Annotated in this window: 60 protein-coding genes, 1 pseudogene, 1 riboswitch and 1 other annotated feature (2 of these 63 only partly in view); of the genes and pseudogenes, 22 read left to right on the forward strand and 39 right to left on the reverse strand. The window is 54.4% G+C overall.

Translation table 11 applies throughout. The features are described from left to right. The 5 genes from ACE6ED_RS18010 to ACE6ED_RS18030 all read left to right on the forward strand — a co-directional run. Positions 1-1163, forward strand: the 3' portion of a protein-coding gene (locus ACE6ED_RS18010) for an ABC transporter substrate-binding protein (RefSeq protein ID WP_410828666.1). It extends 169 nt beyond the left edge of the window; only the last 1163 of its 1332 coding nucleotides appear in the window; its start codon lies beyond the left edge, outside the window; it ends in the stop codon at positions 1161-1163. A gap of 124 nt (positions 1164-1287) precedes the next feature. Continuing rightward, positions 1288-2181 carry a carbohydrate ABC transporter permease gene (locus tag ACE6ED_RS18015; RefSeq protein WP_410828602.1) on the forward strand — a complete coding sequence of 298 codons (894 nt, stop codon included), beginning with the start codon at positions 1288-1290 and terminating at the stop codon, positions 2179-2181. 2 nt (positions 2182-2183) lie between these two features. Next, the gene (locus tag ACE6ED_RS18020; protein ID WP_410828603.1) at positions 2184-3023 is read left to right on the forward strand and encodes a carbohydrate ABC transporter permease; all 840 of its coding nucleotides are present in this window, start codon (positions 2184-2186) and stop codon (positions 3021-3023) included. Positions 3024-3053: 30 nt separating this feature from the next. After that, positions 3054-4889, forward strand: a complete 1836-nt coding sequence (locus tag ACE6ED_RS18025; protein ID WP_410828604.1) for a cache domain-containing sensor histidine kinase — start codon at positions 3054-3056, stop codon at positions 4887-4889. Then, positions 4867-6579 (forward strand): response regulator, encoded by a 1713-nt coding sequence (locus tag ACE6ED_RS18030; protein ID WP_410828605.1) that lies wholly within the window; start codon positions 4867-4869, stop codon positions 6577-6579. Before ACE6ED_RS18025 ends, ACE6ED_RS18030 begins: the two co-directional genes overlap by 23 nt. Positions 6580-7005: 426 nt before the next feature. On the opposite strand, the gene ACE6ED_RS18035 is transcribed toward ACE6ED_RS18030, so the two are convergent. From ACE6ED_RS18035 to ACE6ED_RS18110, 16 genes are all read right to left on the reverse strand, one after another. Then, positions 7006-7938 carry a DUF5050 domain-containing protein gene (locus ACE6ED_RS18035; RefSeq protein WP_410828606.1) on the reverse strand — a complete coding sequence of 311 codons (933 nt, stop codon included), beginning with the start codon at positions 7936-7938 and terminating at the stop codon, positions 7006-7008. Between the two features lie 112 nt (positions 7939-8050). Next, positions 8051-8542: a hypothetical protein gene (locus ACE6ED_RS18040; protein WP_410828607.1), complete on the reverse strand. Its 492-nt coding sequence runs from the start codon at positions 8540-8542 to the stop codon at positions 8051-8053. Positions 8543-8854: 312 nt separating this feature from the next. Next, the gene (locus tag ACE6ED_RS18045; protein ID WP_410828608.1) at positions 8855-9337 is read right to left on the reverse strand and encodes a cupin domain-containing protein; all 483 of its coding nucleotides are present in this window, start codon (positions 9335-9337) and stop codon (positions 8855-8857) included. Positions 9338-9415: 78 nt separating this feature from the next. Then, positions 9416-9775: a glyoxalase superfamily protein gene (locus ACE6ED_RS18050; protein WP_410828609.1), complete on the reverse strand. Its 360-nt coding sequence runs from the start codon at positions 9773-9775 to the stop codon at positions 9416-9418. Between the two features lie 53 nt (positions 9776-9828). Next, positions 9829-10242, reverse strand: coding sequence for a hypothetical protein (locus ACE6ED_RS18055; RefSeq protein ID WP_410828610.1), 414 nt, complete (start codon positions 10240-10242; stop codon positions 9829-9831). Further along, positions 10239-10754: a cysteine hydrolase family protein gene (locus ACE6ED_RS18060; RefSeq protein WP_410828611.1), complete on the reverse strand. Its 516-nt coding sequence runs from the start codon at positions 10752-10754 to the stop codon at positions 10239-10241. Before ACE6ED_RS18060 ends, ACE6ED_RS18055 begins: the two co-directional genes overlap by 4 nt. A gap of 147 nt (positions 10755-10901) precedes the next feature. Then, a complete protein-coding gene (locus ACE6ED_RS18065; protein ID WP_410828612.1) occupies positions 10902-11288 on the reverse strand; it encodes a YunG family protein in 387 nt (128 codons plus the stop codon). Beyond that, positions 11285-11746, reverse strand: a complete 462-nt coding sequence (locus tag ACE6ED_RS18070) for a VOC family protein (RefSeq protein WP_410828613.1) — start codon at positions 11744-11746, stop codon at positions 11285-11287. Before ACE6ED_RS18070 ends, ACE6ED_RS18065 begins: the two co-directional genes overlap by 4 nt. Next, complete coding sequence (locus ACE6ED_RS18075; RefSeq protein ID WP_410828614.1) at positions 11727-12326, reverse strand: GNAT family N-acetyltransferase; 600 nt, start codon at positions 12324-12326, stop codon at positions 11727-11729. Before ACE6ED_RS18075 ends, ACE6ED_RS18070 begins: the two co-directional genes overlap by 20 nt. Before the next feature lie 198 nt (positions 12327-12524). Beyond that, on the reverse strand, positions 12525-13457 hold the full coding sequence (locus ACE6ED_RS18080) for an aminoglycoside phosphotransferase family protein (protein ID WP_410828615.1): 933 nt from the start codon (positions 13455-13457) through the stop codon (positions 12525-12527). A 206-nt stretch (positions 13458-13663) separates the two neighbouring features. Next, positions 13664-14422, reverse strand: a complete 759-nt coding sequence (locus tag ACE6ED_RS18085; RefSeq protein ID WP_410828616.1) for a class I SAM-dependent methyltransferase — start codon at positions 14420-14422, stop codon at positions 13664-13666. Further along, positions 14419-15033: a class I SAM-dependent methyltransferase gene (locus ACE6ED_RS18090; protein ID WP_410828617.1), complete on the reverse strand. Its 615-nt coding sequence runs from the start codon at positions 15031-15033 to the stop codon at positions 14419-14421. The genes ACE6ED_RS18085 and ACE6ED_RS18090 overlap by 4 nt, the downstream gene beginning before the upstream one ends. A 67-nt stretch (positions 15034-15100) precedes the next feature. Continuing rightward, the gene (locus tag ACE6ED_RS18095) at positions 15101-15394 is read right to left on the reverse strand and encodes a hypothetical protein (protein WP_410828618.1); all 294 of its coding nucleotides are present in this window, start codon (positions 15392-15394) and stop codon (positions 15101-15103) included. A 764-nt stretch (positions 15395-16158) separates the two neighbouring features. After that, on the reverse strand, positions 16159-16659 hold the full coding sequence (locus tag ACE6ED_RS18100; protein ID WP_410828619.1) for a DUF6933 domain-containing protein: 501 nt from the start codon (positions 16657-16659) through the stop codon (positions 16159-16161). 95 nt (positions 16660-16754) lie between these two features. Beyond that, positions 16755-16889, reverse strand: coding sequence for a 5'-nucleotidase (locus ACE6ED_RS18105; protein ID WP_458782633.1), 135 nt, complete (start codon positions 16887-16889; stop codon positions 16755-16757). A 393-nt stretch (positions 16890-17282) separates the two neighbouring features. Beyond that, positions 17283-17642 carry a HesB/IscA family protein gene (locus ACE6ED_RS18110; RefSeq protein ID WP_410828667.1) on the reverse strand — a complete coding sequence of 120 codons (360 nt, stop codon included), beginning with the start codon at positions 17640-17642 and terminating at the stop codon, positions 17283-17285. A 615-nt stretch (positions 17643-18257) separates the two neighbouring features. Between ACE6ED_RS18110 and mqnE the strand changes: the two genes are divergently transcribed. Then, positions 18258-19364, forward strand: a complete 1107-nt coding sequence (gene mqnE, locus ACE6ED_RS18115; protein ID WP_410828620.1) for an aminofutalosine synthase MqnE — start codon at positions 18258-18260, stop codon at positions 19362-19364. 84 nt (positions 19365-19448) lie between these two features. Continuing rightward, complete coding sequence (locus tag ACE6ED_RS18120) at positions 19449-20510, forward strand: NAD(P)/FAD-dependent oxidoreductase (RefSeq protein ID WP_410828621.1); 1062 nt, start codon at positions 19449-19451, stop codon at positions 20508-20510. 107 nt (positions 20511-20617) lie between these two features. Here the strand turns inward: ACE6ED_RS18120 and ACE6ED_RS18125 are convergent, their stop codons facing one another. Continuing rightward, the gene (locus tag ACE6ED_RS18125; RefSeq protein WP_410828622.1) at positions 20618-20872 is read right to left on the reverse strand and encodes a YuzB family protein; all 255 of its coding nucleotides are present in this window, start codon (positions 20870-20872) and stop codon (positions 20618-20620) included. An 80-nt stretch (positions 20873-20952) separates the two neighbouring features. On the opposite strand from ACE6ED_RS18125, the gene ACE6ED_RS18130 reads away from it, so the two are divergent. Beyond that, on the forward strand, positions 20953-21198 hold the full coding sequence (locus ACE6ED_RS18130) for a NifU family protein (RefSeq protein WP_410828623.1): 246 nt from the start codon (positions 20953-20955) through the stop codon (positions 21196-21198). A 385-nt stretch (positions 21199-21583) separates the two neighbouring features. Here ACE6ED_RS18130 and ACE6ED_RS18135 read toward each other — a convergent pair whose 3' ends face one another. The 13 genes from ACE6ED_RS18135 to ACE6ED_RS18195 all read right to left on the reverse strand — a co-directional run bounded on the left by ACE6ED_RS18135 (position 21584) and on the right by ACE6ED_RS18195 (position 36238). Next, positions 21584-22477, reverse strand: coding sequence for a MetQ/NlpA family ABC transporter substrate-binding protein (locus ACE6ED_RS18135; RefSeq protein ID WP_410828624.1), 894 nt, complete (start codon positions 22475-22477; stop codon positions 21584-21586). A 123-nt stretch (positions 22478-22600) separates the two neighbouring features. Next, positions 22601-23266 (reverse strand): methionine ABC transporter permease, encoded by a 666-nt coding sequence (locus ACE6ED_RS18140; protein ID WP_410828625.1) that lies wholly within the window; start codon positions 23264-23266, stop codon positions 22601-22603. 1 nt (position 23267) lies between these two features. After that, positions 23268-24284, reverse strand: a complete 1017-nt coding sequence (locus tag ACE6ED_RS18145) for a methionine ABC transporter ATP-binding protein (RefSeq protein ID WP_410828626.1) — start codon at positions 24282-24284, stop codon at positions 23268-23270. An 86-nt stretch (positions 24285-24370) separates the two neighbouring features. Then, positions 24371-24511: riboswitch (SAM riboswitch) on the reverse strand. 85 nt (positions 24512-24596) lie between these two features. After that, complete coding sequence (locus tag ACE6ED_RS18150; protein WP_410828627.1) at positions 24597-25316, reverse strand: Cthe_2314 family HEPN domain-containing protein; 720 nt, start codon at positions 25314-25316, stop codon at positions 24597-24599. 210 nt (positions 25317-25526) lie between these two features. Continuing rightward, complete coding sequence (locus tag ACE6ED_RS18155; protein WP_410828628.1) at positions 25527-26492, reverse strand: COX15/CtaA family protein; 966 nt, start codon at positions 26490-26492, stop codon at positions 25527-25529. 103 nt (positions 26493-26595) lie between these two features. After that, positions 26596-26940 (reverse strand): thioredoxin family protein, encoded by a 345-nt coding sequence (locus ACE6ED_RS18160; protein ID WP_410828629.1) that lies wholly within the window; start codon positions 26938-26940, stop codon positions 26596-26598. A gap of 316 nt (positions 26941-27256) precedes the next feature. Continuing rightward, positions 27257-28888, reverse strand: a complete 1632-nt coding sequence (locus ACE6ED_RS18165) for a putative polysaccharide biosynthesis protein (RefSeq protein ID WP_410828630.1) — start codon at positions 28886-28888, stop codon at positions 27257-27259. Positions 28889-28918: 30 nt separating this feature from the next. After that, positions 28919-29401 (reverse strand): DUF456 domain-containing protein, encoded by a 483-nt coding sequence (locus ACE6ED_RS18170; RefSeq protein ID WP_410828631.1) that lies wholly within the window; start codon positions 29399-29401, stop codon positions 28919-28921. 31 nt (positions 29402-29432) lie between these two features. After that, positions 29433-30173 carry a Cof-type HAD-IIB family hydrolase gene (locus ACE6ED_RS18175; RefSeq protein ID WP_410828632.1) on the reverse strand — a complete coding sequence of 247 codons (741 nt, stop codon included), beginning with the start codon at positions 30171-30173 and terminating at the stop codon, positions 29433-29435. Positions 30174-30225: 52 nt separating this feature from the next. Continuing rightward, positions 30226-32328, reverse strand: coding sequence for a peptidoglycan D,D-transpeptidase FtsI family protein (locus tag ACE6ED_RS18180; protein WP_410828633.1), 2103 nt, complete (start codon positions 32326-32328; stop codon positions 30226-30228). A 135-nt stretch (positions 32329-32463) separates the two neighbouring features. Next, the gene (locus ACE6ED_RS18185; protein WP_410828634.1) at positions 32464-34524 is read right to left on the reverse strand and encodes a peptidoglycan D,D-transpeptidase FtsI family protein; all 2061 of its coding nucleotides are present in this window, start codon (positions 34522-34524) and stop codon (positions 32464-32466) included. 68 nt (positions 34525-34592) lie between these two features. Beyond that, a complete protein-coding gene (locus ACE6ED_RS18190) occupies positions 34593-35735 on the reverse strand; it encodes a transglutaminase domain-containing protein (protein ID WP_410828635.1) in 1143 nt (380 codons plus the stop codon). Between the two features lie 23 nt (positions 35736-35758). Next, the gene (locus ACE6ED_RS18195; protein WP_410828668.1) at positions 35759-36238 is read right to left on the reverse strand and encodes a hypothetical protein; all 480 of its coding nucleotides are present in this window, start codon (positions 36236-36238) and stop codon (positions 35759-35761) included. 234 nt (positions 36239-36472) lie between these two features. Between ACE6ED_RS18195 and ACE6ED_RS18200 the strand changes: the two genes are divergently transcribed. The 3 genes and pseudogenes from ACE6ED_RS18200 (at position 36473) to ACE6ED_RS18210 (ending at position 38702) form a co-directional block, all read left to right on the forward strand. Then, positions 36473-37642: an MFS transporter gene (locus ACE6ED_RS18200; protein WP_410828636.1), complete on the forward strand. Its 1170-nt coding sequence runs from the start codon at positions 36473-36475 to the stop codon at positions 37640-37642. A 255-nt stretch (positions 37643-37897) separates the two neighbouring features. Further along, a pseudogene (locus ACE6ED_RS18205) lies at positions 37898-37969 on the forward strand (sporulation protein YjcZ); the annotation flags it as partial. A 382-nt stretch (positions 37970-38351) separates the two neighbouring features. Beyond that, positions 38352-38702, forward strand: coding sequence for a toprim domain-containing protein (locus ACE6ED_RS18210; RefSeq protein ID WP_410828637.1), 351 nt, complete (start codon positions 38352-38354; stop codon positions 38700-38702). A gap of 236 nt (positions 38703-38938) precedes the next feature. Here the strand turns inward: ACE6ED_RS18210 and ACE6ED_RS18215 are convergent, their stop codons facing one another. Further along, entirely contained in the window at positions 38939-39556 is a 618-nt protein-coding gene (locus tag ACE6ED_RS18215; protein WP_410828638.1) for an SCO family protein, read from the reverse strand. Positions 39557-39606: 50 nt separating this feature from the next. Further along, positions 39607-40548 carry a heme o synthase gene (gene cyoE, locus ACE6ED_RS18220; RefSeq protein WP_410828639.1) on the reverse strand — a complete coding sequence of 314 codons (942 nt, stop codon included), beginning with the start codon at positions 40546-40548 and terminating at the stop codon, positions 39607-39609. A 291-nt stretch (positions 40549-40839) separates the two neighbouring features. Between cyoE and ACE6ED_RS18225 the strand changes: the two genes are divergently transcribed. After that, a complete protein-coding gene (locus tag ACE6ED_RS18225; protein ID WP_410828640.1) occupies positions 40840-41838 on the forward strand; it encodes a metal-dependent hydrolase in 999 nt (332 codons plus the stop codon). Between the two features lie 206 nt (positions 41839-42044). Next, positions 42045-42212 carry a hypothetical protein gene (locus ACE6ED_RS18230; RefSeq protein ID WP_410828641.1) on the forward strand — a complete coding sequence of 56 codons (168 nt, stop codon included), beginning with the start codon at positions 42045-42047 and terminating at the stop codon, positions 42210-42212. A gap of 65 nt (positions 42213-42277) precedes the next feature. On the opposite strand, the gene trpS is transcribed toward ACE6ED_RS18230, so the two are convergent. Then, positions 42278-43267 (reverse strand): tryptophan--tRNA ligase, encoded by a 990-nt coding sequence (gene trpS, locus ACE6ED_RS18235; RefSeq protein ID WP_410828642.1) that lies wholly within the window; start codon positions 43265-43267, stop codon positions 42278-42280. A gap of 147 nt (positions 43268-43414) precedes the next feature. Continuing rightward, positions 43415-43652: a binding site (T-box leader), on the reverse strand. A 155-nt stretch (positions 43653-43807) separates the two neighbouring features. Here trpS and ACE6ED_RS18240 point away from each other — a divergent pair. Further along, positions 43808-44794 (forward strand): aldose 1-epimerase, encoded by a 987-nt coding sequence (locus ACE6ED_RS18240; protein ID WP_410828643.1) that lies wholly within the window; start codon positions 43808-43810, stop codon positions 44792-44794. Between the two features lie 95 nt (positions 44795-44889). Beyond that, positions 44890-45129 (forward strand): small, acid-soluble spore protein, alpha/beta type, encoded by a 240-nt coding sequence (locus tag ACE6ED_RS18245; RefSeq protein WP_410828669.1) that lies wholly within the window; start codon positions 44890-44892, stop codon positions 45127-45129. A gap of 182 nt (positions 45130-45311) precedes the next feature. Here the strand turns inward: ACE6ED_RS18245 and ACE6ED_RS18250 are convergent, their stop codons facing one another. From ACE6ED_RS18250 to ACE6ED_RS18260, 3 genes are all read right to left on the reverse strand, one after another. Continuing rightward, on the reverse strand, positions 45312-45722 hold the full coding sequence (locus tag ACE6ED_RS18250) for an O-methyltransferase (protein ID WP_410828644.1): 411 nt from the start codon (positions 45720-45722) through the stop codon (positions 45312-45314). A 111-nt stretch (positions 45723-45833) separates the two neighbouring features. Continuing rightward, positions 45834-46004, reverse strand: coding sequence for a hypothetical protein (locus ACE6ED_RS18255; RefSeq protein WP_410828645.1), 171 nt, complete (start codon positions 46002-46004; stop codon positions 45834-45836). After that, positions 46004-47794 carry a M3 family oligoendopeptidase gene (locus ACE6ED_RS18260; protein WP_410828646.1) on the reverse strand — a complete coding sequence of 597 codons (1791 nt, stop codon included), beginning with the start codon at positions 47792-47794 and terminating at the stop codon, positions 46004-46006. The genes ACE6ED_RS18255 and ACE6ED_RS18260 overlap by 1 nt, the downstream gene beginning before the upstream one ends. A 136-nt stretch (positions 47795-47930) precedes the next feature. Between ACE6ED_RS18260 and ACE6ED_RS18265 the strand changes: the two genes are divergently transcribed. Both ACE6ED_RS18265 and ACE6ED_RS18270 read left to right on the forward strand, forming a co-directional pair. After that, positions 47931-48113 (forward strand): YycC family protein, encoded by a 183-nt coding sequence (locus ACE6ED_RS18265; RefSeq protein ID WP_410828647.1) that lies wholly within the window; start codon positions 47931-47933, stop codon positions 48111-48113. Next, a complete protein-coding gene (locus ACE6ED_RS18270; RefSeq protein WP_410828648.1) occupies positions 48110-48340 on the forward strand; it encodes a hypothetical protein in 231 nt (76 codons plus the stop codon). The genes ACE6ED_RS18265 and ACE6ED_RS18270 overlap by 4 nt, the downstream gene beginning before the upstream one ends. A gap of 162 nt (positions 48341-48502) precedes the next feature. Here ACE6ED_RS18270 and ACE6ED_RS18275 read toward each other — a convergent pair whose 3' ends face one another. Together ACE6ED_RS18275 and ACE6ED_RS18280 are read right to left on the reverse strand one after the other, a co-directional pair. Next, positions 48503-49210, reverse strand: a complete 708-nt coding sequence (locus ACE6ED_RS18275) for a DUF2225 domain-containing protein (protein WP_410828649.1) — start codon at positions 49208-49210, stop codon at positions 48503-48505. Between the two features lie 22 nt (positions 49211-49232). Next, the gene (locus tag ACE6ED_RS18280; protein WP_410828650.1) at positions 49233-49631 is read right to left on the reverse strand and encodes a globin domain-containing protein; all 399 of its coding nucleotides are present in this window, start codon (positions 49629-49631) and stop codon (positions 49233-49235) included. 494 nt (positions 49632-50125) lie between these two features. On the opposite strand from ACE6ED_RS18280, the gene ACE6ED_RS18285 reads away from it, so the two are divergent. From ACE6ED_RS18285 to ACE6ED_RS18300, 4 genes are all read left to right on the forward strand, one after another. Beyond that, complete coding sequence (locus tag ACE6ED_RS18285; protein WP_410828651.1) at positions 50126-51517, forward strand: nucleoside recognition domain-containing protein; 1392 nt, start codon at positions 50126-50128, stop codon at positions 51515-51517. A 118-nt stretch (positions 51518-51635) separates the two neighbouring features. Continuing rightward, on the forward strand, positions 51636-52439 hold the full coding sequence (locus ACE6ED_RS18290; protein WP_410828652.1) for an NAD kinase: 804 nt from the start codon (positions 51636-51638) through the stop codon (positions 52437-52439). A gap of 146 nt (positions 52440-52585) precedes the next feature. After that, positions 52586-53797: a stalk domain-containing protein gene (locus tag ACE6ED_RS18295; protein ID WP_410828653.1), complete on the forward strand. Its 1212-nt coding sequence runs from the start codon at positions 52586-52588 to the stop codon at positions 53795-53797. Continuing rightward, on the forward strand, positions 53794-55248 hold the full coding sequence (locus tag ACE6ED_RS18300) for a S41 family peptidase (protein WP_410828654.1): 1455 nt from the start codon (positions 53794-53796) through the stop codon (positions 55246-55248). Before ACE6ED_RS18295 ends, ACE6ED_RS18300 begins: the two co-directional genes overlap by 4 nt. A gap of 85 nt (positions 55249-55333) precedes the next feature. On the opposite strand, the gene ACE6ED_RS18305 is transcribed toward ACE6ED_RS18300, so the two are convergent. After that, positions 55334-56311 carry a YutD-like domain-containing protein gene (locus ACE6ED_RS18305; RefSeq protein ID WP_410828670.1) on the reverse strand — a complete coding sequence of 326 codons (978 nt, stop codon included), beginning with the start codon at positions 56309-56311 and terminating at the stop codon, positions 55334-55336. 238 nt (positions 56312-56549) lie between these two features. On the opposite strand from ACE6ED_RS18305, the gene ACE6ED_RS18310 reads away from it, so the two are divergent. Then, a protein-coding gene (locus ACE6ED_RS18310; RefSeq protein ID WP_410828671.1) for a M23 family metallopeptidase crosses the window boundary here: on the forward strand, positions 56550-56947 show its start. The gene runs 736 nt beyond the window's last position; the window shows 398 of its 1134 coding nt (coding positions 1-398); its start codon is at positions 56550-56552; its stop codon lies beyond the right edge, outside the window.

Consider the following 56947-nt stretch of genomic DNA (forward strand, 5'->3'; position numbering starts at 1 on the left):
AAGCGGAGGTCAGCGGCAAAATCATTTTCCTCACCAACCGTACCGATATGATCGGGAAAGAGTATGACGAATATGTAAAGCGCTTTAACGAAAAATATCCGAACGTCGAAGTGGAATTCGAAGCTTCGCAAACCGACTATAACCAGCAGGCCAAGGTCCGGATGGCAAGCGGCGAGCTGCCTGACGTAATGTTTATTCCGACCATTCCGAACTCGGATCTGCCGAAATATTTTGCTCCGCTGGACGACCTGGGCTTAAACGACCAGATCACCTTCAAGGACTTCAAAGCGCATGAAGGCAAAGTATACGGAATTACCTCCGGCAACTCTACCTCCGGCATCGTGTACAACAAAAAAGCGTTTGCCGACGCCGGCATCACCGAAATTCCGAAAACCTGGGACGAGTTCCTCGCCGCCTGCGAAAAGCTGAAAGCCAAAGGCATTGTTCCGCTGGCCTCCAACTTCAAAGACAAATGGCCGCTGAACAACTGGGTGTATGATCTGCCGCGTCTGATCGAAAACAACCCGGATTTCCCGAATGAAAAACAAAACACCGACACGCCGTTCACTATGGATAACGGATACGGCAAGGCGTTCAGCCTGATCCGTGAGCTGGATGAAAAAGGTTACCTGGAAAAAGACATCAACTCCACCAACTGGGAACAGTCCAAAAAAGATATCGCATCGGGCAAATTCGCGATGTATTTCCTTGGCAACTGGGTCATCAATCAAGTGATCGGCGCGGGCACGACTGCGGATAACGTAGGATTTTTCCCGCTGCCATATGACAATTCCGGTACGCCAAAAGCCGCGCTCAGCCCTGACTTTTTCTACGCCGTCGCCAAGGACAGCAAGCATCCGGAAGCCGCCAAGGCCTTCGTAAAGTGGATGATCGAGGAATCGGGATACGAGGATTTCGCCGGCTTTATTTCCCCGCTCAAAGGCAAAGAATCGAAGCTCGAGCAGTTGAAGGAATTCCAGTCGACCGGCGTGGAGCTGCAGGAAGGCACTGTAGATGATCCGGTTGTAACCGACATCATGAACAAAGCCCAAATCGATATGCCGGCCATCCTGCAGGAATACGTTCTGGCAAAAGACCCGGCGTCCGTGCTGGAGAAGTGGAACAAAGCCTGGGCCAAAGCGAAAAGCGACCTCGGCAAATAATCCTTTGCAAGCCGGAGCGGCACGGTCCGCACGAACAAGTTAACGTTATGCAAAATGGATTATCTCCTCAAACGGATAATCCATTTTGCTGTCAGATCACAGCTTCTCAGAAAGAAGGTAGATTATGTTTGGAACGCTCACCTATCAGAAGCAAAAGCTGATTATTATCATTTCATTCCTGACCATCCCTTTGCTGCTGCTGGCCATGTTCACTTATTATCCTGCGATCAAGCTCGTTTACTACAGCTTCACCAACTGGGACGGGTACAGTCCCGAAAAGCCTTGGGTGGGCCTTGCCAATTACCGCGAGGTATTTGCGAACCCCGATATTTTTAAGGTATTCCAGCATAACTTCGCTTATTTTGTAATGGGAATTATCCAAAATATTGTCGCCATTTATTTCGCCGTCGTGCTGAACAGCCGGCTGCGCGGCAAAAACTTTTTCCGTATTCTGCTGTTCCTGCCCTATATCATGAACGGCGTGGCCGTCGCCTTTATGTTCGGTTATGTCTTCGACACCACCAACGGGTCGCTGAACCTGCTGCTCAGCGCGATTGGACTCGACGGACTCGCACAGACCAGCTGGCTGGGGACCGAAGGCCTGGTCAACTATTCGCTTGCTTCCACGGGTTTCTGGCGGTTTATGGGCTACAACATGGTCATCTACCTTGCTTCGCTTCAAGCCATTCCGCGCGATATTTACGAAGCCGCCAAAATTGACGGCGCAGGGTCGATGCAGACCTTGTGGAGCATTACGCTGCCCAACATGAAGCCTGTCATCCAGCTGAACCTGTTCCTGACGGTTACCGGCGCGCTTGAAGTGTTCGATCTGCCGTTTGTTTTGACCAAAGGCGGACCGGCGGGGGCCAGCCAGACTTACGTTCAGCGTGTCGTAGATACCGCGTTTGCTTACAACAATTACGGACTTGCATCCGCGATGAGCGTGATTCTGCTGCTGTTCGTCATTGCCGTGCTGCTTGTGCAGCAGTTTGTGTTAAGCAGAGGAGGCAATAAATAACTATGAGCGATACTGCATCCAAATTCCGACCTAGAGACTTCATCAAATACTTGTCGCTGCTGATCGGGGCGTTTGTCGTCCTGTTTCCGCCTTATATTATCGTGGTTAACGCCTTTAAATCGACGGAGGAGTTTAATGCCAGCAGCTCCATGGCGCTGCCCGGAAGCTTCTTTAACTTTGAAAACTTCAAAATCGTGTTCGAACGCGGCGACCTGCTGAGCGGATTCACCAACATCATCATTATCATTGTCATCTCGCTGGCGCTGAATATTTTGTTCGGGACCATGGTCGCCTACGTGCTCGGCCGGTTTGACTTCAAGCTGAAGCCCGTCGTGTTCGCAGCTTATCTCGGCGCCACCATCGTTCCAAGCATCACCACCCAGGTTGCTACCTTCGGCATTATCAAAAGCCTAGGGCTATACAATACGCTGGGAGCGCCCATCCTGCTCTACATCGGAGCGGACGTCATTCAGATCATTTTGTATCTGCAGTTCATCCGCAACATTCCCGTCGATCTGGATGAAGCGGCAATGGTCGAAGGCGCATCCTTGTTCAAAATTTACCGGTCCGTGATCTTCCCGCTGCTGACGCCGGCCACTGCGACGCTTATTATTCTGAAGACCATCAGCATTTATAACGATATGTACATCCCTTATCTCTACATGCCGAAGCAAAGCCTTGGGGTCGTTACCACCGTACTCATGCGCTTCCAAGGGGTGAACACCGCGGATTGGAACCTGATTTGCGCGGCGATTCTGCTGATTCTTTTGCCTACGGTGATTTTGTACCTCTTCCTTCAGCGGTACATTTTTGAAGGGGTGACCAGCGGAGCGGTTAAATAGCATATCCGGAAGGAAAGGACCATTAACGCGATGAGACTTGCGGCAGGGAATATTCTCCGGAAGGGTTGGCGTGCTTTGGCCAATCTGTCGATGGAAAAAAAGCTGATCGTCATCTTTGTGTTTCTGCTTACCCTCCCGATCACGTATGTCAGCTATCTGTCCGCCAGATCCACCTTTAATTCCGTGCTGAAAAACGCCTCGAGCAACGCCGCACAGGTTACGGGCAACGCCTCCGATACAGTGGACCGGTACGTATCCGACCTGAAGCGTTCGACCCTGCTCCCTCTGTACAATACCGAAGTGCAGTATTATCTGCAGCAGCCGGTTACGGACTGGGGAAAAAATGTCACGGTTGGCATGTTTCTCAGCTACCTGAAACATACCAAAGACGAAATTACGGCCGTCTATCTTGTCGATAAATACGGCTCGATTTTTTACGACAAAGCTACAAGCATCAGTCAGCTGGCTCCCGCCGAACAGCTTGACGCCTGGAAAAACAGCGTGGCCAAAGCGGGGACCTCTCCCGTACTGGAAGGACGGCACACCATCCGCGTAAATGGCAGCGGCCGCAAAGAGGTGTTCACCGTCCTGCGGAAGATTAAATCGGCCAGCGCGCTGGACGATATCGGCATCATTGTCTTTGACACCGACATTGAATTGTTTAAGGGCATTTTGGACCCCGTGGACAGCGTTACGCAGGGCAGCTCCATGATTATCGACGGCCAGGGGCAGCTGGTTTATGCCACCGGCAGCGATGACACGGTCCCGGACCGGATTGCACAGCTCTCCTCCTCGGGCAGGGATCCCGGCGGCGGATTTTATGAATCGGATATCCGGGGGGTTCGTTTCTTAACCGTCTATCACCATTCCCGGCTGACCGGCTGGACCGTTTCCGTCGATATTCCCTTATCCAAAGTGCTGTCCGAGGTGAAACAAAACCGCAATACCCTGCAGATTACCACGCTGCTGCTGCTGACCTTTGCCTTATTCGTGGCCACCCTGTTCTCCCATGCGCTGACTAGGCCGCTGAAGTCCATGGTCCGCCTCATGCGGCAGGTGCAGCACGGCAACCTGGATGTCTGGATTCATGCCAAATACAACGATGAAATCGGCATGCTGGGAACGCATTTCAACCGGATGATTATCCGGATCAAGGAGCTGCTGCAGGAGGTGAAGCTGACGGAGAAACGGAAGCAAAAAGCCGACATGCGGGCGCTGCAAAGCCAGATCAACCCCCATTTCATTTACAATACCCTGGAGTCCATCCGGATGCTGGCTGAAAGCAATGACGATCCCCGCGTGGCCCAGCTGACCTACCTGCTTGGACTGCAGATGCGGTACAGTATTGTCCGCCAGGAGGAAAAGGTCACTGTCCGCCAGGAGCTGGAGCATGTCCGGCATTATATGGATCTGATGCAGATCCGGTTCCCCGGCAAGTTTGAGCTGAAGCTCGACGTTCCCGAACCGCTAATGAGTCTGCCCGTCATCAAACTCGTGTTTCAGCCGATTGTGGAAAATGCCGTCTTCCACGGCCTGGAGGCGAAACCCGGGACCGGAACGGTTACCATCTCGGCCTTTCGGGAGGACGGCGGCAGGGTTGTTTTCAGAGTGGAGGATGACGGGGTCGGGATGGATGAGTCGAAGCTGAAGTCCTTGAACGAAAGTCTGGAGCAGGAAGAATCGGACAGTCCTTTTGGCATCGGTCTGCATAATGTCAACGAACGGCTGCAGCTCCATTACGGCCGCGGGGCGGGACTGCAGGTTGAGAGTACGCCAGGAGGCGGCACCTGTGTTCGGCTGACCCTTCAGGAGGAGAGGGTCAAGGAGGAAGAACGCAGCAAGGATGAGCGGGCCATGGAGGAATGATTCAGGGAGGATTGGATCAGGGAATCTGATCAGGGAGAGCCACAACAACGAGGATCTGATCAGAGAGGGCCACAACAACAAAGATCTGATCAGGGAAGGCGACACCAAGGAGGATCATGCCGGGGAGAATCACTCCAAAGAAACCGGCGGTAAGACAAAACAACGCGGAAAGGAGACGGACCCGTTGCTTAGAATTGTAGTCGTTGACGACGAAGTGCTGATCCGCGAAGGCCTTACGCGAATGATTAACAAAGAAAGCGGCTGCTTTCATATCGTAGGCAGTTTTCCCGGCGGACAGGAAGCGCTTGACGTTATCCCGGAGCTTGACGTGGATGTTGTGATCACCGATATCCGGATGCCAGGGGTCGACGGTCTTACGCTGATCAAAACCTTAAAGGTTACCCATCCGCGGATTCGTACGATTTTGATGAGCGGGTTCACGGAATTTAATTACGCGCGCGAGGCCATCCGGGCTTCCGTGGTCGATTATTTGCTGAAGCCGATCAACAAAGATCAGCTATTTGAACTGCTGTACCGTTTGGACGAAGAAATGCGCCAGTCCGCAGAGCGGGAAACCCGGATGCGCGGCCGGCTGCTGGAGTCCCTTCTGCATACCGATTCGGCTTCCGTTTCCGAACGTGTCCTGCAGGAGCTGCAGTTTCCCTATCCGCATGCGGTCCTTATGGCACATAAGGCGGAAGGTCCGGCGGTGCTGGAGGAAGGAATCAATCGGCTGAAGCAAAAGGAACCGCCTGTCTTTGACCGCCTGGACATTCATGACCGCCTTCAAATCCTTGTGTTTTATTATCAGGGCGTCCCGGCAGAATCCGAGCTGAAGGAGCTTGCGGAACCGCTGCTTGCAGCAGGCAGGGTAAACCAATCCGCCGTTCATATTGGGGTCAGCCGCGTTTTCCGGGAGAGTACGGGAGTCCGTGCCGCTTATCTTGAGGCCAAACAATCCTGCGACCGCGGCATTTACGGAGGTTCTCTGCTGCATTTTGCTTACATTGGAGACCTTCGCGCTGGGCGCAGTGCGGATTCACCTCCACCGCTCACAGACTGGCAGGAACTGCGGGAACCTTTGGCTTTACTGGATCTCCCTGTGGTACTTGGCCGCATAAAAGCGGAATGGGAGCATTTGACTGCGCGCAACGCCGGGCCGGAAGAAATCGTCCGGACTTTCCGGGCCTTGGAAGAAATCACGGAGAAGGAGCTGCCGGAATATGAAGCCTTCCGCGCGCGTATTCTACCGGAGGGGCTCGAAAGCCTGCTGCTTTACGGGATGAACGTACGCACGATGCAGCAGCAGTGCCTTGGCTTTTTCACGGAGGTGCTGGAGCATGTCGCTAAGCTTCGGGGAGAACACGGAGGCAAAGCGGTGGAACAGGTTAAACGCTGGATCGCGGCGAATTACAATCAGCATGTCGAGCTGAACGCCTTGGCCGCTATGGTCTTCCTGACGCCCAGCTATCTAAGCAAGCTGTTTAAGCAGGAGACCGGCCTGACGCTGACGGAATACCTCACCGATATCCGTATCCGTCAAGCCAAGCAGCTGCTTCGCGGCGAGCCCGGCCTGAAGGTTCACAAAATCGGAGCGGAAGTCGGTTACCCGGACCCCGCTTATTTTAATAAGCTGTTCAAACGGGTCGTAGGCGTAACGCCAAACGAATATAAACGGATAAGACAATAAGGGGGCCGTCCCAAAAGTCATCCATTGACGGGGCCGCCCCTTTTTTATTGTGAGCTTGGCTGCCGCAGTGTAATGCGGCTGCGAAGGGCCTTTTGGGTGAAATTTCGTACACCTCAGCACCAAAAAGGCGGCCGCAAAACCGTTTTGTGTGAAATTTCATACAAATGAGCGTCCTCAGGCGATATGGAGTGGCTTTTTATACGAAATTTCGTACAAAACAACGACAGTAGGTGATATGGAGCAACTTTTTGTGTGAAATTTCATTCAAATCAGGCCGACGGCAGACGGTTTCCGTTTCCACGTATCCGTAGGCAGGAAGCCCCGCTACGGCAACCGGGGTGAACCATGTTCAATCAAGGGTTCTAACGCCTGTGCTTGCCCCATAAGCCGGATTTCGGCTGTCCATTACCAGCCAGGGGCCAGGGATTACCGGCGAGGGATTTCCACAGGCTGTTCCTCTAGCTCTACCAGCTCCGGCAGCTCCAGCTTGTTCATTTTGCTCATATCGTTATAAAACACATAAGAACCTAGAACATGAATGTCCAAGGACTTCCGCTGGGTCAGTTCCTGTCTTTGCGTCCCGTCAGTCCGGATGCGGACCAGATTTTTGTTACCCGAATAATCGCAGTAATACACCCAGTCGCCGGATACGTTCAGATTATAGGCGAAGTCGTCGGACAGCTTGGTCAGCTCCGAACCGTCTGTCCGCATTTTGTACAGCTTGCTATTTTGATTAAAATACAGCCAATCGCCCTGCACATTCAATCCGGAAATGGACCCGCCGCCCGAAGCAGCGCTTAAAAGCCTGGTCTTGGACTTCCCGTTAACGTCCACCTTCAGAATTTTTTGATAAAAAGAAGTGTAATAAATCCATCCATCCTGCACCGTCAATTCGCTCACGGAATCCCCGCTAAGCTTCTGTTTGCCCGTTCCGTCCGTTTTCATCTTGTACATCTGCCCGTGCTGGTATCCGCCTCCGTGCGTATAGTACAAGGTGTCCCCCACCAGTTGAACATGAAACGCCCTTTTTTCCAGCGTGCGCTTATCGGTCCCGTCCAGTTTCAGCTTCGTCAGACTACTCTGTTCTCCGGAGTAATAAAGCGAGTCCTCCGAGAGATTAAGGTACCAGCCGTTATCATTATCAATTTTCGTCTTTTCAGTACCGTCTTTTTTGACTTTATACAGGCCGCCTTCCCGGGATAAACTGTTGTAATAAATCCAGTCGCCCTGCGCAGCACACCATCCTTTATTGTTCAGGTTCCCGCTGGTGTTGCCCACCGCTTCCTCCGACGGGGCAGCAAATGTAGACGATGTCATACACAGTGTTAGCGCCAGTATCGCTGTTAACAGCTTTTTCAACCCTTACTCCCCCTAAGAAAAAAATGCTGCCCGGCTCGCCCCTTCAATTTCCCCGCACTATGGGACCGCCATCATTCATTCCACGCCATCCAATTCCTGCGAATCCGCCACCTCAAAAAAAATCCTCCGCATGCTCCATCACCCTGCGGTTCATACGCACAACTATTCCGGCTGAAAGGGCCCGGTACTGTTCATACAGCCTCCCCATTTCGTCCGCTAGCCCGGGACTCCGTTCCAAATCTGTCGGAGAGGCCGGGACGCCCGGCTGCCGTTGTCCAGCTCCGTCTCTGACGGTCCGTTCCACCTCAGTCAGCAGCTCAGCCAAATCGTCATCCCCGAACAGCCGCACGCTCTGCAAAATCCCGTTCCATCCCTGCAATTCGTCCATATAGTACGCGGTGAACCAGTACAAGGCTTCCGGTGAATCTACATGATTGTGATACGCATAAAACAAAAACAGCGCCTGCTGGCCTTCGTTCAGTTGGCGGTACATATCCGCTTTGGCTGCCACATCCCTGCCCCGGACAGCTGTCAGCATCGGTTTAATGCACAGCCAGCTTAAGTCCGGACCGTTCAGCGCTTCAGCCGGCAGCTTCACTCGCATAACGCACTTCCTCTCTTATATGCCGTTTTACAGGCGGGGACGCACTGCAGCGGCGGCCCGCTTTTCAGGCTGCATTGAGGATTCTGCCGCCGCTGGCTGCGTCACGGACTCATTGTCACTGACTCTGGCTCACTGAGCCCCGCTCCGGGCTCTGGCCCACGCACATCAGCACTCCGGCTCTTTCACGCTCACTGCTCCCCTTCAGCTCTGGACAATGACCTACACCCACCGTTCCGCTCTAGCTCCGGGCTCTGGCCCCTCACTAGCCCAATCCCGCTCCAGCTCTTGCCTACCGCTACTGTCTCACCGGCCTTACTTCCACCGGTCCGCCACGCCCTCTTCACCCTCGTAGTAGTCCGCGCGGTCCTCCTTGCGGTACACCTCCTGCTCCGGCAAAATATTAATTTTTCCGGAATCGGGATACTCCACCACATCCAGTCCCTGATTTGTGCGGATATCCAGATATTTTACTGGCTCGTCATTGGGGTTATACAGCTGATGCGCCCCCGACGGCCCCATCTCAAAAAACACAATATCCCCTGCCTTTACCTCGCAAATTCCCTCCGGCGTACGCAGCTTGGCCCGGCCCGACAAGATAACAAACAGTTCCTCCGCATTGCGGTGAAAATGGTAAGGAAACGAATATTTTCCCGGATCAAGCGACCGGACATCAAATACCAGATGCTTCGACTGGGCAAGCTCGGCCAGACGTTCGCTCGTATGCCAGGCGAATTCCGGAATCGGCGAGGACTTTACCTTGTACTCCAGGTTTCCGTCATTAAAAATCCGCACCATGCGATTCACCACTCCTTGTCTCTGATTAAATTGGGGGTCACGCCGTCCTTCGGCCAGGGAATCCGGTCACAGCAAGCATCACAACTCCTCGTAAAAAATCAGTCGGTTGCCCGAAGGATCGGTCAACTTCATTTCCCGCGTCTCCCATGACGTAGTTTCGATTTGCGGCCGCGCATAGCGGTACGGCTTCCCGGTAAGCTTCGCATGCAGTCCGGAAAGGTCCGCCGTCTCGATCCTCAGAGCCGATCCGGGCGTGCAGTCCCCGTGATGTCCCGACAAGTGAATCGTAAGCTCCCCCAGCGAAACCTGCATGTATAACGGGAAATCTGCTTCGAACCGGTGCTCCCAATCCACCTCAAAGCCCAAATACCCAACGTAAAAATCAATCGCCGCCTGCTCGTCGAACATCCGTAGAATCGGAACTGCCTGCTTCAGCATTAATTTTTCCTCCTTGATAGGTAATGGAATGACCTCTGTAACCACAGTCGGGGTTAACTCTCTTCGGACAAAAGATAGTCAAACGGTGTAATCACCCGCTCGATTCCAAGTTGGGGAAGGGTCAGCACGGTTTCAGCCATGTAAAGAGCCTGGCGTATATTTCGTTCCAGCGGCTCTCTAACCAGCATTTCCTCGGCAACGGCCGTTTTGCCGTCAGCTTCCCGCCTGAGCGCAATATGATAGTCCCAAAAAGGAATGGAGCTCTTGCTCCCTGCCAGACACACAAGCGGATAATCAGCTGTTAAAAAACGCTGTAACGCTGACTCCGCCTCGTCCTTCGTCATGATCCGTTCAGCTGCTCCAGAGTCCGGCTTACCTTCCTGAAGAACCAGACAGTAGGGATGGTGGATCAAATGCTCTTGAAACAGGGGGATGAGTTCTCCCCTTAAAAAGACAGGTTTGATCATGGTGCCTCTCCCGCCGCGCCTTCCCGCATCAAAAACTCCACTACCGGATAAGAGATCAAGTTCCGGTCTCTGTAGGTAGATGATATAATATCGCTTTTGGCGCTGAGGATTCCGTTTTGCAGAATCACCGGCTTGAATCCCCGCTCGGCTGCCCCGTTATAGGTGAACAGCACGCAGTGCTCCGCCGCAAACCCCGATATAATCACCAGCTCCACGCCCCGGCTTCGCAGCATCTCCTCCAATTCGGTCTGCCAAAACGCATTGGAATGCCGCTTTTGCACGCGCAGATCCGATGCAAGGACCGAAATTTCCGGAATAACCTGATAACTCGCCTGGTTTTCTTCCGTTAGTCCCTCGACATCCTGAACATGGACCACGATCTGCTCTTTCGAGCGCAGCTGTTCCGCCACATAGTTGATATACATGCAGGCCTGCTCGATCCGCTTGCTCTCCAGCGGTTCTTCTTCCAGATATACGGTCTGCATATCGATGATCAGTTGAGCAATCGTCACTAGGCTGTCTCTCCTTTTCACTGTGCCGGATGTTTTTCTTATCATTAGGGCAAGCTCAATGAACTTACCTGTTAGCCGTCTGAATGTTTGCCAATACAATTTATCTGCCTTGCTGCGGGCTTATCTTCCTGATAATCTTCCTGCCCTCTATTCTCTTAATCCCAGCTCTCGCTCGATGCCCGCCAACCGCCGCGTCAGACATTCCACCTGCTCGGCATTTGTGTCGGTCCACGCTTCCTCCCGGCTCGACAACCGGTCCTCATATTCGGGCACATGTTCAAACTGCGGTGCCGTAAAATCGATCCGCCTGCCGCCGATCCGATTGTAATAATGCCAGCTTCCTTTGATGTCCGTCTTCAAAATATCGCCGCCATACCGCTCTTGCATGACCAGCGACGTTACCCCGCATTGGCCTTTGGCCGGACATTCCGGCGTCCACAGCGAGCTTGATCCAAGCGACCAGGCTTCGTGCAGCAGGGCTGAGATGCGGCGAATTTCCTGGTCTGTGATCCAGCCGGAAGGTTGCCCGTTCACAGCTGATCCCTCCGCGCTTCCCACTCCGTCAGTGACCATTTTTCCTGAAAAGCACGCAGCTCTTCAGGGACGGGGATATAACACATCAGCTCCAAACTGTTGCCATCCGGATCATTGAAATAAACCGAAGCATTTCCCTGGTTAGGGCGGACGAACGGGGCGACGGACTCCCTTTTTCCAAACGGTTTTGCCTCTACGCCGATGGACTCCAGCCACTCCAGGCTGCGCTGCATACCTTCATAACTCACCCGAAAAGCGATATGCCGCAGCGACGGATGATAGGGTGTCCGGTATTCCTCGCCCTGCCATAAGCCCAGCCAGCTTTTTTCCTTCTCGATCCAAAAAAACACGGTATCCTCATCCCGCCAAGCCTCCTCCAGACCCAGCCCAGAGTAGAATTCAATGGAACGCGGCAAATCGGACACCGGCAGATGCGCTTCATATAAGCCCAAAATCATTACGCTGGCTCCCCTCCTTTTCGGCCCAATCGCTTTTCAGCATGGCGTACAGCTTTTGGCTTTTGTATCCGCCGTCCATTTTCAGCTGTTGGCGCATTAACCCCTCAAAGGTCATGCCGATTTTCTGCATCACCCGCTCGGAAGCTATGTTTTCCTCATTGCAGCGGGCCTCCAGCCGGTTCACCCCCAGTTCACGAAACACATACGGGATCAGCGCTTCGCTCGCCTCCGTCCCGATGCCTTGCCCCCAGTAAGCGCGCCCGACCGCATAGCCGAACTCCATGGAGTCATTGTCTTCATCGAACAAAAAACAGCAAATGCGCCCGATCACCCCGCCGGAGGTTTTTTCAATAATCGCCCAATTGTACGAGTGCCGCGCCTCAAACCTCTGGTCAAGCAGCGCCAAAAACGCCTCTGTATCCGCGATCGACCGGTGATAATCCCATTTGACGTGTTCAGTCAGCAGCGGATCGGACGCAAAAGAATAAAAATCCGGCGCATCGGTCAACTCCAGCTTCCGCAAATAAAGCCTGGCGGTCTCAAACTCCGGGCGGCTTACAAATAATGTTTCGATGTTCATTCTCCGGTTGTCCTCGCTTTCGGTAATGTTGACAGTTCCACGAACCTGCCTGTTCTGTTGATTATGTAATAGATTTGTTTTCCAGTATAGCAGGAATTGAGCAGCAGCGTGCTGATCCGGACGTTAATACTATGCTGCTTAATGCATGTCCTCGCTTACCTTACTTATGACGGCTGGCGCTGCATCCTTATGTAGGTTTCATACCAAACCGTCGTCCTCCGCAATCCGCTTCAGCAGCCTCCTGCCATAATTCCGGACACGGTCCCATCCGTTTTGTGTTCCCCAATAAATATCCGCGATCGCCAGTTTGATGCAGCATATTTTGATTTGTCCCGCTTTGCCGGTCAACACCTCAGGCCCATAACCGTCGAAAAAGGCGTCGCGTGTCGCTGGGTTATCCATAAAATACCGTTCGAATAAAATGGAGAACTGGTCCACATCAATTCCCCACAGCATGTTCTCAAAATCGATCATTCCGCACAGCCGGCCGTTCGCATCCACCAGCCAGTTTCCGGGCGTCGAATCCCAGCTGACCGGCACGGGACGGGCGCCGGCAAACCCCTCCACATTTTGGAGCGCCCACTCGGCCAATTCCATCTCGCGGGGAGACAAAAGCTGTTGTTCCTCGCATTTGGTCTTCATTTCGCGGATAGAACGGCTGATGTACTGGACAGCATCTTGTTCCGGTTCGCTTGGCGGTTGGCTGTCTTCGCTGATCTGTCCAAACCATCTACCCGGCTTTAGACGATGAAGTGTGCGGGTTAATTCGCCCGCCTTGCGGTAAGCGGCTTGCTCCTCACCCGGCGTCAGTACGGTGTCTCTCATTATCGTCCCGTCAAGAGCCGTGATCAAAATGGCCTGCCATCCCTCTTCCTCAAAAACAGCGGCCAGCTCCGGCACGTAAGGCTTCAGCTGAGGCATCCAGTGCCGGTATGCGTACACCTCCGGAACCCAGCGTTCTCTCCTGCTGAACGTTTTTACATAATAAGAGGCCTTGGCCGCTTGAAGCCGCCATACCCCGGTCCTTGCTCCTGCCGGTCTGAAGTTGGCCGTAACATGAAAAGGACCAATCACCGAATGAACATGTTCGTGCAGCCGGGGCGGATACAGGTCCAGAACCTGTTTTTCCATCTTAGCTATCGCTCCTTTTTAGGGCAGATATCGCCTCATTATGAACACTTTAAATAAACACGGGTATTTCAAGTTCGATCTGCGGATATATCGGCCTTGGTCCTGGCATTGACCCGGTCCTTACGGCATTCACGATCCTTTCGACATTCACGATCCTTACGTCATCGCGATGAACTGGTTATCTGCTTTCGTCTGCAGTTTTTGACTCATCCATCTTTTTGGGCAATAAGGTGTGTGAAAATGGCAATATCCCTGTATGGGCTCACTCCAGCTAAAGTTTGCTCCAACTCCGACATCTTGGCGTTCCACGCCTTGTCCATTTTGATGGGATTGTCCGCAACATACCCGTATACGTTATGAATTCCATAATACTCCACCACTCTGTAGCCGGCGTCGTTCAACCACTTCTTTAACGTTTCCAGAGGGTAGGTTGTGATCTCGGTTCCGACAATACCGCTGTATTCGGTATAGTGCCCAATCTTCTTTTGGGCGGCTTCCGGGTCTTTGTCGATAACGGCTTTTTTCATTACTTTAGCTGTCGGGTTGTGGGCGATCAAAGACAAGCAGCCGGATTTATCCTGACAAGCCGCTATACGTTTCAGGAAGTGCTGCGGATCGTCCACATACTCCAAAATGTTGTGGCACAGCACCCAGTCGTAAGTTCCAAGCCCGTCCGCTGCAGTCTCGAAGGAATCTTTTATAAAAACCGCTCCCGTCTCACCCTGCCGTGCAATCTCAACCATTTCCGGGGTGGGTTCAACTCCCGTGACCTTATTCCCCCGGGCGGCGTAAGCATGAGCGGTGATGCCAAATCCGCACCCGACATCCAGGATGTTGTGTATTGCAGGAGAAAGATGCCGGTCGATTTGCTGCCAAGCCGTATTGTAGAACAATTGGCCCCATGGCATTTTGGTATACCGCAGGTAAGGATCGATGGATTGCGAAAAAGCTTCTTGTTTGTTCATTGGCTTCCTTTCTTTATTCCTACAAGAATAGACGCCAGCTTACGCTCCGTCTCCTGTACGGATTCCACTTGGAATCCTGCTGTCTCAAATAAATGTATGTAATCCCTCACAGATAAAGGATAAAGTGCAAGCTTCCGTTCACCATACACCAGCCATTCCTCGTTGTCACTTGCCGACAGCACAAATCGTCCGTCCGGTTTTAAAGAGTGATAGATGTTGGACAGCGCCTTCGCCTTATCCGCAATGTGCAAAAAAGTCAATACGCTGTATGCCAAATCAAATGCTCCGGGACGAAGAAAATCAGCGATATCACCGCTCACCAGCTCAACATTTGGATGATCCCTAAGATTAGCGGCCGCCCGATCAATCGTTTTTGGGGACAAATCCAGGCCTGTCAGCTGCCGGCATCCCGCCTGAAGAACTTGTATCGCCACTCTTCCGGTTCCCACTCCTACTTCCAAAACATCCTTGTTCCCGGAATCCAGCACATCAAAAAAAGCCGCCCCATCCCATCCGCTCATATACTCCCGCAGCCGCGGAGGATCATATACAGGGTCATGTCCTTCATGGGCCAGACTATCGTAGTGTTCCAGCGTGCTGACGATTTTCAAAAAACGCCGCCACCTTTCTGCCGTTAATGTCCAGTACACCAATAGAGTCATAGTCATTGGGGGAATTTTACAGCTTTTTATCATCCGGCTCCTCCTTCTTCCTGCTGCCCTTCCGCTCCATCCATTCCCGAAAAAACGGGCATTCCTCCACCAGCCGCTCGTCGATCTGGACTTCATCCCCCGTACAGGCATTCAGCAATTCTTCCAGCTTGAGAATCGTGTAAGGGAACGACCACACTCCCTCTTCCGGCACCCACTTCCGGCCTTCAATTTCCTTGATCTTCAGCAGGTCCGCCTGTGTAAATTTGTCCGCCCGGACTCCAATGGTCCGCTCATCCCGTGCGCTCAGTTTGATCTCCATATTCGTCACCTCCAGTATACGGCCGCATTCAAAATTTTGGAAACAAAAAAGAGACCTTAAAGCTTTCGCTTCTTGGTCTCCTTTGCTTAAGGAGCTGAAAAAAAATGTCCTCTTTTATCCTCTAAGGCGTGTACGCAAATTGTAATTTAGGGAAATCAGGGTCAGTCACACGATTCCATGATGGGGTACGAAAATGCTATCAACCCTGGATCTACACCTGTTTATTGTCAGATCGATCTACGAACCCTCTCCTGTGACACGCCCGCAGCGGATTACCACAGAACGCGATACGGAGGTCTTTCCGGACCCAGCGGCCGTTATTTCTGAAATTTTTGGGCTTTGGTATGCCTTGGCGGACTCCAGTTCCGCTATTCGTGCCGAAAACATACAAACTATGGCTTCTCCGCGTAAATAACTGAATCTGAGTCCGTAACTTTGCCAAAACACTGAATAATCAGCAAATAGGGCCTCCTGAGTCCGTCAACTTATACCCATACTTTCTCTGGCGGTACAGAAGGCGGGAATCTGGGATGAAATCCTGGAGCGTGTTACCATTGAGCCCGACTTTGAGCAGAGGATGATGGATACAACCATAGTCCGAGTCTATCAGCATGGAGCCGGCGTAAAAGGCAACCTGCTATGACAAGACAGCGAGCATGTTCAAGGCTTTTTTTGCGTTGATTTCGATGAGATTATGACTGAAGTAAGTTTGCGTCAGACCCTAGTATTTATATTGAATGCGCTATTCAACATTTCGCAGCCCACTATCGATGCCTTTGCTCAAGTTCTTTCCTAAAAAAATCAATCGGTTTCTGATAATCTATCGGCTTATATATAATACGGTTATTCCATTTATGTCTTACACTACTCTCTTCAAAACCTTTATTGTCCCTCTCCAATGATTTCATTATAAGCATGATCTCACTTAATGTGCTTATCACGCTTCGATTATCGGTTTTCGTCATTACAGATTCCTTGCAGTTTTCTAAATACTCATGAATTTGGTCTGTTGGCAAATCTTCTTGATTTAAATATTCTTTTAAGCTATTCACAAATAGATCTTTCACTTTATGTTTCTGACCCGACCTAATTCCCGAGACGGTCAAACTTAGTCTGGTTAAATCGTTCATAAACACATACTGCTTCTTTCGATATAATTGAAACAGATTGACATGCCAGCAATAGAATAAATCTATATCGCCAACTGGGTCGGGCAACACTTTAAGATCCTTCAGCGTATCTTTTGTTGCTTTAAATACAAGCATGGTGAATTACCTCCCCCCATTATTGCACTGAATTCATTGCAACCCATCAGCTCCTACGATCCGGTATCGCCTCCTGCTTTTTCTTATGAGTCCTCTTATTGCTTGCCGGTTTTAATATTGGAAACTCCAAATGGGACGTGTACAGATGGGAATCTTCTGGCTACTCCTTCAATATGACCAACCTGATCATCAAAGAATATGTGCGGTATACTATCAATATCAAATGGCATTTGTCAGTGTCCCCTTTCTATATAGACTGAGCTGAAAAAGTACAGGTGAGGCGGACGGCTTGTCATTCTTACAGATTGAGCTCCCGCATTGCAATGTAGAGTATCCCTACAACGTTGTTTATTTTGTCCACCTTTTTCAGTATACCTCTCTTCTAGGATTTCTGGATACGAGATTGACCGCTCCTGCCAAGGCCCCCGCACTCTCTCACGCTCCCAACGAAAAGTAGGAAGCCCTCGAATATCCCGCACTACAGTGCAGTCCCCCCATGCCTTTTTCAACAAAAAAACAGGAGACCCCAAGGCTGTGCCTCAAAGTCTCCTGTGCTTTAGGAGCGTATCCATATTGGCGGATGCGCATCCGCTTCTTCCCGCGTTCAGTTGCCTATCAAACCCTTAGCAAGGCTCTGCGCTCGGCTTGCCCGCATCGTCCCGCGTCCGGAAGCTCGATCCGCAGCCGCAGGTCGCAATAGCATTGGGGTTATGGATCGTAAACCCGCCGGTCATGCCGGATTCCTCAAAGTCGATTTCAAGGCCATCCAGGTAGCGGAGATTTTCTTTCTCCACCACAACCTTCAGCCCTTGGACGTCCATGTAAATGTCCGCATCGGTTTCTTTATCGTCAAAGCCCATCGCATAGGAAAAACCGCTGCATCCGCCAGGCGTTACGCCCAAACGAAGAAACATGTTCGGCACTTCTTGGGAAGCCAGCATCGTCTTCAACTGCTCCGCAGCCGTCTCGCTAATATTAATCATGAGAATCATCTCCTTATTGAAATTGTTCACCGGTAGGGTCCCCCTCCGTTATGTCCAAGCTACTTCGTCAGTTAAAATCAAGGAGTTACCTTAGTTTTCCCGCGAGGTGAGAGGTTGTATGGTTAGGGTCCCCCACCAATTGATACAAAATGCTACTATATAAAATTAAGTATACTCCTCCCGCTCCGCCGCCTCAACCCCTAAGTGCACGAAGGGCACAGGCCATACCTGGGTTTTGTCCAACTGCTGTTCCTGCTGTTCCTGCTGTTCCTCCTGTTCCTCCTGTTTCTGCTGTTTCTGCTGTTTCTGCTGTTTCTGCTGTTTCTGCTTTCAGGGAGCGGGCCGTCTCCCCGGCACATTCGGCACAATTTCCCGCCTATCCCGGGTGTTGCTCCCCATCCGGTGTAAGTTTATAATAGGGATGCACGACAAAATTCGGAATTTTGTCACGCGATAAGAATCGTTATTTTTTAGAATCCAATCGCTCCGGCCTTGCTCGGAACATCTTGGTCATTTTTCCGCTGCCGGAGAAAAACGGGATGTTTTTCTATTTTTACGGACCGCTAGAGTCCGATCTTGTCTGCCGCTATAGCAGTAGCCTTAGGAGGAAATGCCATGTCTACCCTGATTACCCCGTACACCGACTCCAGAATGGCGGAGATCGTAGAGAAAGTCCGCGCCGGCCAGCGCCTCAGCCTGGAAGACGGCGTATATTTGTATGAAAGCGATGATTTGCTGACCATCGGCCAGCTGGCAAATGAAGCGAATCAGCGCAAAAACGGCAATAAAGTGTATTTTATCGAGAACATGAGCTTATACTTCACTAATGTCTGCGAAGCCCGCTGCGCGTTCTGCAACTTCCGCAAAGATGAAGGCGACGAAGGTGCGTACACGCTGTCCGGTGAAGAAATGATCCGTTATGTCGAGCAGCACATCCACCCGGGCGTTCGCGAGTTTCATATTGTCGGCGGCCACAACAATCATGTGCCGTTCCAGTATTACGTCGATTCCCTGCAGGCGCTGCACGACCGCTTCCCGGAAGTAACGCTGAAGGCTTACACTGCGGCGGAAATTGATTTTTTCACCCGGATCAGCGGGCTTAGCATCCGTGAAGTGCTGGAACGTCTGCGTGCAGCGGGACTGCAGTCCCTGACCGGCGGCGGAGCAGAGATTTTGTCCGATCATTACCGCAAAAAAATGCGGGTCGACAAAGCAAACGTCGAGGAATACCTGGAGGTTCACCGCACCGCGCACCAGATGGGCATGCGCACGCATACGACGATGCTGTACGGCTCCATTGAATCGCGGGAAGACCGGGTTCGCCATATGCTGCATATCCGCGACCTGCAGGACGAGACAAACGGATTCATGGTCTTTATTCCGCTGTCCATGCAGCCGAAGAGCAAAAACGCCGGCATCATGCGCCGCAACTCGGCTTACGAGGACCTCAAAACCATCGCCATCAGCCGGCTGATGCTGGATAATATCGACCACATCAAAGCATACTTCATCAATATCGGCCCGCAGCTGACCCAGGTTGCGCTTGGCTTTGGCGCTTCGGACGTGCACGGAACGATCATCAAAGAACGGATCAGCCACGCGGCTGGAGCCTTGACGCCGGAAGGACTGACGCGGGAAGAGCTGATCTGGCTGGTCAAGGGTGCCGGACGCATTCCGGTCGAACGCGACACCTTCTACAACGAAATCAAAGTGTACGAGTAGCAGTTACCCGTCTGGCGGGTAAGAAAAAGGTATCGAGCCGGCGTCCCAGCCGGTAGGCCATATTCGAAAGGAAGATTATTCGGCATGAGAACACTGCTTGTCCTCGGCGGCGGCTACGGCGGCCTAGCACTCATTCAGGAATTGCTCCACAGCCATCTCCCTCACGATATGGAAATCGTCCTTGTGGACCGAATGCCTTATCAGGGCATCAAAACGGAATACTACGCCCTTGCGGCGGGAACGGTTACCGATTACCATCTGCGTATCGCATTTCCCGTACATCCCCGTCTGACCGTCCGGTACGGGGAAGTCGGATCGATCGATCTGGAGAGCCGCATCGTCTTTATGACGAGCGGCGAACCAGTGTCGTATGATTACTTGGCGATCGCGCTTGGCTGCACGGATAAATACCACGGCATTCCCGGCGCGGAACAGTTTACCTGCAGCATCCAGTCGATGTCCGGCACCCGCGAAACGTACCGCAGGTTAAACGACATCAAACCCTATGGAAGCGTAAACATTGTCGGCGGGGGACTAAGCGGCGTGGAAATCGCCGCCGAGCTGCGCGAGAGCCGGCCCGATCTGAACATTACGATTTTGGACCGGGGACCCCGGGTGCTGTCTGCTTTTCCCGCCAAGCTTTCGGCTTATGTCGAAGAGTGGTTCAATGAGCACAACGTACAGACCCGAGGGGGCATTTCGGTCTCTGAGGTCGTTGATGGTGCTGTCTACAACGGCGACGAAGCTATTACGGGCGATGTAACGGTCTGGACCGCCGGGATTCAGCCCGTGAAGCCGGTGCAGGATCTCAACCTGCCCAAAGATAAAGGCGGACGCCTCCTCATCGGACCGCATTACCAGCTGCCTGATTATCCCGAAGTCTATGTTATCGGGGATTGCGCAAGCCTGCCGTTTGCTCCAAGTGCCCAGGCAGCCGGTGCGCAGGGCGAGCAGGTCGCCACCGCGATGCTCGCGCACTGGAGAGGCGACAAGCCGAAGCTGCACCGCATCAAGCTTAAGGGAACCCTCGGCTCCCTTGGCAAAAGCGCCGGCTTCGGTCTCATGGGCCGCCGCTCTGTGATGGGCCGCGTTCCCCGGCTGCTGAAAAGCGGCGTCCTCTGGATGTCGAAGCGGCATTTTGGCTAGGCTGCCTCAAATATAGAGAAAGCCGGACCGAAAAAGAGGTTGCTCCTCATTCGGCCCGGCTATTTTTTGAGGATGGGTCCATCGTAAATTCCCTTTTATCCAGAGCCTCAATCCAAATCCAGCTCGTCCCAAGCCTGGAATTCCTTAATCTTGGCTTCAATCGCCGCCTCCAGCTCCTCCGGCGTTTCGGCGGTGACGATCTCCCCCTCCACCATAGCAAAAGGCGCAAGATAACACGCGCTGCAGTTATCAAGGCATCCGTATTCGATGACGTCGTAGTCGGGGTTTTGCTCCAGTTTTTCCATTACAGCGCCCGAACCCATGCTGGCGTTGCTGACACAAAATTCAATAATTGGTCTCATAATGTGCTCCCTGTTGTCGTTAACCGTTTTATTTTTTAAATATTTGTACTATAATATACATACGAAAGGAGTGATTGAGAATGAGTGAGAACGCACAAAGCACCACGTATGATGAAGTGCTGGAAGTGCTTGATAAACTTCGTCCGTTTCTGCAGCGCGACGGCGGTGACGTCGAACTGATCGATGTGGAAGACGGCATCGTGAAACTGAAACTGATGGGTGCATGCGGCAGCTGCCCAAGCTCTACCATTACGCTCAAAGCAGGGATCGAGCGCGCCCTGATCGAAGAAGTGGAAGGAATCGAAGAAGTCGTTCAAGTATTCTGATACGCTTCATACACGAAGCTGTCCCGGCGTCTGTTGCAGACGGACGGGGCGGCTTTTTTTCATGCCCGCTATCCCTTAACCCCGCTCGTATTGGTCATTATAGAAGATTTTACGCGATTGTACAACTCTTTAAAAGCTGGATGTCACGGCAAACACTGCATTCCACAATAAAGCAGGAACGTCCCCTTTCAACGCTTTCGTTCAAAGCTTCCTTACAACGCCTCCTTTTTGCCCTCCTACCTTTCTGCCTTCAGGCATCTCTTCACACGCTCCATCTCCGGTTCTATAAGTTTAAAACTGCCTAACCCCAATCCCTTTCCCGCAGCAAAAAAAATAAATCCCGCCCGGCCAACAGGCCAAACGGGATTATGCAATCCATCAAATCTTAGAACGCAGGAACGATCGAACCTTTATACTGTTCGTCGATGAATTTTTTCGCTTCCGGGGACGTCAATGCCGCAGCCAGTTTTTTGATGGCATCGGAGTCTTTGTTGTCCTGACGGGTAACGAGCAGGTTCGCATACGGCGATTCCTTGTCTTCAATGAACAGGGCGTCTTTGGTTGGAACCAGCTTCGCTTCCAGCGCATAGTTTGTATTGATCAGAGCCAAGTCAACTTCTTCCAGCTGACGGGGCAGCATGGCTGCATCCAGCTCAATAATGTCGAGGTTCTTCGGGTTTTCAGTAATGTCCGCTTTGGTGGACAAAATGTTGGTGTCGTCTTTCAGCTTGATCAGGCCGTTTTTGGCCATCAGGATCAGCGCGCGGCCGCCGTTACTCGGATCGTTCGGGATCGCTACTTTAGCGCCGTCTTTCAGCTCGTCCACCGATTTCACCTTTTTGGAGTAAGCGCCGAACGGTTCAACATGGACCGAAGCTACACCGACAAGATCGGTGCCGTTTTGCTTGTTCTGCTCGTCCAGGTAAGGCTGATGCTGGAAGAAGTTCGCATCAATCTGTTTTTGGGCCAGCTCGGTATTCGGAAGAATATAGTCAGTGAATTCCTTAATCTCCAGCTTGATGCCTTGCTCTTCCAGCAGCGGAGCGATGGCCTTCAAAATCTCGGCGTGCGGTACCGGCGATGCGCCGACAGTCAACGTAACCGGTTCAGCGGCAGGAGCTTCGGATGGTTCAGCTGTTGCCGTACCCTCAGCGGCAGGAGCCGGAGCGCTGGACGCAGCGGCGTTTGTGCCGCCGTTATTTGCGGCGTTGTTGCTGCCGCAAGCGGCAAGCAGCACGAGCAGCATAACGCTGATCAGTGACATGGACAGTTTTTTCATGGTACAATCCCCTCTCTTATCATTAATCTGTGTAAAATAAGGATCTCTATATGATCTTGCCTTATTTCCCCTATTGCTTATTCCTCTATTTCCTTGTTCCCCTGTTGCTTATTCCAATATTCCTTATTTCCGGGTAAAATGCTTCACCAGCCGGTCGCCGGCCATCTGCAGCAGCTGCACCAGCACGACCATGAGGAAAACGGAGATGATCATAACTTCCTTCTCATACCGGTAATAGCCGTAGTTAATCGCCAGATTACCGAGTCCGCCGCCGCCAACCATGCCGGACATGGCGGTGTAGGATACCAGCGTGACAATCGTGATTGTGATTGCCGCGATCAGGCCCGGACGCGCTTCCGGCAGCAGCACCCGGCGGATAATCTGCCCGGTAGAGGCGCCCATCCCCTGAGCTGCTTCGATCACCCCGCGGTCCACTTCACGCAGCGCCGTCTCCACGAGACGGGCGAAGAAGGGAGCCGCGCCGATGACCAGCGGCGGAATGGTGCCCAATACGCCGGTCGATACGCCAACAATGGACCGTGTGAACGGGATCAGCGCTACAATCAAAATGATAAACGGCACCGAACGCAGGATGTTAACGATGATCGATAATACCGTATAAAGCACCCTTACGAAAGGCGATGTGGATCTTCCCCATAAATATAACACAATTCCGAGTGGTAAACCAAGGATTATTGTGAACAATCCGGAAAAACCCATAATTTTAAAGGTATCCACCGTTGCCTGGCCGATTTCCTGCCAATCCACTTCCGAAAAATTCAGTCCCATCTCAGCGGATCACCTCCACATCAAGTCCTTGGCTGGTCAGCCGGGCGATCGTCGCGTCAATGGACTGCGGATCCCCTTCAAAACGCACGATCAGCTGGCCGTACGGCACATCCTTGATCGTCGAAATCGTCCCCTGCAAAATCGCAAAATTTACGCCCGTCTCCCGCGTAACATGGGACAGCGTAGATTCGTACGTTTTTTCGCCGAGAAATGTAATTTTCGCCGCACGCGAGCTCTCATGGGCCGTTTCGTCAATCGCAGCCCGGATAGGTCCGTCATTCTGATTTTCGCTGCGGATAAACTCTTTGGTTACTTCATGCTTTGGCTTCAGGAACACCTCGGTGACCTCACCTTGTTCGACGATACCGCCGCCGTGAATGACGGCCACCCGGTCGCAAATGCTCTGAATTACATGCATTTCATGGGTGATCAAGACAATCGTCAGGTTGAATCTCCGGTTGATGTCCAGGAGCAGTCTGAGGATGGAATCCGTTGTCTGCGGATCAAGCGCCGAAGTCGCTTCGTCGCACAGGAGCACGTCCGGATCGCTGGCAAGCGCCCGCGCAATTCCAACACGCTGCTTCTGTCCGCCTGACAGCTGGGCGGGATATTTGCTGCTGTGCGGCTCCAGGCCAACCAGCGTCAGCAAATCCTTGACCTTCCGGTCCACCTCTGAGGAGGAAGTACCCGCAAGGCGCAGCGGAAACGCGATATTTTCATATACCGTAGCCGACGACAGCAGATTAAAATGCTGAAAAATCATGCCGATCTTGCGGCGTTTTTCCTGCAGCTGGTTTTTGCCGAGCTTGGTCAGGTCGACGCCGTCCACCCATACTTCGCCGGATGTGGGGCGTTCCAGCAGGTTAATGCAGCGGATCAGCGTACTTTTGCCTGCGCCTGAGTGGCCGATGACGCCGAAGATTTCCCCTTTTTTTATCGATAAATCCAGATTGGAAAGCGCGGTGGCCGACTGTCGGCCTTTGCCGTACACTTTCGTCAGTTGCTTCAGCTCAATCAATTCCGTTCTTCCTCCCTCTAACTCAAAAAAACCTCCCGCAATCCTTTGACAGATCGCAAGAGGCCTATATTCCAGTTGGACTTCCTCTCTCATCTGCCAATACCGCTGCGTTTCTTCGCGTCCGGTAATGTAGGAATTAGCACCATGTCACTTGCCTGCGTTTCACACGCCTGCAAATCGGTTGCCGGGCTTCATCGGGCCTGTCCCTCCGCCACTCTCGATAAGATGGTTGGTATGAAATTGTGTCCTAAGTATATTTAGTTTTATACGCTTTGTCAAAGGGATTTTACGGAAAAACAGAGCGCAAACGCTTTAGCGCCGCCGCCCTGTTTTGCGCCATTCGTTCAGACTGTACCGGAACGTCTCGGCCAGCGTTTTACAGACCATCTCCAGCCCCTGCTTCAACTCGTCCAAATGGCGGTCCAGGTCCTCCAGCTTCACTTTTTCCTCGGGATCGTGGGCGCGCTGCCACATGTCATCCTGCATCTCCGAATTCATATAGTGAATTTCCGCATTGCGGCGCCTGCGGAGAATCTGCATGGCGTCACGGTAAGAGTCTTTGATGGCGAACAGCTTGTCCGCCAGCCGGGAATGCGCCTTCACCGCCCGAAACTGCCGCAGCACGGTGAAATAGGAGAAGTGCTCTTTTACTTTGGATGTATTGAGATCGTACAGCTCGTTTAACACCGTTCCCAGTTTGTCAAGAAGAGAGAATACGCGGATAAAGCCGTTTTTGTAAAAATAAACGTACCTGGCATACTCCTCCTGTTCCTTGGGAGACAGCTCGTCCGCATATTCGCTTTGTACCGATTGGCGAAAATGGGCAGCCGCGTGCCAGCTTTGCTCCAGCTCGTCAAGGGATGAAATCAGTCCCTCGATCCAGATTTCCATCTTGCGGAACTCCTGCGCGGAGTCTCCGCGCGCTTTGATTTCTTTGCGCAGCACAGCGCTCATCTGCGCCATACTGTCCATCGCCTCCGCCAAAATGCCTTCATTTTCGCGGGGCGGCTCGCCGAGTAAACTGCGAAGCATGCTGCTCTCCCCCTTCTGTCTGACCCGGCTGTTCAAAACCGGAAATAAAGAGGACCGCCGTTGATCAGCGATCCCAAGGCTTTACGCCTAGTGTTCCAAGCGGCGCGGAGGCTATCCGCTTATGCCTCCACCCGTATGCCGTTTATATTTAACCGTATCGGCAATTCTGTAAACCACAAACCGCAGCCAGCCTTCCGCCTGCGGAAATCATCAGGACACCCGCTTAGCTCCCCGGGTTCCCGAATCCACATAAAGCGGCTGAGCCGCCAGCTGGCCGGCCCGAACGCTTAAATAGCAAAGAATGCCAAACAGTCCGGCGATCAATGTAATGTGAGCAAGCGCCGCAAAAATCGACAGCTGTTCGTTGCCAAGCGTGTAGACCACCGCCGCACCGCTGAATACTTGCGCTAACACCAACCCCGTTGCTGCCAGACCCAGCATGCGGATTTCCCTTTCCGACCGGTAGCGCCAAAACGCCAGGTGCCCGATCAGGGCGACCAGGCCAAACAGCGCCAGCGCCGCAAGCCGGTGCGCAAACATAATGCCCACGCCCCCCGACAGCTCGGGAATCCATTCTCCGTTGCAGAGCGGCCAGCCGCTGCAGCCGCCTTTGGAATCGGTGTGGCTGACATAGGCTCCGATGTACACGACGATATACGCATACACCGTCGTAACCCACACCAGATTGCGGAAGCCCCGGCTTACGCTTCCTCCGGACACACTGCCGCTGAAGGCCTCCGAGGCCCGCCGCTTCATTCCGAGCGCCAGCATGACCGCGCTTGCAAACGCAATCAGCGAGAAGCCCATATGCAGCGCTTTGACGGCGGGCACCTGCGGCTTCACCACCGCAAGCGCTCCCATAATTCCCTGGACGATGACGAAGATCAGCGTCAGCAGCGCATAGATCTGCAAATCGCGCCGTGAAGGCGCGTATCTCCAGAAGGCGTACATGGACACCAGCGACAGCAGTCCGGCCAATCCGCTGACCAGTCTGTGCGTATATTCAATCATAGAGCCTACTGTATAGGCGGGAATGAACTTGCCGTGGCACAGCGGCCACTCGTTCCCGCATTCCAGACCCGATCCCGTCTTGGTTACCACCGCTCCGCCAAAGAGCGCGAGGAACATGACGAGACAGGTTGCGTAACTAAGCCATTTCAGCTGTTGTGTCTTCAATGGTTTCACCTGCATCGCATAATGTAGTAAGACGGGAATTCCGGACCGGCGCTAATCCGCCGCGGCTTACCGCTAATGGGGGCAGCAGCGGCGGATAGCTGTTTTATTCCTGGAGGCTGTTATACACAGCCACAGCGTTATTTAAGAAATTTTCGATCTCTTCGCGCGATTTGCGCAGCTTGCTGACAAAACGGACAAGCTCTCTTCCGTCGCTGTAAGCGACAAAGCTTGGAATCCCCAGGATGTTTTGTTCCTGGCTGACATCGCCGACCTGATCGACATCCACTTCAATCAATGTAAGCTTGTCAGCGTAATTGCGTTCTACTTCGGGCATAAACGGATCGATGAACTTGCAGTCCACACACCAGTCGGCCTTAAACACCGCTACCGTAAGTCTCGGCGGTTGAATGGCGATTTGAAATTCGGCGGGGGAGGTTACTTTATCCATGCGGTAACACCTGTCCCTTCGATTAATAATGTACGGCGTCCTTGCCGGTCTGTACTCTAAGTGAAGCAAAATGCGGAGCGGAAGTCAATGAAGGACCCCAAAAAAGCGATAAATATCATATACAATCCGGCACGCTCCATGCCAAACCCTTCTCGCTCAGCTAAAAAAGGCGGGTGACATGGCATCGGCTAAAAACGCCCCTGCGGCCAGCTCTCATGTAGGGGAAGTTCAACCGAAGTTTCCCTCCCTCCGGGTAAACTTCCCTGTGCAAAACGGGCTCCCATAGGGTGCCCGCCGCAATTTCTCTTATAACTCCTTATTCCCCGTCCGCACGCACTCGCGCCGGCTGGAACCGCATTAAAGGCCGTAAAGCCTTTTGAAGCGGACGCGGATACCCCGAAATTTCCTGGCGGCTGATGACGCCAAATACAACCAGCAGCACGAGGTAGACTACAACTACCGCTGCGCCAACAACAAGGCAGGTCAGCAAATACGCCAGACGGGCGGGCATCATATCGGTAAGCAGGATTCCCGCTGCGTTCAGTCCGTAGCCGATCCCGGCAGAGACTGCAGCGGCAAGCCCGTAACCGGCCCAGCGGCTGCCCATAATCCGGAACGGCACAATTTGCTTCAACAGCCGGAGATTTAGGAGTGTAATAAAGATAAAACAGAGGGCAGTTGCCAGAATAATGCCGTAGATCCCCATGAACCGGCTCAGCACAAAGCTGCCGGCCAATTTGACAAGAATACCGCCAAGCACATAATACATTGATGTTCTGGATTTGCCCATTCCCAGTAAAATGGAGTTTGTGGTCATCATCGTAATTTGGAAAATGGTGCCGAATGTCAACAAAGCAATCATACCGGTACCTGACAAGTCCTTGAACAGCAGGCCGTTGACCGAGTGCGCAGCTGTAACAAGCGCAAGCACAATTGGCGTGCCAGTCAAAATGGAGATCCGAAGAGCCAATGTCATCTGTCGCTTCAAATGCTCTTCATCCTTCCTTGCGTACGCCGCCGATATGACCGGAATCAGCGACGTGCTGAGGGCAATGGCCAGCACGGGCGGGATTCCTGCCACACTCTGTGCTTTCGGGCCCAAAATAGCAACCATGGCCGTTGCCTCAGCTGTACCAATCGAACCGCTGAGCAGCGGTACGGTCAGCGTAGAATCGATAAAATAAACAGCCTGAATCGTCATCCCGGCCAGCACAATCGGAATCGACAAAGTAAAGATATCTTTATAAATGCTGCGCAGCGGCAGTTTGATACCTGTCCCGGCCTGCAGCCGGTCCGGCGACTGCTCGTCTCTGCGCATTTTTACGCCATAATAAATCATGACAGCAAAAGCGGCGATACTGCCAAACACGCTGCCAAACGCCGCACCCGCAGCCATGGTTGGATTGTCGTAGCCCTGCTTCAGCAGAATGTAGGCCAGCAGGATGGCCGTCGCCACCCTGGCAATCTGTTCAACAATTTGAGAGATACCGCCAGCTGCCATATTGTTGCGCCCTTGGAAATAGCCCCGCATCATCGCGATTGCCGGAAACAGCAGCAGCGCCGGAGCAATTGCCCGAATTGCAGCTGCACTTTCCGGTACGCCCGAAAGGTTCGCGATCAGCTGTGCCCCGGCAAACAGCACAATACTGATCAGCACGCCGCTGACAGCCGCAAAAATCAGCGCCGCACGGTAAATCTGCCGGGCTTCGTCCGGCCGGTTCAGCGCATAGCGTTCCGATATCATCTTGCTCAGGGTGCTAGGGATGCCCGCCGTAGCCAGTGTAAGCAACATCAGGTAAATATTATTAGCCTGAGTGAAGGCTGTATTACCGATATCATTAAATAAGTGCTCCAGCGGGACCCGCTGAAAGATGCCCAGCACGCGGGCGACCAAAGCGGCCGCCGCCAGAATAAGCGTGCCTTTGATAAAAGATTCCTTCTTGGACAAACTGTTTCCCCTTCTTTACTTGTTAATGAATTACAATGCGATCCAGATAAAGAAGAGGACCACCATTGCGACCTGCAGCAGGATTTTGACGACCGTACTGCTGAGCAGACCGACAAGAGCGCCGATGCTGGCTTTGACGGCTTTGCCCGCCGAAGCCCCGGTAATTAATTCCCCGATAAACGCACCGACAAAAGGCCCAATCACCAGCCCGAACGCCGGAATCACAAACGGTCCGATAATGATGCCGATGGTACTGCCGATCACCGATGCACGGGAGCCGCCGAATTTTTTCACGCCCCATGCTCCAACCAGATAATCGGCGACGAACAGCACCACCACAATCAGCGTTTGGGTAATCCAGAACCATGTAGTCAGCGGCTCGAACGAAAAGAACCAGCCGTACACAAAAAAAGCGAAATAAATCGCCAGCGCTCCCGGCAGTACAGGAAATATCGCACCAGCCATTCCCACCAGGAACAATACAATGATCAGTGTCCAGCCCAGAATCGCCAAGCCCCATCACTCCTTCTGCTCAATCCATCGGTTATACCAAAATATACTCCCGGATAACTTCCGCAATGCCGTCCTCATTGTTCCCGGCCACAACCGCGTCCGCTTCCTGCTTCACCGTCTCCTGCGCGTTGCCCATCGCGACGCCCAGACCCGCCGCCTGTATTGCGGCCAAATCGTTCAGGCTGTCCCCGACAGCGACCACTTGATCCATCGTCAGACCAAGCAGCTTGCACACTTCGCCGATGCCCGTCGCCTTGTTGACGCCGCCCGGGTTAATCTCCAGGTTGTGCGGCGAGGAGTTCGTGATTTCCAGACCGCCCATATCCTGCAGCTGCAGAAGAATCCGGTGGCGGATCTCATCATCTTCCGTGTAATAACCGAATTTGAGCCATTCCCGGCCGTCAAGGTTGCCGTCCCAATTCTCTTCCTTAAACAGCCCTTCGACGGCATATGCCCAGAACCAGACCTTATGCTCCACCGCCAGCGCATGCATGGCCCCGACCGCCTGCGGATCCATCAGCGACCGCCGGTACAGCTCGTTCGGGCGCCGCCATACCTCGCTGCCGTTGACCGTAACCATCGGCGTCGACAAGCCTAGTTCCTGCGCATACGGGTAGGCGTTTTTGAAAGCCCGCCCGGTGGAGAGGCAGACATACACCCCCGCCTCCACCGCTTTATGAATCCACTTGACCGTCTCGGGCGTTATCTTTTGTTCATCATTCAGTAAGGTTCCATCCATATCCAGTGCCAACAGCCGGTATTGTCCAGTCATGCCGTTCCTCCGTTTCTATGTGTGCATCCTTTGCCCCTATCCTGATCTAGGGTTATTCTCTCTCTGTGTCCTTCTTATCAGCGGCTGTGCCGTCCGGGTTCTGCTGCTGCAGCGTCTTTTTAGGCACGCCGTTAAGGCCGTATTCCCAATCATAAGCATCAAAAATTTTGCGTGCGACAGGCGCCGCACTGTTCGAGCCGAAGCCGCCGTCCGGAATGACCACCGCTACAGCCAGCTTTGGATTCTCACGCGGAGCAAAAGCGATGAAAACGCCGTTGTCCCGGTTTTTGCCTGCTGTATCCGTCTGCTGTGAAGTTCCCGTCTTCCGGGCAAAATCGTACGGGAAGTCGTCAAACGCCGTTACAGAGCTGTTCATCCCGCGAATCACTTCACGCCAGTAGGCCTTGTCGAAGTCCGCTTTATTCAGCTCTTCCCGCTCAAACTGCTTGATGACTTTGCCGGTGGAGTCGGTAATTTTGCTGACGAGCTGCGGTTTGATCCGCACACCCTGGTTAGCCAGCGTGGAAGCATACTGCGCAAGCTGCAGCACGGTATACCGCCCTTGCTGGCCGAAGGACGCATACACCAACGCGGACTGGGAACTGATCTTGGCTTCCTCGACATAGTTCAGGAAACCGAGGTATTCCTTCGGCAGCCCGCTGCCGGTCGAGACGCCGAGGCCAAATTCCTTCATATATTTATCCCACACCTCGACGCCTTTTTTGCCGCCATACTTCTCGTACAGCTTTTTGCCGACCTTGTCGATCATGAAGACGTTGGATGATTTCTCAATGGCTTTGGCCGGTGAGCTGAAGAACCCGTAAGCATGGCTGCCTGCGTTGCGGACAGTCGTTTCATAGCCTTCACGTCCGAACTTCGTGCTGCCCGTATCCGTGTAGGTGGTACTCGTTGTAATGAAGCCCTCATTCAAACCGATCAATACGGTGAGCGGCTTGATTGTCGAGCCAAGCAGCACCGTGGAGTCAAAGTTATGGCCTGATTTGCCTGACGAATACGGCGTAATTGTTCCGTTTTGGTAATTGGACTTGATCTTATCCCATACGTCGGATGGCATGCTGCCTCCGGTCCAAACATTGGTGTCGTAATCGGGCATGCTGGCCATAGCCACCACGTTGCCGGTATCGACCTCCATCGCGACCGCATAGCCGGTTACCGCATCGGGATGCAGCTTACCCTGCACCGGATTGCGGTGCAGCCAGCTGATCTGGTCCATGATCGCCTGCTCTGTCTTCATCTGAATATTCTTGTTAATCGTGGTCCAGATGTCGTTGCCCTTTACCGGGGGCACGACGTTCTCCACCTTTTCAGCCATGTTCTGCGGATTGACAGAAACTTCCTTATAGCCGTTTTTGCCGCGAAGAAGCTCCTGGTACTGCAGCTCCAGCCCGTCGAATCCGACGAATTCATCTTCCTTGTACAGCAGCCCGGGGTCTTTGCCGTCCACCGTATTTCGCCGAATGTTCTGATATTTGCCGAGACTGCCGGCCGACTTGTACGGTTTAATATAACCGACGGTCTGAACGGCTACCGTATCCTTGTCATAGTGGCGGATATCCTCCTCCACAATGTCCAGTCCCGGATATTTGAATTTGTTCTCCATGAAGTAGGCTACCTCTGCATCGCTAAGACCGGACTTGATCTTCCGCGGCGTGTACCCTTTGGATTTCTTGGAATACAGGTCCATCGCTTTGATAACGTCCTCACGGGTCAGCTTTTCCGCATTCGGATCGCCGTATTTGTTGAAGTCCGCTACCAGGCTGTCGGCCAGCTGATAAACTTTAGTGCGGGCCTCAGGCGTCAGCGTTTCCTTTTTCGTTTCCTTGTCCGTAACCGTCGCATTATACTCTTTGGTTAACGTCAGATACAAGGACTGCACCGGCGTCGAATACGCCAGCTTCTCGCCTCCCGCAGCCCGGATGCTGCCCCGGCTTGCCGCGAGCGGCACATTTTTGGTGTCACGGCTTGCTTCTTCTTCCTTCAGCGTCGGGCCTTCCACAAATTGCAGAATCGCAAGACGCACAATGATGACGCAGAAAATGATAAATGTACTGAAGAAAAACACGTTGATCCGGAGACTCAGCGACTGATTCGGCTTGTCGTCATCCGGCGGGGTTTGTTTCACGAAGGGACTCACAGCCGGTCTCTCCCCTTTACTGATTAAATTTGGTGCCACGCTTCGGCTTGAGCGAAACAGACCGGTGCGGCGCGGTCTCTCTTGTCTCTTGGCGCCGCTTGATTGCTGCCTGTATTCTAATCCGGTGAACCCGGCCTATGATTCCGCCGCAGGCCGGGCGTTCTTTTTAGGTACGCCGTCCAGACCGTATTCCCAGTCATACGCGTCAAAAATGGCGCGGGCCACCGGAGCGGCGCTTTTTGACCCGAATCCGCCTTCGGGAATGACCACCGCCACCGCCAGCTTCGGATTCTCGCGCGGCGCGTAAGCGATGAACACGCCGTTGTCGAATACCTGACGCCGGCCCTTGCTCCAATATTCCTGCTCCGACGTGCCGGTCTTGCGGGCAAAATCGTACGGGAATCCGGCAAAAGCCTCTTTCACATCACTGTTCATCCCGCTGCGGATTTCACGCCAGTGGGTGGGATCGAAGCTGGCCTCGCTGAGCACCTCTCGGCCAAAGGTCCGGACCGTCCGTCCCTGCTCATCGGTTATCCGGCTCACCAGCTGCGGTTTGATCCGCTTGCCTTCATTGGCGAGGGTGGAAGCATATTGAGCCAGCGTAAGCGGCGTATATTTTGCCTGCTGGCCGAATGAAGCATATACCATCGCTGCCTGGGTGCTGCCGGCCGCCTCCGGGTTCTTGTAATTCAGCAGCCCTTTATACTCGCCGGGCAGGCCGCTGCCCGGGGCGACGCCGAGACCGAAATCCTTCATGTACCGGTCCCAGATTTCAAGGCTCCGGTCCTGATACTTCCGGTACAGCGGCAGGGCCACCTTGTCGATCATAAATACATTTGAGGAGAGCTCGATCGCCAGCGCCGGGTCCATTTTGCCGTATACATGGCCGGATGCGTTGCTGACTTCCTGCTCGTGGCCTTTTTTGCCGAATGCCGTCCGTCCTGTATCTACATATTGTGTGGAAGTTGTAATAAAGCCTTCCTTCAGTCCGACAAGAACGGTAAGCGGTTTGATGGTTGAACCAAGGAACACCGCCGATTCGAAGCCGTGGCCCGATTTGCCCGATGCATTTGGGGTTACAGCTCCGTTCTGATAACGGCTCATAATCTGGTCCCATGCCTCAGTCGTAAGATTCCTCCACACATTGGCGTCGTAATCGGGCATACTGGCCATAGCCACGACATGACCGGTATCGACCTCCATCGCCACCGCGTAACCGGTCAAGGCGTCTTTATGCAGCTTCCCCTCGACAGGATGGCTGTGCAGCCAGTCCAGCCGGTCCATGATCGCCTGCTCGGTTTTCAACTGGATATGCTTATTAATAGTAGTCCATACATCATAACCTTTAACGGGGGGCGTTACCGATTCGACCCCTTCCACCAGATTTTGCGGATTAATTGAGACCGTCTTGTAGCCGTTTCTGCCGCGCAGTTCTTCCTGAAACAGCAGTTCCAGCCCGTCGTATCCAACATATTCGTCGGAACGGTAATTCAGGCCCGGGTCAGCCTGCTTATTCATCTTCTGCAAAATATCCTGGTATTTCGGGATGCTGTCCGAATACTTAAACTGCTTCGTGTATCCTACCGTTTGAACGGCTACAGTATCCTTGCTGTACAGCCGCTCGCTTTCTTCGACGACTTCCAGGCCGGGGTAGCGCTCCCGCTGCTCCATAAAATAAGCGACTTCCGCTTTGCCAAGTCCGCTTTTGATGCGCCGCGACATGTATCCCCACGCTTTGGCCGAACCCAGATCCAGCGCATCCAGAATATTTTCCTTGGAGGGCTGGGACTCGCCAGAACTGCCATACCGCGCAAAATCAGCTGCAAGGCTCTTGGCCAGCTCATCCGCTTTGGCAAGCGCTTCGGGCGTTGGCGTCCCGTCCGGACCGGTCTTGGTATAATCGCCCGATAAAGTAAAATAAAGCGATTGGACCGGCACTGAATACGCCAAATTTTCGCCGCCCGCCGCCTTAATGCTGCCCCGGATGGCCGGCAGCGGCACATCCCGGGTATCCCGTTTCGCTTCCGCTTCCGATAAATCTTGGCCTTGTACGATCTGAACGAAAGTAAGCCGGAGCAAAATCAGGCAAAATATGAGAAACGCGCCGAAAAAAAACGCGTTGATTCTAGAGTTGAGCCGTGTCTTGCCCGATTCCTCCCGTTCTCCCGCAGGATTAAGCCTGCTGAAGAGCTTCACCTGCCATCTCTCCTTCACTCTGTTGTAACTGCCTTTCCCATTGTATCACATGGAAAGACGCCGCGCCTTCACAGCGCGTTCTCCCGGACATGAGTTTTGTCGAATTCGGGAGAATTAAACCAATCGCCGCTGACCGCCCAAGTCGCATCAAGCGGAATCCATTTTTCCTGTTCCGGCAGGTAGACTTCATTCCAGGCGTGCGGCCCGTATCCGCCGCTCCCGTCATAGCCCCGTCCGGTCACCACCTGGACTTTGAGATCAAGCGAGCGGGCCATTACCGCATAAAGTCTGGCGTAGTCGATACAGACGCCTTTGCGTGTGTCGAACGTGTCCTGCGGGGTTTGCTCTTTCCAGATGCGGTGCTGCTCATAATTGTCCGCCTTCTCATGATCGTAAACCACCCGGCTGCCGATCCAATCGTACAGCTTTCTGGCTTTCTCTTCGGCTGTCCCCGCGTCTCCCGCAATTTCTTGGGCGGCACCCTCAATATCGGCGGGAATCTCACGGTCGACCACCTCGTACCTGCGGCTGAGAATGCCGTGCATTTCTGCGGCCACCGTTTTGGTCAGCACCGGGAGCTTCTCCTGTACCGCCCGGCCGGCTACCGGCTGAATCACGGCGTCCGCACTCTGCCGGTAAACCGGCGATCCTTCCACATAACGGCTGAAGGTGCTGTCCGGATTCAATGCAATGCCCACGAACAGCGCGGCTACAACCACAATCCCGCGTGCGGCCCCGATCAGCAGGCCCACCGCTGCGCCTCCAATCCGGCTGAAGCCAAAGGCTCGCATCGGCCGGCGCGCCTCCCGGATACGCCGGGGCAGCGGGAGCAGCGCAAGCAGCAGCCGGATCAGCAGCCGGACGGCAGACCACACCACCAGCAGTACCGCGGCATAACGCAGCAGCGGCGAATCTGCCAGTGAAGACGCGAGCGTATAGCCGAGCTGAGCCCAGGCCGAAGCCTGCCCTTCCGGCATCTCGACCTGAGCGGCCCAATCCCGCACCAGCGGGGACAAATAAGCGGCGGCGGGGACAGCAAGCACCAGCGCGCCAAGCGTCGCCAGGCCCGACCCGAGAAACGAAACTAGCCTGCCAGCCGAAGCGGGCAGGCCGCGTACCCAGCCCTGCAGCACAGACAGCAGCACAATCAGCAGCAGCCCGATAGAAATCAGATGTCCTTCACGTATGCTTTCGAGCCATTCAGCGATCATCACGTTCCTCCTGCCGTTCTTCGTTATTGAGCGCCGGCATCGGAATGCTGTTTGGCTTCTTTAACAAAGGTGTTCATCGTGTCATTAATGCTCCATTCGCCAAGCGAAATGCCCCGGAATGTGACTTGAACCTTGTCGGAATCCGCCGCCCCCCGCACTTCAAGGTTCGGGGATTCAATCGTAAAGGTGCCGTCTCCATTAGAAATGTACTTCGCATCCTGGGCCTCTTTCAGCATCGCTTCGCCGGCCTCTTCTTTCAGTGCGGCTACCGTGTCGTCGGTTACCTTGCCGACGGCTGCCCCAATGGAGTCGAGGTTTACGGTGTCTTTAATCTGATCCAGCGTGATTCCGCTATAGATAAACAGACCCACCACTATCAAAATAACGATCAGCCATTTGATGACCGTCTTGACCAGGTTGATCACCACAAACAGCACAATAAGTGCAACAACAATGACAAGCCAATTTTCCTTGATAAACTGCATCCATACCTGTGTATCCATCAATCCTTCAACACTCCCGTCAGCTGATATCCCGTATTTGGGCGTCCGTTCTCCCGAAGACGGGCACGGCTATTCATTATTATACATGAACCCGGCGTGTAATTCATGATTCTCCGGCGGTGGAATAACCTGCCTTCCCGCCACGTACAGTACAAGTATCCGGGTGCCCGTCCGCCGGCACCGCTGTCCAGGAACTGTAACTTTTTTGGGCTCGACAAGAAAGGGGGTTACCGAGTGAAAACCGCAATCTGGCTGTACCTGTTTTTATTTCTTGCTTTCTTCGACCTGCATGCGCAGTACCCGATTCTTACACCGTTCGCACTGTCGCTTGGCGCAGGTCCCGCCTTTATCGGCTGGATGATGGGCATGTATTCGCTTACGCATTTGCCCGGCAACCTGCTGGCGGGTAATCTGATCGACCGCCGGGGCAGCCGCCGTTACATTGTCTTCAGTCTGACGGCGGCAGGCATTATTTTGCTATTCCAAGCGCAGGCGACCCAGCCGTGGCATCTGCTGGTACTGCGGGCCGCAAGCGGGTTTGCACTGGCTTTTTTATCTCCCGCATGCATGACGCTGCTGGCTTCGCTCTCTCGAGATCCTGTGACCCAGGGGAAATACATGTCCGGCAACGGCATCATACACACGCTTGCTTCCGTTGTGTCGCCGGCGGCCGGCGCTTACATCGTCACCCATGCCGGGTACTCGGGTACTTTCGGATCTCTCGGCTGGCTGCTGATCGCAACCGGTCTGCTCGCGTATTTCAGCCTCCCCCGCCATCGGGCGGAGGAGCGGGAACACCCCTTGCACGCCGCTGCAGCTGCTCCCGCTCTTTCTCCAAAGGCCGGTCAACAAGATTCCGTGTCGATTCGCTACTATCTGCTGCCTTTTTTTATCTCCTGCGCGCAGGGCGTGCTTTTTTTCGAGCTTCCCCTCGCACAGGAAGGCAGCGGCGGAGGCATGCTGTCAACCGGAGTGCTGCTGTCCCTGCTGAGTCTGGGCGCTTTATCCACGTTAAGCCTGCTGTTTCTGGCCCGGCTTGAGCCGGAAGGACGAATCGCTGTCGGGCTGCTGGGCATGGCCTTGTGTTTTTTTATGCTGGCTGCGTTTCCTCTTCTTCCGCAAGGCGCCGTTTTGTTTGTCATGGGAGCAGCCAAAGGAATCCTGCTGCCGGCCGTCGCTTCGCTGTTTATCCTGCTCGGCGGTCCCGGCCGGCTCGGCCGCACGTTTTCGAGACAATCGATCGCCATGTCGCTTGGCGCCTTTGCAGGTCCAGTCGCGGCCGGCCAGCTTCGGGGTACCGTGTCTCCCTATTTCATCGCTTTTCTCCTGCTGATGACAGCACTGCTGCTGCTGCCTTGGCGGCAGGCAAACAAAGCCGCGCCGCTTGTTCCCCGGGCGGAGTAGCTCACGGCTTCAGCCCTGTTCCATCGTGCCAAGTACAATGGCTGCTATCAGGACTGTCTAGGCTCCTCCTGCTGGCTCACCGGATAAAGTGTCCTTAAAACTAGGCTGGCGCACAGTCCCGAAGAAGGCGAATGCATAAGATACATTGTAGTCAACGCCCTGACGAAAGTGTGGTGAATTTAGCCGATGACCCAATACCAGCATTGCCAGGAGCCGCAGGCTGTATCCCCTGCAGCGGCCTGCCCGACACCATTCTGGACGTCCACCGGAACGATTCTCGTCCTTTACATCCTGCTTGTCATCATTTTGCGTACCTGTTTTGTGTAAAAATAGAGACGCCTTATACGGGCACCGCTCCATCCGCGGGCTTATCCGTCAGCCGGGCATGGCCCATTCTTATTCCAATTTTGGCATTCCAAGCAGACCGGTCAAGGCGGCGCCTTGCCGGTCTGCTGTATTTTATTGACCATTCCGGCTTCTGGTCTGCTGTACTTACTGCCGCCCCAGCTGTCAGATGCATTTACGGTCTGCTTGCCCTCCCGCTTCACAGGCTCCTGCCTAACGGGGCGGAGCTGCAATAAAAGACAGCGCAAAGAAAATCCCTTCAACATTTCCCGGGGAATGTTGACAAGCACCGCTGCCGGGACAGCCCCGCACTTGTGCTAAATTCCGCCGCTTGGGTACAATGATAGCAGCGGAGGTGAATGCCATGTCCATTATTATTATCGTCGAAGGAAAAAACGACCGCAGCCGCCTGCGGAGACTGCTGAAGCCGGAAGTGGACATTTTGTGCACCTTCGGGACGCTGAATACCCTGAAGCTGGAGTCGCTCCGCAAGAAGGTCGGCCACAGCGAAGTATACTTGTATATGGATAACGACAGTTCAGGCAAGCGGATTCGCGGTGTTCTGCGGGATGCCTTCCCTGACGCCGGTCATATTTATACCCGGAGGGGTTATGCCGGGGTTGAAGGAACACCGGACGAATACCTGATCGCTCAGCTGGAAAAAGCCGGACTGGAGGAGTTCATTATCTACCCCGATCCGCATGTTTTTTATTGAACATACAGGCTAAATTACACGCTTTAACAAAAAATCGCCTTGTTCACTCCGGACCGCAAAGGGACGAAATGAATAAGGCGTTTAAGTGAGCACGCTTCGCTGGCGCACGCTGCGAATGCTGCTTGGATTACTGCCTGGCTGACGAAGCGCTGCGAACGCCGCATGACAACTGCATAGCTGATGCAGCGCTGCGAACAATTACTGCTAACTGGCGCAGTGCAGCACACGGCAAGTGATTACTGCTTGGCCAGACGCTCCACCTGATCGGCTAAGAAGTCAGGCGTAATATTTTCGGTATCGCCGGGATTATAAAGCGCCCGGAGACGATTGTCCCGGTCTACCAGCCCGATCAGGTCAGCATGGGCGAAATCATCAGGCGTTTTGCCTGCAATCATAATCTTAAAGGACTGCTCCGCCAGCTTCCGCACTTTCTCCTGGTCGCCGCGCAAAAAATACCAGCCGCTGTAATCGGCCTTGAAGCGGCCTGAAAACTCGCGGAGCTTCTCACGCGTATCATTGGCCGGGTCGAAGCTGATGGACACCAGCGACGCATCCGTCCCGAATAATCCCCGGTCCTTTAACCGCTCCTGCACCTGAGACAGCACAAACGTAGTGACGGGACAGACGTCCGGGCAGCTGGAGAAAAAGAAATACACCAGCCGGACCTTTCCTTCCGTATCGGCGAGGCTCACGGTGCTCCCGTCCACATTTTCAAACGAAAAATCCTCGACTTCGCTGATGACAGGCAGCTCTTCCTCGCCAAACGCAAAAGTTGAGATCGCCAGATAAGCGGACAGCAGCAGCGCCGCCCCAAGCAGAATCCAGGTCCATTTGTATTTCCGCAGTATCGTCACGTTCCGCTCCCCCGTTCTTAAGTTCGGCCGTGCAGGCGCTCCATGTGCGCTTAAATATGCGTGGTGTTCAGCACCAATACGATCAGGCTGACCGTCAAATAATTAATGGAAAATAAAAAGTTCTGTTTCGCCCAGGCTTCGTCATTCTCTTCCTTGACGCGCAGTCCCTTGAGGGTTAGACCCAGCCACAGGACGGACAGCACCGACGAAGCAACCAGGAAGAAGATACCTGCATAATCATACGTATAAAAAAGTACCGAAACCGGCAGCAGCAGCAGCACATAAGGAATCATCTGCAGCTTGGTGCGGCGCACGCCTTTGACAACCGGCAGCAGCGGGAAACCCGCGGCGCGGTATTCTTCTTTGCGGCGGATGCCCAAGGCCCAGAAATGCGGCGGCTGCCACAGGAACAGCAGCGCGAACAGCAGCCAGGCTCCAGCATCCACAGTACCCGTTACGGCCACATAACCGATAACCGGGGGCATCGCTCCGGAAATCGCACCCACGGAGGTACTCCAGGTGGAGGTGCGTTTCAGCCACAGCGTGTAGACCACCACATAAACAAACATTCCCACGATGCCGAACAGTCCGGCCAGCAAGCCCGCAAAACCAAACAAAACGGCCAGACCCGCTATACCAAGCAGCGCGGCGTACACCAGCACGTTTTGCGGCTTCATCCGGCCCGTCGGCAGCCCCCGCTCGCGTGTGCGTTCCATTTTCATGTCCATTTCGCGGTCAAAATAATTATTGAACACGCATGCCGAAGCCATAACCAGCATCGTGCCGAGCAGGACCAAAATCAGCCTGCCGTATTGTACCTGCCAGCCTGAAGCTACCCAATAGCCGGCGAACGTTGCAATGAGGTTGGATCGAAGTATACCCGGTTTAGTAATGGCGATATAGTCTCGCCAGGATGCCGTCTCTTGAGACGAAGGTTTGGACGAAACCGGTGCGGAATCGGAAGGAGCCTGAACTCTCAATTGATTTTCCACGTCTCTATAGTTCCTCCTTATCAGTTTTGCGAAGCAAAACCCGCTAGCCAAGGCCGACTGCCTCCGCGTCGAGTCCTTCATCCCGCAGTTTTTACAATTAACTAAATACTGGCTTTCGCTGTTAACTTTATCATAACAAACCCGAAAAGACTTTGACAATGATCGCTCAGGATGTTCATTAATTCGACAATTACGTGACGGCGATTTTTTTATAAAATTATAATAACCGGTAATAAAAATGGGTAGTTATTAATAGAGAACTTCCGAACTTCCGCTAAAGGAGACCTGACTATGGATACCGCCACACATTTTGTTATGGGACTTGGCCTTGCCGGACTGTCCTTCGTCGATCCTTCCGTCGCCTCCGATCCTTCGCTTGCCGGCGCGGTGATGCTGGCAACCATTTTGGGCTCCCAGGCGCCCGATGCCGATACGGTGCTGCGGCTGAAGAACAACGCGCTTTACATCCGGAATCACAGGGGGATCACCCACTCCCTGCCTTTTTTGTTTTTATGGCCCGTTCTCATTACCGCCGTGGCCGGCCCGCTGTTCGGAAGAGCGGACGGCTCATCGCTTCAGCATATTCTAATGTGGAGCTTCATCGCCGTTGCCGTACATGTGTTCACCGACCTGTTTAACACCTACGGCACACAAGCGGCCAGACCGTTTACGGAGCGCTGGATTGCCTGGAACATCATCCATATCTTTGACCCGTTCCTGTTTGCCAGCCACGCGGCGGCCATTGTTCTGTGGGTGATGGATATCGTTCCCCCGGTTCCGCTGTTCATCACGCTGTACGCCACCGTCGCCGTTTATTATCTCTGGAGGACGATCGTGTACTTCCGGGTTACGCGGGGAATCCGGCGGATCGATCCGCGCGGGAGCAAAGGCGACCGGTATATGGCCATTCCCACCATATCGCCGCGCAGATGGAATGTCGTGAAATCTCGTCCGGATGGCAGCTATGAAATCGGCCAGCTCAACGGTTCGCGTCTGGATTGGATCCGCCGCGCGGAATCCACGGACCATCCGGCGGTGGAACAGTCGAAGCAGCATCCCGATATCCAGGCGTTTCTGTATTTTACTTCTTATGCTATTGCGGAGGTTGAAGAACTGCCTTCCGGTTATATTGTGCGCTGGGGAGATGTCCGGTATTTGCACCGCAAACAATTTCCTTTTGTGGCAGTGCTGTCGATGGACCATGATTACCGCCCGCTTGGCGCTTATGTAGGCTGGCTGAGCAGCGAGAAGCTGGACGAACGCTTTGCCGTCGATCCCGGTTCCATTTAAAAGTGCAGCTTTTTTAATAGATAGGGTTTATAGCGGATAAAAAATCCAGGAGTGCCCGCGGCGCTCCTTTTTTGATATGAAAAAGCAGCTGCCCGCCGCTTGGCCGCGTTACGGCTTGACGCGATGGCAAAGGGTAAGGCACAATAAAAGCGTTTACGAAATGCGTGACGGCAAGCGCAAAGCCGATTGCGGAGAGGAGACCCGGGATGAGTAAAGGTTTATCGCTCTGGTTCGCGTCATCATCTATTTTACTTTTGACATTCGCTTCAATCGCCATCAGTTACAACTTGTGGGCGGCGTTTGCGCTTGGCATAGCCAGCGTGCTCAATATAGGCTGGGGCTTTATCATTAAAGCAAGACGCCGTCAGGAATAATCCTGGCGGCACAGCAAATGCAAACAGCCGGCCTGTCGGCCGGCTGTTTGGTTAACATCCACTAATTACCGGACGGGAAGAAAGCCCATCCGTTCCCGGACGCCCGCCATAGTTTCGGCAGCGGCGGCACGGGCCGACTCCGCTCCTGCGGCGAGGATGTCTGGCAGCTCTCCGGAGCTGCGGATTTCCCGGTAACGCTCCTGCAGCGGTTCAAGCTGTGCGACAACCGCCTCAGCCAGTCCTTTTTTGAACGCGCCGTACATCTGTCCTTCGTAGCGGTCGGCCACTTCCTGCAGCGTCATCCCTGCGCACTCTGCATAGATGGTCATCAGGTTGCTGACCTCCGGCTTGTTCTCCGGATCGTACCGGACTTCGCTGCCGGAATCGGTTGTCGCCCGGCTGATTTTTTTGCGGATTACATCCGGCGGATCCAAAAGAGCAATGTAACTGCCGGCGTTCGGGTTACTTTTGCTCATTTTTTTGGATGCATCGTCCAGAGACATAATGCGTGCGCCCATTTTCGGGATATACGGCTCGGGAATGGTGAAGAATTCGCCATAACGGCTGTTAAAGCGGCCGGCCAGATCCCGGGTAAGCTCCAGATGCTGTTTTTGATCTTCACCTACAGGAACAAGGTCCGTATTGTACAGCAGAATATCCGCCGCCATCAGGGACGGGTAGACGAACAGCCCGGCGCCAACCGATTCCTTACCGGCCGATTTATCTTTGAACTGGGTCATCCGCTCAAGTTCGCCCATCGCAGTCAGTGTTGTCAGCATCCAGCCAAGCTCGGCATGCTGCGGCACATGAGACTGCATGTACAGTTTAGACCGCTTCGGATCAATTCCGGCAGCCAGGAACAGCGCCGCCACTGCTTCCGACTGCTCCCGGAGCGCTTCAGGGCTCTGAGGTACAGTAATCGCATGCATATCGACAACCACAAAATAGCATTCATGATCATCCTGCAGTTTAATGAAATTTTTAAGCGCGCCGATGTAGTTGCCTAATGTCAGCAGACCGCTGGGCTGAATGCCCGAAAACACACGTTTAGTCATTTGTGGATCCCTCCGTGATTGATAAGCAGCGTTCTCTGCCGGCCTGTCCGAAACGGATTTCTTGCAGTAAAGCTTCCCCTATAGGCTTCCATTTCCTCGGCAAAGGTGATCCTGAACTTGTAAGCACGCAAAAAAGGCCTCCCATCCGCAAGGGACGTGAGACCGTGGTGCCACCCTTATTCGCCGCCTCTGTTCCATCAGAACATGCAGGCAGCCTTCAGATTCCGTTAACGGGGAATGGCCGGCCGGTCTACTGGGAAGGCTCCTTCCGTTCGATCGCGGCGCTCCGGGGTCCATTCGGCGAAAAGGCGCTTACCGGTTCGCATCAACCACCGGCTTTCTGAAAGCTCCACGTCCGCTTACTTGTCCCCATCATCGCATTAGAGACTTTTGCTGCTTTGGTATTCTAATCATAGGGGAGACCAGGCGCGGTTGTCAAATCCCCTCTCCCGCTGCTGCATAAATCTGTTATGATAGGATTAATCTTGTTCAACCCGGTCCTCCGGCATAGAATACGATGACGACAAAGGAGCATGGTTCATGAAACAGGTGACCAAAGGTCAATGGAACGGTTTCGATACGTATATACTGCACAGCGGAGATCTGCAAGCTACCCTTCTTCCCCGCTTGGGAAACAACGTGATTTCCCTGCTGGATGTTCGCCGCGGGCGGGAACTGCTCCGTACGCCGGACGAAAACGACCTTGAATTTTACATGCAAAAGCCTTATCACTTCGGCATTCCGCTGCTTGTTCCGCCCGGACGCATCCGTAAAGGACAATTCACCTTTGACGGAGCCGATTACCAGTTCGACCGCAATACGGCGAATGACAACCATATTCATGGACTGCACCGTACTCAGTCCTGGTGTGTCAGCGATATCGAAGAAGACGAAGACGGCTGCGCGGTAACGACCGAATTCCGGTCTGCCGACGATCCCCATTGGATGGAGCAGCTGCCTGTACCGCTCCGGTTCGAGTTGACCTTCCGGCTGCAGGATACGAAGCTGCACCAGCGGCTGAGCGTTACGAATCTTGGAGAACGGCGGATTCCATTCGGCATGGGCTACCACTCCTGGTTCTTAATTGACGGCCAGCCCGAACGCTGGACGCTTACCCTTCCGGTTGAAGGCATCTATGAACTGAACAGCGAGCTGCTGCCGAGCGGGCGCCTGCTCCCGCTCGGAGAGCTGGAGGCGCTTCGTACCGGAATGAATCTTAGCGGCGTCAACTTTGATACGGCGCTGCGCATGGAAGCCGGCCAACCCGCCGAAGCTCTGATGCTCCGCGAGGATGGCTGCGGGCTGCGTTATACTGCCGACCGCAGCCTGTTCAAGCATTGGGTGATCTATACCAAAGGACCAGCCGACCAGTTCCTGTGCATTGAACCTTACACCTGGCTTCCCGATGCGCCTAACGTCTCCGGTGATCCGGAGTTCACCGGACTGCTGCCGCTTGAGCCGGGACAGCGTATAGAGCTGTCCACCTGTGTAGAGCTGATCTCTCCAGAGTCTGAGACCAGCAAATAATTACCATCCTTTTTTTCTCCTGCGAGAATGCATGATTTAAAGTCACCACGCCCATACTATCTTCACAACGGGCGAAGGAGGTGACAAACATGGGTATGGCAGGTCAAAGCCAAGGCGGAAGCAGAGGCAGCAGAAACAACCTGATCGTTCCTCAAGCGAACGCAGCGCTGCAACAGCTGAAGTTTGAAGCGGCTCAAGAGCTTGGTGTGACAATCCCTCAAGACGGTTACTACGGAAACTACACTTCCCGCGAAACCGGATCTCTGGGTGGTTACATCACCAAACGTCTCGTACAGCTGGCTGAACAGCAATTGTCCGGACGTTCCAACCTGTAGCACGTCTTTCTTCATTATCCGGCTAGCAGGCTAACCCTGCATGGTCCCGGCGGCCCGCGGTAACAGTGCGCCGCGCCCTCCGCCCAAGGTCAACAGCCGCAAGCTTGCCGACCCTTCGTTCTCCTCCGGGAGAGCGGAGGGTTTTATGTATTTGCAGGTTCAATTTAAAAGTGTCTTTGCCCCTAACCGATCGACTGGTCTTTCTTAGCTTCCCCTGTGCTGCGCGGATAGCGGATCATCAAATTGGCCATGTTGTAATTGGACTCGAGCGTCGCGTCAACGATAACCATCCCTTGGCGAAGCGCAAATTCGTAGCTGATCTCCCCGTGAGTCCAGCGTCTTTTGTACTTTAGGCTCTCGAGCGCCATTAACCGGAACGAGGCCTGCTGGACCGCATTCATCCCCCCCTCTTCTTCATTAAATACGCCGCCTCTTCCAGCCAAGGGGTTATGACGGATACCGAATTTCCCGATGACATTATTGCGTATTTGCACAAATACCGTGCCGGACGACAGGCCCGACAGCTCTTCCTGAAGTTCTTTAAACACCAAATCCAATTGTCTAGCAAGCGAAAGCTGGTCTGTGTTGAGCATACCCTTCCTCCTTAGTCCTACATACCGGCCTTTTGTATAAGGCTTTAGACTCATTATAGAATACGCTTACAGCACAGTACAACATAATTCAACATAAATGGGTTATAGTTACTATATATGCGCATTTTTCTTGTTCTCTTCTGACAACCCCGCTTTAATTTGCGTTCTTTCGACAGCATCCGCATTAAAAAAAGCCCCCGGTTTCGGGGGCTCTTTCGCATTCACACCTAAGAAGCCTGTTGTTTTGCCGCGCTTCTCCTTCTTCAGGAGCGGCAGGTTCACTATTCTGTCATTCTTAGGAACTCTTCGATGTCCGTTTTGATCAGATCGGCAGCACCCTGCCAGAAATCCGGCTGGGTCAAATCCACGCCCAAATGCTTTTGGGCCAGATCCTCAAGCGTCATGACGCCTGTATCGCGCAGCAGCGCATCATAGCGTTCTGCAAATCCCGGGCCTTCTTCCAGCGCCAGCCGGTACAAGCCCGTGCTGAACATGTAACCCACTGTATACGGGAAGTTGTAGAACGGAACGTCTGTCGCATAAAAATGCAGCTTGGATGCCCAGAAATGCGGATGATACTGCGACAGCACGCCGCAGAAAGCTTCCTTCTGTGCCTCTTCCATCATCTCGCACAGCTCATCTGCACTGACCAGTCCGGATTTGCGGCGCTCATAGAACCGCGTCTCGAACAGGAAGCGGGCATGGATATTCATGAAAAACGCCACGGCGTTCTGGATTTTGGCCTCCAGCAGGGCTACCTTCTCTTCGCTGCTTTCCGCCGCTTTAACCTGCGCATCCGCAACAATTACCTCGGCAAAAGTCGACGCCGTCTCCGCCACGTTCATAGCATAGTTCTGGTTGAGGAACGGAAGGTCTTCCAGCACATAAGAGTGGTAGGCATGCCCTAGCTCATGGGCCAAAGTGGAGACGTTGGAAGCTGTACCGCTGTAAGTCATAAAAATAAGGGATTGCTTCGCGACCGGGAACGACACGCAGAAACCGCCGGGACGTTTGCCGGGACGGTCTTCCGCCTCGATCCAGCGGTTCTCCAGCGCGTGCTGCGCGAAGTCCGCCATCTTCGGGCTGAATTTGCGGAATTGTTCCACAATCTCCGCCGCCCCTTGATCGTAGGAGACGGAACCCCCGGATTGGCCCACTGGCGCATCAACATCATTCCAGGCAAGCGATTCCAGGCCAAGCAGCTTCGCTTTGCGGTTCAAGTACTCAACCAGCATCGATTTGTTGCGGCCGATGACTTCCCACATCATGTCGAGCGTCTCCCGGGACATCCGGTTCATCGCCAGCGGCTCTTTCAGCGGATCTTCCCAGCCGCGGCGGCCATACAGCTTCAGGCGGAAACCGGCCAGATGATTCAGTGTGTCGGCGCAAAAATCTTCCGCTTTTGTCCAGGCTTCCTCCCATTTGGCGAACATTTCACGGCGCACCTGCGGGTCCGGGTCATCCAGCTTGTTGGCGGCCTGGCCGACCGAAAGCTGCTTCTCCTCTTCCCCTTCGCCAAACGGAATAGTTACGGAAGTGACAATCGTATCGTAATGCTCGCTCCAGGCATGATAGCCGTCGACTGCCAGCTCCAGCGCCAGGCTCTCCAGTTCGGGGCTCAGCTTCTCTTTGGCACGGTCTCTGCTCTCATCCAACACGAAGCGCAGCGGTGCTGTGCCGGGTTGTTCCACCCATGCGGCCCATACCTTGTCGTCAACCTGGCGAAGCAGATTTTCCAATTCGGCCTGAACGCCCTGGAAGCGGGCTCTCAGCGTATTAACGCGTCCGGATTGGCGGACCGCGCCTTTATCATGCTGATCCTGTGCGCCAAGACAGCCTACAAACTCCGACGCTTCAAACAGGCGTGCCATGCAGCTCTGCATCAGCTCCACCAGCCCGTTCAGAGAAGATGCGCTCTGCAGGTCCGCAGGGACTTCAGCCGCCGCGGTCTGCCGATCCAGTTCGGCAACGTCGCTCTCCAGCTGCTGCAGAAAAGCGTTCAGCTCCGGGGAATCGGAGCCGCCCGCAAAAACGGGATCCAGATCCCAAGTCATTGGCAACGGTTGTTTCATAAGAATTCACCTTTCTTTCCAAGTCACCGCACAGCAGGCGGATCATTTGATTTTGATATTGTGTCTGAGCCGTGGTAAAGTGAGGGGGATTAACACCAGAACCGCAAACGACTCATTCTGGACAGGAGGAATTACAATGCCGCCCCTGAAAATATCGCCGGAAACGGCTATCGCGTTATCCAAGAAGCTCGGCGTGCCGCTAGAGCATCTCATGCATATGCCCCAGCATATCCTGCTGCAAAAAATCGCCGAGCTGGCCAAAACGGACCCACCGGCCCCGGGACAGGAAGCTCCCCCGTCCGACGAGGGCAAGAAATGATTCCCTTCAGTCATGCGTGGCCTTACGAAATCATTATGGGCGATATCTATGTACAATCCTGCCCGTTCTGCGGCCAGGATAACGTGCTGCTGCCCATGAAGCCTAAAGAGCTTGTCAGCGTCCGCGAAGGTAAAAAAAAGCTGCTTGTGTTCCCGTGCTGCAGCTCCCGCCCGACAGTGGTCGACTCGGACGCGGATTATTTGCTGTTCGATCAGGCCGTCCGGTAAAACCATCCGGTTGTCAGTTACGGCCCAAAGGTACGGCCGTTCTTATCCATCCGAAAAGACGCGGAGAAGCGAACCCTCGCTTTCGCGTCTTTTTGGTCTGCCTTCCAGCAAGTCTCCCCCTGCGGCCTGGCAGCCGGATGTATGCGGTCCGCAGATTTGACGTTATTGCGCGCCTGGAGCTGCCGTCTCCTGACCGCCGTCTCCCGCCCGCATCTGCTCCCTGAGCAGCGCCCACTGTTCCCGAGCGGCCCGGATCATTGCCGCATCCATGATCCGCTGGTCGTTAACCAGTCTGGAGAACCATTTGACGGCTTCGTTAAAATCGCCTACCCGGCGGTGCAGCTCGCCAATGAGGTACATCAGACGGGCATCGTTGCCGCTTACTCCGTCATGTTCGTACACTTTGATATACGCCTCCAGGGAATGCCGAAGAAAACGAAGCTCCTGCTCGGTCTCCCCCTTGTAGCGGTACAGCCAGGCAATATGATGCAGAAAACTTGCGATAATCCGTTCCTTGTCGTTGATGCACTGTGCGCAGAGCAGCGCCAGCTTATACGATTCCAGCGCGGTTTCCCAGTTCCGTTTGCCCCGGAATTCCCGCTGGGTCCAGCGGTGGCCGATCTGCTCGCTGAACGCCTTCCGCTGCCATTCGGCCAGCTTGTCCGCCGAATGCTCTGTCGACGCGAACCCGCAGCGCGGGCAGACCCGCACCACATAATAATCGGGATTCTCCTCTTTGTAATAAGAGCAGAAATCGGAGTCCTGGCGGACAGCCCGCTTCAGGCTCGGTCTGACTCTCGAGGTATGAAATTCATGGTCGCAGTTACAGCAGGAAACTTTGATTTCGTACAGCGGTACCAATTCAGTCAACGGTCCTTCAACCCTTTCGTGTTCAACCTTCGCTGTCTACAGTATCGGACGAATTCACAAAATGATGGGCGGGACCGGCCAGACGGTTCAGGACGGTCGAACGGAGCGGTTCCTCCACTCCTGTGTCTTCCAGCGCTTCTCTCATGCAGTCAAGCCATTCCTCCGCACGCTTGGGCGTGACCGGAACATGCATATGGCGCGCCCGCATCATCGGGTGGCCATGCCGCTCAGAAAACAGCGGGGGACCGCCAAAGAACTGCGTCAGAAACTCATGCTGCTTCTCCATCACCGGAGCGATATCTTCAGGGAACAGCGGTCCGAGACCGGGATGCTTCTGCACCTTCCCGTAAAACGTCTCCACAAGCCGGCGCAGCCCTTCCGCTCCTCCTAGATTCACGTATAAGCTCTCATTCGGATTCATCGTTTGTACCAGCTTTCCTTCCGAGTTCTATCTTGTTTGCCGACATCTCCGATTATACCATCAAACAGGGGAGGTCTGGAAATACAAATAACGTACGGAGTATCATATGAGGCCTAAAAGTATCCCAAGGGAGGGTCCCGTACAGCACAAAAAAGGCGCTAAACGTCGTCCGTTCAGCGCCTTGTCGCCATATCAATAAGTCCGCCAATCCTCATCACCCGGCTGGACGAGGGAGGCCCGGATCACATACACAAAAGCACACACAAGAACTCCGGCAACTACGCTCATCGCCATCACTCCATCCCTCAAAATTAACTAAGCAGCTTGAGATGTTACTGTGAATTGCGTTATTCGATTTGATGGTGTTAGTTAATATTATAATATCACAAATTCGTGAAAAAATCATCCCGATTTGTAACCGCTTACGTTATTTTTTTGTACTGTTTGTCCCGATTTCGACATATATTTGGCAGCAGAACCGGGAGGGGAGAACTATGAAAGCTACTACGCTCCGTACCGTCCTGCTCGGATGCGGTCTGGCGGGCCTGCTGCTGCAGACGCTCCGTTATCCCGAAGCATCGCTTGCGGCCGGATTGCGCGGACTGTCCGTTTGGTGGGATGTGCTGTTTCCGTCGCTGTTTCCGTTCTTCGTTATCTCCGACGCGCTGCTCGGCTTCGGCGTCGTTCATCTATTCGGCACGCTGCTTGATCCGCTTATGCGGCCGCTGTTCCGTATTCCCGGCAGCGGAGGATTTGTTGCGGCGATGGGTTATGTCTCCGGCTACCCGGTCGGCGCCCGGCTGACCGCCAAGCTGCGGGAGCAAAACCTGGTGACGCGCGAGGAGGGCGAACGGCTTGTCGCTTTCACCACCTCGTCGGACCCGATCTTTTTACTGGGCGCTGTCTCGGTCGGTTTCTTTCATGATGCCCGCCTCGGTCTGATCCTCGCCGTCGCCCACTACGGCGGCGGCCTTCTCGTCGGGCTGCTGATGTCCCTGCACGGGCGCGGCGCGGACCGTTTCGCCAGCCGGAGCGGAACGCGGCCCGTCGGCCGGAGCGGAGCGCGTTCCGCAGCGGGCGATCCAGCCTCGGGACCTGCCGGACCCGCCGGACATACCAGACCCGACGGTCCGCAGGCCGGGGGTCCAAACCGTTCCGCACCAGTACGGGGGCCGAAGCCCAGCGCTCCAAACCCCTCCGCACCGGCACGGGGGCCGAAGCCCGGAAGACTGCAGCGGGCGCTGTCCGCGATGGCCGAAGCAAGGCGGGCCGACGGGCGCAGCTTCGGCGAGGTGCTGACACAGGCCGTCCAGTCCTCGCTCAGACTGATGGTTGTGGTCGGCGGGCTGGTCGTGTTTTTCACCGTCCTGATGGAGCTTCTTAGGCAGGCCGGCATTCTGCCGATGCTGTACAAGCTGGTTTCGGCCATCCTGTCGCTGCTGGGCGCCTCTCCCGGACTTGCCGAGTCCATCGTCAGCGGCACCTTCGAGGTAACGCTCGGCGCGGCTGCCGCCGGGGGCGCGGCCGGAGTTTCCCTGCCGCTGAAAGCTGCGGCGGCTGCGTTTGTGCTCTCCTGGGGCGGTTTATCCGTGCACGCCCAGGTCGCCAGTATTTTGCATGGGACGGGACTCCGTTATCTCCCCTTTATGCTTGCCCGGCTGGTGCATGCCGTCATTGCTGCGGTACTGTGTCTGCTGCTGTGGAAACCCTTGATGCATCCCAGGCTTTCCGTACCGGCCTCGGGGCTGCCCGAGGGTCTGGAGCTTCACATTCCCTGGCTTATTACGGGCTCGGGACGGCTGATGGTCGCCTTCCTTCTTTTTCTGCTGCTGGCTGCTGCGGCTGTGCGGGGCCTAAGGCTATTGCGGGATAACCGGGGCAGATAAGTCCGTCTGCCTCTCCATAACCGCGCCGGTCCATTTTTCTGCGGCCAAACATTGTGTTCCCGTGCAGGATTGATTATGATCGGAGTATGACCGAAATCTGCAAAGGAGCTAGTTCATCTTGAGATATTATGTCCTGGACCGGGGCGATCAGCTGTCTATAGAGCTTAGCCAACAATTTCACCAGCTGGCCGCGGAGCGGAACCTGCAGCTTGACGCGAAATCGCCGGAAATCGTCATATCGATCGGCGGGGACGGAACGATGCTGCATGCGTTCCATACCTTTATCGACCGGATTCCCGATCTGGCTTTTGTCGGCGTGCATACCGGCCACCTCGGATTTTATGCCGACTGGCAGGCGGACGAGCTTCCCGAGCTGATTGATTATATGTGCGGCACCGCCGATTCGAAGCCCCACACGCCGCGCATTGTCAAATATCCGCTGCTGGAGCTGGAGGTGCACAAGAAGTCGGGCACGTCCACCCATATCGCTTTAAATGAGTTCACGCTTAAGGGCGTGGACGGCACCATTGTCATTCAGATTGATCTGAACGACACGACCTTCGAGATGTTCCGCGGAGACGGGATCTGCGTATCAACGCCTTCAGGGAGCACCGCTTATAATAAGAGTCTGGGAGGCGCAATGGTTCATCCGACGATCGACGCGCTGCAAATTGCCGAGATCGCTTCAATCAATAACCGCGTGTTCCGGACGATGGGTTCGCCGCTGCTGCTGCCGAAGCATCACCACTGCGATATTTTTTCGCGCAAGGAACAGCGGCTGCTGCTGACCATTGACCATGTCAATATTCCCGTGGACGATTTGATTTCTGTCCGCTGCCAGGTAGCGGATCAGAAGATCAGCTTTGCCCGCTACCGGCCCTATCCTTTCTGGAACCGGGTGCGTGAAGCCTTCCTGGGCTGATGCACGGCTCCGCCGCGGCCGGCGACTCATTGGGTTGCCGGTCTTTTTTGCCGTGCTGTATCCGTTTCCATTGATAGACACTTTCTAGTGAAAAATGGTATAATGAACCTATTTTACATAGCCCTGCTATAGAAGGAGCAAATCTGTTGAGAAAAAGGATATTTCCTCTGTTCGCCGCCGCTTTGATCGGTCTGACGCTGCCGGCCCAGGCCTCCGTATCGGCCTCCGCCTCCTCCGCAGCCATTCAGGTATACATCAACGGCGGCAAGCTGGCGTTTCCCGCCGGGAAGCCGGTCATGAACAATAATACGGTGCTCGTTCCCTTCCGCGCCGTGTTTGAGAAGCTCGGCCTGCGGGTTACCTGGGACGCCGGCACCAGAACCATCACCGGAGCAGGTGACGGTCTGACCATCCGGCTGACTGAAGGCAGCACCCGGGCCGTTGTGAACGGCACGGTCAAGAAGCTGCCGGTCGCTCCCAGCTCCGCAAACGGCACCACTTACGTCCCTCTCCGGATGATCGGCGAAGCGACGGGCGGCAAGGTGCTGTGGCATCCGGGCAGCCGGACGGTTATCGTTCAGACGCCCCCCTCCGAATCCGAATCGCTGGCGGAAATCCGCAAGATGATGGACCGCATGACGGCCTATATGAACAGCAAGGATCTGGAAGGATACCTTTCCCTGATCCACGATCCTTCGGCGGCCGAAGGCATACGCGATTCGATGCAGGAGCTGTTCGGCACTTATGACTTCAATTTTTCCATCGGTACGCTGGAGCTGTTTGGCATAACGTCCGGCGAGGCGACCGTTTATACCGAAGAGACCATGCGCCGGACCGGAGGCCCCTACCGCCCGGACTTTAAGGATACCTATGTTTACACGCTGGTGCGGGATAAGGACGGCTGGAAGATTGCCGGGATGAGCCAGGCTTCCTCCGAGACGCTTTTGTCCCGGACGCAGCTGGCCGAAGCATCCGGTCTGCCTGCGAAGGAGCGCGATGAAATCCGTGCGGCCCTTGACCTCTATTACCGTGCGATGAACCAGCGGGACGAGGGCGCTCTGGTCGATACGCTGAATGTGGAGCCGCAGGAGATTGAGGCGGCGCGGGACTACTACAGGCAGTTTTTTACAGGGTATAACAAGGAGCAGGTCCTTGAAGCCGCATTAATTTACTATTACGGGAACAACGAGGCAGCCGTCCATGTAACGCAGACGTACAGTGAACCATCGGACGGGGTTTACCGGCAGGAGCTTGTGTTCGTGCTTCAGCGGGCGGAGGACGGCCGATGGAGAATCTCCCAGACCTACCTGGTAGACAGCAGCCCTATTGAATCAACCGAAGGAGCGGATCCATCATGAAAAAGAAAATGCGCGGAAGCGTCCTGCTGACCTGCACCCTTGCCTTGTCCCTCTTGTTGTCCCCCGCCGCCTCCGCGGCGGAAAACCAGTCCGCCGGCAGCCAGTCCGCGGAAAACTCGGATATCATTAATGAAATCATGCAGTATGTGGAGATGTACAACATCACCGGGGTGGATAAAGAAACGCTGATTCGCGGCGCGATCGACGGCATGGTTCAGACTCTGGACGACCCTTATAGCGAGTATATGAGCAAGGAAGAAGCCGAATACTTTCAACAAATGGTTGATCTGCAGTACGTCGGCATCGGCGTAAGACTGCAGGTCACTGCCCAAGAGGTGTACATCGAAGAAGTGCTCCCGGGTTCCCCGGCTCAAGCTGCCGGCGCGCGGCGTGGCGATGTGCTGAAGAAAATCAATGGCGTGCCGATCGCAGAGACAAGAGGTGACGAATTAGACGGGAAACCGGGAACCAAGCTGTCGCTTCAGGTGCTGCGTGGCGGAGCGCCCAAGACGCTCTCCATTATACGCAAAGAGGTGGCTTACCCGGCGGTAAGCTCCAAGATTGTCGGCCCGAAGATTGGTTACATCGCATTAAGCAGCTTCAGCGAGAACGCAGGCAAAGAATTTGAGACCGCGCTGGCGAAGCTTCGCGGGGAAGGTATGAAATCACTGGTGCTGGACCTCCGCGACAACACTGGCGGTTATATGGAATCTGCCTATCAGATCGCCTCGCAGTTTATTAAAAAAGGGGTCATGATGTACACGGCCGACCAGAGCGGCGCGCTTACGCCGGTCGTTATTTCCGGCGGCAAAAGCGCAGGTGTGCCGGTTATCGTTCTTGCGAATGAAAACAGCGCCAGCGCGTCCGAAGCGCTGATTGGCGCGCTGCGCGACAACAAACTGGCGACGATCGTCGGCACCCGGACCTTCGGCAAAGCGCGCATTCAAAGCCTGCTCACCCTCTCGAACGGGGGCACGCTGAAGCTGACGACCGAACGGTATCTGACGCCGAGCAAAGAGGATTTTAATCATATCGGTTTGTCTCCGGACGTTCAGGTCAAAGACAAAACCGCCCAGCTTATCACTGCCCTGAAGCTGGCCGGCATGACTGACATCACCGCCGCGGGCGACAGCCGCGTGTTGGATATTAACGGATCGCCGTTTGCTGGCAACGTGGGGCTTCTCAAGAAAAACAACAGCTACTACGCCTCTGCCAAAGTGCTGGCCGCGCTGGTTGAAGGTAACGTGGCCTGGGACGCCAAAAATCACAAGGTTGTCGTCACCGCTGGCACTGGCAAAACGGCGGGGTTCCTCCTCTCCTCCAAAGAAGGACTCACCCAGGACGGCGAGACCTACATCCGGCTGGATGTGTTCTCGAAGCAGTTCCCTACGCTGAAGTGGACATACAGCGCAGGTACCAACCGTGTGAGCTTGTCGAGCAAGCTGCGTTAAATGTACCAATGATGCACAAAGAGCCTTTTCCCGGTTCGTTCCGGGAAAAGGCTCTTGTTATGTGCCGGTCAAATCAGGGGTTCCATCAGCCGCGTCCGGCATCCGAATCGGGTTTGGCGTTTGGACCCGTAGCCGCAGGGTTCGCGCCTGTATTGGCGTTTGGACCCGTAGCTGCCGGGTTCGCGCCTGCATTGGCGTTTGGACCCGTAGCCGCAGGGTTCGCGCCTGCATTGGCGTTTGGACCCGTAGCTGCCGGGCTCGCGCCTGCATTGGCGTTTGAACCCGTAGCTGCCGGGCTCGCGCCTGTATTGGCGTTTGGAACCGTAGCTGCCGGGTTCGCGCCTGCATTGGCGTTTGAACCCGTAGCCGCCGGGCTCGCGCCTGCATTGGCGTTTGGACCCGTAGCTGCCGGGCTCGCGCCTGCATTGGCGTTTGGACCCGTAGCCGCAGGGTTCGCGCCCGCGTTTGGACCCGCACCTGATCCCGGCCGGCGGGATTCCTTCGGTCTTCTGCCGCCCGGATGCTCCTTCTGCGGCCCGCGTCCCTGAGCATCCCGCCCTCCGCGTTCACGGTAAGGCTTGTCCTTCCGCGGCTCGCGGGCTGGAGCTTCCCCGGGCGTCCGGTTCGAAGCGGAAGCTCCGCCTTTCGGACCGGAAGCTTTCGCTTCCTGGAGCCGCGGGCTTGGCTCCCCTTCGCCGGACTGTCCCGCCGAAGGGGCCTGCGAATCGGCAGCGCCGGCTTCTTCGATCTCTGCCTGAGCGCTCTCCGCGGCGGCGGCAAGTTCTTCCTTCGAGACTTCCTTCATTTTTCGCAGGACGAAATAAGCGCAGCCGAAGTTGCAGTATTCATTAATGTAATCGGCCATTCCCGAGATGGCCGTATCGCGGTTCGCTTTGGGGTGATTATCCCGGTAAAATCCTTTGAGGCGCAGCTGGCTGTAGCCCCAATCCCCGATGATATAGTCGTAACGGTCCAGCACTTCGCTGTATCTGCCGCGAAACGCTTCCGCATTCCAACCTTCCTTGTGGTTCAACATCAGCTCGTAGCCTTTTCCGCCAATCACGATCAAGCAGAATTCGCCTGCCTTCCCTCTTAAAATCCGTATGCTGCCTCATATTATAACATGGGCGGCTGAAGTCTGCCCGCTTTTGTATCCCGCGGCAGTTAACATGGTTCGCAAAAAGTGCGGATAAAATCCCCTTCCCCGTTTCAAGATAAAGAAAAGACATGGCCGTCACTGCCGCAAGCGGCATACCCGCGAAAGCTGCGGCCAAAGCCATCCTCAAGGAGGGAATTCGGTGATGTTATCCTTGCTGCGGAAATTCGGCCGGCGGGAGACCCTGGCGTGCCTGCTCGCATCCGCTCTGCTTCTGCCCGCCGGTACGGCGGATGCCAGCCCGCTTTCGGACGCAGGCGGGAAACAGACATTTGCCGCCGGAAGCCGCCCGGAAACGGCGGCGAAGCCGGAGTCCCGGAAACCGGGATCAGGCCCGGCTGCAGCCGGCAGATCTGCCGGCGACCCGCTGGCGGACAGACGGCAGCTGTATGATCAGCTGGAGGCCGTCACCGGCATCCCCTGGTATAGATTAGCGGCCGTTGACCAATATGAACGCAGCCTGGCGAGAAGCCGGAAGGACAATCCGCCTGCCCCCGGCCGTCTGACCGCTATCCGGTTTACCCCTGAAGCGTGGAGCGGACC

This window comes from Paenibacillus nanchangensis (genome assembly GCF_046543445.1).
Taxonomy (GTDB): domain Bacteria; phylum Bacillota; class Bacilli; order Paenibacillales; family Paenibacillaceae; genus Paenibacillus_AQ; species Paenibacillus_AQ nanchangensis.

Coding starts and splice junctions, on each gene's coding strand:
- ACE6ED_RS18045 (WP_410828608.1), bottom strand. CDS start 9,337: ATGGTGCGGATTTTTAATGACGGAAACCTGGAGTACAAGGTAAAGTCC.
- ACE6ED_RS18260 (WP_410828646.1), bottom strand. CDS start 47,794: ATGAAACAACCGTTGCCAATGACTTGGGATCTGGATCCCGTTTTTGCG.
- ACE6ED_RS18175 (WP_410828632.1), bottom strand. CDS start 30,173: ATGACTGGACAATACCGGCTGTTGGCACTGGATATGGATGGAACCTTA.
- ACE6ED_RS18195 (WP_410828668.1), bottom strand. CDS start 36,238: ATGGATACACAGGTATGGATGCAGTTTATCAAGGAAAATTGGCTTGTC.
- ACE6ED_RS18055 (WP_410828610.1), bottom strand. CDS start 10,242: ATGATCAAACCTGTCTTTTTAAGGGGAGAACTCATCCCCCTGTTTCAA.
- ACE6ED_RS18280 (WP_410828650.1), bottom strand. CDS start 49,631: ATGAATCCGAATGAGAGCTTATACGTGAATCTAGGAGGAGCGGAAGGG.
- ACE6ED_RS18075 (WP_410828614.1), bottom strand. CDS start 12,326: ATGAACATCGAAACATTATTTGTAAGCCGCCCGGAGTTTGAGACCGCC.
- ACE6ED_RS18015 (WP_410828602.1), top strand. CDS start 1,288: ATGTTTGGAACGCTCACCTATCAGAAGCAAAAGCTGATTATTATCATT.
- mqnE (WP_410828620.1), top strand. CDS start 18,258: ATGTCTACCCTGATTACCCCGTACACCGACTCCAGAATGGCGGAGATC.
- ACE6ED_RS18080 (WP_410828615.1), bottom strand. CDS start 13,457: ATGGAAAAACAGGTTCTGGACCTGTATCCGCCCCGGCTGCACGAACAT.
- ACE6ED_RS18130 (WP_410828623.1), top strand. CDS start 20,953: ATGAGTGAGAACGCACAAAGCACCACGTATGATGAAGTGCTGGAAGTG.
- ACE6ED_RS18160 (WP_410828629.1), bottom strand. CDS start 26,940: ATGGATAAAGTAACCTCCCCCGCCGAATTTCAAATCGCCATTCAACCG.
- ACE6ED_RS18040 (WP_410828607.1), bottom strand. CDS start 8,542: ATGCGAGTGAAGCTGCCGGCTGAAGCGCTGAACGGTCCGGACTTAAGC.
- ACE6ED_RS18120 (WP_410828621.1), top strand. CDS start 19,449: ATGAGAACACTGCTTGTCCTCGGCGGCGGCTACGGCGGCCTAGCACTC.
- ACE6ED_RS18270 (WP_410828648.1), top strand. CDS start 48,110: ATGATTCCCTTCAGTCATGCGTGGCCTTACGAAATCATTATGGGCGAT.
- ACE6ED_RS18265 (WP_410828647.1), top strand. CDS start 47,931: ATGCCGCCCCTGAAAATATCGCCGGAAACGGCTATCGCGTTATCCAAG.
- ACE6ED_RS18100 (WP_410828619.1), bottom strand. CDS start 16,659: ATGCTTGTATTTAAAGCAACAAAAGATACGCTGAAGGATCTTAAAGTG.
- ACE6ED_RS18095 (WP_410828618.1), bottom strand. CDS start 15,394: ATGGAGATCAAACTGAGCGCACGGGATGAGCGGACCATTGGAGTCCGG.
- ACE6ED_RS18285 (WP_410828651.1), top strand. CDS start 50,126: ATGAAAGCTACTACGCTCCGTACCGTCCTGCTCGGATGCGGTCTGGCG.
- ACE6ED_RS18020 (WP_410828603.1), top strand. CDS start 2,184: ATGAGCGATACTGCATCCAAATTCCGACCTAGAGACTTCATCAAATAC.
- trpS (WP_410828642.1), bottom strand. CDS start 43,267: ATGACTAAACGTGTGTTTTCGGGCATTCAGCCCAGCGGTCTGCTGACA.
- ACE6ED_RS18135 (WP_410828624.1), bottom strand. CDS start 22,477: ATGAAAAAACTGTCCATGTCACTGATCAGCGTTATGCTGCTCGTGCTG.
- ACE6ED_RS18125 (WP_410828622.1), bottom strand. CDS start 20,872: ATGAGACCAATTATTGAATTTTGTGTCAGCAACGCCAGCATGGGTTCG.
- ACE6ED_RS18140 (WP_410828625.1), bottom strand. CDS start 23,266: ATGGGACTGAATTTTTCGGAAGTGGATTGGCAGGAAATCGGCCAGGCA.
- ACE6ED_RS18190 (WP_410828635.1), bottom strand. CDS start 35,735: ATGATCGCTGAATGGCTCGAAAGCATACGTGAAGGACATCTGATTTCT.
- ACE6ED_RS18245 (WP_410828669.1), top strand. CDS start 44,890: ATGGCAGGTCAAAGCCAAGGCGGAAGCAGAGGCAGCAGAAACAACCTG.
- ACE6ED_RS18150 (WP_410828627.1), bottom strand. CDS start 25,316: ATGCTTCGCAGTTTACTCGGCGAGCCGCCCCGCGAAAATGAAGGCATT.
- ACE6ED_RS18070 (WP_410828613.1), bottom strand. CDS start 11,746: ATGATTTTGGGCTTATATGAAGCGCATCTGCCGGTGTCCGATTTGCCG.
- ACE6ED_RS18105 (WP_458782633.1), bottom strand. CDS start 16,889: ATGCCATTTGATATTGATAGTATACCGCACATATTCTTTGATGATCAG.
- ACE6ED_RS18050 (WP_410828609.1), bottom strand. CDS start 9,775: ATGCTGAAGCAGGCAGTTCCGATTCTACGGATGTTCGACGAGCAGGCG.
- ACE6ED_RS18025 (WP_410828604.1), top strand. CDS start 3,054: ATGAGACTTGCGGCAGGGAATATTCTCCGGAAGGGTTGGCGTGCTTTG.
- ACE6ED_RS18225 (WP_410828640.1), top strand. CDS start 40,840: ATGGATACCGCCACACATTTTGTTATGGGACTTGGCCTTGCCGGACTG.
- ACE6ED_RS18030 (WP_410828605.1), top strand. CDS start 4,867: ATGAGCGGGCCATGGAGGAATGATTCAGGGAGGATTGGATCAGGGAAT.
- ACE6ED_RS18085 (WP_410828616.1), bottom strand. CDS start 14,422: ATGAACAAACAAGAAGCTTTTTCGCAATCCATCGATCCTTACCTGCGG.
- ACE6ED_RS18250 (WP_410828644.1), bottom strand. CDS start 45,722: ATGCTCAACACAGACCAGCTTTCGCTTGCTAGACAATTGGATTTGGTG.
- ACE6ED_RS18300 (WP_410828654.1), top strand. CDS start 53,794: ATGAAAAAGAAAATGCGCGGAAGCGTCCTGCTGACCTGCACCCTTGCC.
- ACE6ED_RS18240 (WP_410828643.1), top strand. CDS start 43,808: ATGAAACAGGTGACCAAAGGTCAATGGAACGGTTTCGATACGTATATA.
- ACE6ED_RS18210 (WP_410828637.1), top strand. CDS start 38,352: ATGTCCATTATTATTATCGTCGAAGGAAAAAACGACCGCAGCCGCCTG.
- ACE6ED_RS18230 (WP_410828641.1), top strand. CDS start 42,045: ATGAGTAAAGGTTTATCGCTCTGGTTCGCGTCATCATCTATTTTACTT.
- ACE6ED_RS18110 (WP_410828667.1), bottom strand. CDS start 17,642: ATGATTAATATTAGCGAGACGGCTGCGGAGCAGTTGAAGACGATGCTG.